Source organism: Pseudarthrobacter sp. 10T415, assembly GCF_056394175.1.
Genome location: NZ_JBFTHJ010000009.1, coordinates 112,802 through 154,973 on the forward strand (window position 1 = coordinate 112,802; position 42,172 = coordinate 154,973).

A 42,172-nucleotide genomic window follows, 5' to 3' on the forward strand; every position below is an offset into this window, starting at 1 on the left:
ACACGGGCGCCGGGGATGACCTCGTGCATGCGGTTCAGGGTCCGCAGGAACGTGGACTTGCCGCAACCGGACGGGCCGATGAACGCGGTGACGGACTTGGCCTCGATGTTGATGCTGACGTCCTCCACGGCGAGGAAGTCGCCGTAGTAAACGTTCAGGTCCTTGACGTCGATGCGCTTAGACATGGTGTTCCTTCACTGACTGGGGATGAATTAAGTCTGGCATCCGGCCCGAGGGGCCGGAAGGGGCTGCGGGCTCAGCGGCCCGTCTTGGGGGCGAAGATCCTGGCGATCAGCCGTGCGGCGAGGTTGAGGATCATCACCAGGATGATCAGCACCAGCGCCGCACCCCAGGCCCGCTCGGACGACGGGTCCGGGTTGGCGGGCGAGGTGGGGTTGAGGATCTGGGTGTAGATAAAGGTGGGAAGAGAGGCCATCCAGCCGCCGAAGACGTTGCCGTTGATGCTGGTGGCAAACCCTGCGGTGACCAGGATGGGAGCTGTCTCGCCGATCACCCGGGCGATGGCCAGGGTGACGCCGGACGCAATGCCGGAGATCGCCGTCGGGATGACCACCTTGAGGATGGTCCGCCATTTCCGCACGCCCAGGGCGTAAGCGGCCTCGCGAAGTTCGTTGGGGACGATCTTCAGCATTTCCTCGCTGGAGCGGACCACCACGGGAATCATGAGGACGGACAGCGCGACGGCGGCCACCGCGCCGGTCTTGGTTCCCGGGCCCACCACGGCGAAGAAGAAGGCCGCTGCGAAGAGGCCGGCCACGATGGACGGGATGCCGGTCATGACGTCCACGAAGAAGGTGATGGCCCGGGCCAGGCGGCCGTCGTTGCCGTACTCCACCAGGTAGATGGCGGTCAGCAGGCCCACGGGCACGGAAATGACGGTGGCCAGGAGGGTGATCTGCACGGTGCCCAGGAGCGCGTGGTAGATGCCACCGAGGACGGGGGCGCCCTCTTCAACGGCCTTGTTGTCGTAGACGCCGGTGACGCCGTTCATGGAGCTGCTCAGGAAGCCGGGGTTCAGGAGCCCGGGCACGCCGTTGACCAGCACGGTCCAGATCACGGAGACGAGCGGGAGCAGCGCCACGAGGAAGGAACCCACCACCAGGCAGGTGGCCAGCCGGTCCTTGGCCTTGCGGGAGCCTTCCACGGCGGCGCTCCAGGACACGAGCCCGACGGCGAACAGCAGCGCCGAGACGAGGCCCCACCCGAAGGCGTTGAAGCCAATGAGCGCCAGGATGGCGGCGCCCACGACCAGGGCGGCGGCCAGGACGATGTACGGGGCGTACTTGGGCAGCTGGCCCTTGGTCAGTGCCGAGCGCTTGCTGCGCACCGGGGTAAGCGTGGAGGTCATTTAGTTGGCTCCCGAGAATTCTTTGTGCCGGGTGATGATCCAGCGCGCAATCATGTTGACGGCCAGGGTGATGACGAACAGGACCAGGCCTGCGGCAATCAGCGTGCTCACCTTCAGGCCGCTGGCCTCCGGGAAGTTCAGGGCGATCTCAGCGGCGATGGTCTGGTTGCCGGACTGGATCAGGCTGGCGGTCAGCGCGCCGGAGGACAGCACCAGGGCCACGGCCATGGTTTCACCGAGCGCACGCCCAAGGCCGAGCATGACGGCGCTGATGATGCCGGGCCGGGCGAAGGGCAGGACGGACATCTTGATCATTTCCCAGCGGGTGGCGCCGAGGGCCAGCGCGGCTTCCTCGTGCAGTTTGGGGGTCTGCAGGAAGATCTCGCGGGACAGCGAGGTGATGATGGGCAGCACCATCACGGACAGGACGATGCCCGCCGTCAGGATGGTCTTGCCGGTGGCCGAGGCGGGACCCTGGAAGATGGGCAGCCAGCCCATGTTGTCCGCCAGCCAGTTGTAGGCCGGGGAGATCTCCCGGGCCAGGAATGTTGCGCCCCAGGCACCGTAAACCACCGACGGGATGGCGGCCAGCAGATCAACCACGTATCCCAGGCCGGCGGCCAGGCCGCGGGGGGCGAAGTGCGAGATGAACAGTGCAACGCCGATGGCGATGGGCGTGGCGATCACCAGGGCGATGACGGCGGCGATCAGCGTGCCGATCACGATGGGCCAGATGTAGGCAAAGAAGCCCGCCCCGCCCTGGATTTCGGCGGCGGGTGCAGTGAGCGCCGGGATGGCCTGGACCACCAGGAAGAGCGCGACGCCGAACAGGACGGCAAGGATGAGGCAGCCGGCGGCGAGCGCGGCGCCCGAGAAGATTTTGTCCCCGGTGCGGCCGGCGCCCTGGGTGCTGGTCAGGGAGGTGGCGGTCATTCGACGGCCCTTCGATCGTTAACTGGCACGAAAAAGATTGCTGCGTCCAAACCGAAGTTCCCCGCCTGCCTCTCGGCAGGCGGGGAACCCGGTTTTGGTGCGGCTGCTAGGACTTGACCTTGATGGAGTCAATGGCCTTCTGGGCCTTCTCCGCGAGGGAGGAGGACAGCGGGGCGGACTTCGCGGAGTCGGCGGCGGCCTGCTGGCCTGCGTCGGAGACTACGTAGTTCTCGAAGGCCTTGACCAGGTCAACGGTCTCCTGCTTGTCGTAGGCGCTGCAGACCACGTGGTAGGAAACCAGCACCACCGGGTAGGCGCCGGCAGCGGTGGTCTTGCGGTCCAGCTTGATGGACACGTCGTTGGCGGAGCGGCCGTCAACGGGCTTGCCGGCTTCAACAGCCTTGGCGGCGGCGTCGGCGGAGATCTTGACGAACTCCTCGCCCACCTTGATGGAGGCGGTGCCGAGCTTGCCGCCCACGGCGGAGTCGTCAGCGTAGGTCACGGCGCCGGGGGTGTCGGTGACGGTCTTGACCACACCGGAGGTGCCCTTGGCGTTCTCGCCCTGGAGGCTGGCGGGCCAGACGCCGGAGGACTTGTCCGTCCAGACCTCGGGGGCAGCGGAGGCCAGGTAGTCGGTGAAGTTGGTGGTGGTGCCGGAATCGTCAGAGCGGTTCACCGGGGTGACCTTCAGGTCCGGCAGGCTGACGCCCTCGTTCAGGGCGGCGATGGCGGGATCGTTCCATTTGGTGATCTGGCCGCGGAAGATCTTGGCAACCGTGGTGGCGTCCAGCTTCAGCTCGGTGACGTTGGGGATGTTGAACGCAACGGCGATGGGCGAGATGTAGACAGGGATGTTGATGGCGCCGTCCGGGCCGCAGACGGTCTTGGAGCTTGCGAGCTCCTCATCCTTGAGGTACGCGTCGGAGCCGGCGAACTGTGCCGAGCCGTCGATGATGGCCTTGCGGCCTGCGCCGGAGCCGTCCGGGGAGTACTGCACGGTGGCGCCCTGGTTGGCGGAGGCGAAGCCTGCCTTCCACGCGTCCATGGCTGCGCCGGTGGAGGAGGCGCCGATGCCGGTGAGGGTGCCCGTGACCTTGGGGCCGGAGGAAGTCTGGTTGCCGGCAGGCGTGGTGCCCGTGGCGTTGTCTGAACCGCAGGCGGTAAGCGCGAGTGCGCCGGCTGCGATAACAGCGATAGCCGCGTGGCGGCCGAAGCGGAGTGCCTTCACTAGGTGTACCCCTTCCAGGGATATTCAGTGCGGGCAGGGACGGAGAACCCTGCTGCGCGATGCGTACGTTCTGTACCTTCAACGAAGTTATGGGCCGCAGGTAACGGGATGGGCTGCCCAAAGTGAACGGGACCTTAACGACGGCGGGACTTTGGTTAACACTTGCCGGGTCACCATTGCGCAGATCACATTCGCCGCCGTAGTGCAGCTGCGCGCGCCGGAACCGGCCCGGGCAGCAAATAGACTTGACGCCATGGCCGCCCCCGCAGCAGGACTTTCAGCAAGCAGGCACTTCCTGCACGGCCGCTTCCGCACCGGGCTGATCCGGAGCCGCAATTCCCTGGTTCCGGCCATCCAGATGACGGTCTGCGCCGTGGGCGCCTACGCGTTCGCCGAGTACGTGCTGGGGCACTCCGGGCCGCTGTTCGCCGCCACATCGTCACTGATTGCACTGGGGTTCTCGCGGGAGCCGCGGCTGCGCCGGGTCCTGGAGGTGGGGCTGGGCTGCACCATCGGCATCGCGGTGGGCGACCTGCTCCTGCACTGGCTGGGCAGCGGAATCTGGCAGGCCGCCGTCGTGCTCCTTTTCTCCATCCTGCTGGCCCGCTTCCTGGACAGCGGCAATATCTTCACCACCCAACTGGCCCTGCAGTCGCTGCTGGTGGTGCTGCTGCCGGCGCCGTCCGGCGGGCCGTTCACCCGCAGTATTGACGCCGTGGTGGGCGGATTGTGCGCCCTGCTGGTGACCATCCTGATGCCGAAGGATCCCCGACGGGAGCCCCGGAAGGACGTCCAGAACCTGCTCCACGAACTGGCAGAGGTGCTGCGCGAGTGCGCGGAGGCATTGGCGCACAGCGACTCCACCAAGGCATGGCACGCCCTGGTCCGCGGCCGGAACTGCCAGCCCCTGGTGGACGGGATGCGGCACTCGCTGCGGGCCTCCAATGAGGTTGCCCGCCTGGCGCCCGCCTACCGCAGGCACCGGGACGAGCTGGACCGGCTCAAGGAATCCCTGGACTTCATCGACCTGGCATTGCGCAACAGCCGGGTGTTCGCGCGGCGGCTCACCAGCGCCATCAACCATGCGGCGCTCTCCGACGAAGCCACCGAAAACATCGCCGAAGTGCTGCAGGAGACCGCTGCCGCCATCGAGGAGCTGTCGCTGGGCCTCGCGGAATCGCATGACGGCGTCCGGCGCGCCCACCTGCGCACGGCCCGGAACGACCTCAGCGAGATCGCCCTCCGGCTGCACCCGAAGCTGCTCGAGGTGCAGCGGCTGGAGGGCGAAACAGTGGTGATGCTGTTCCGGCCGCTGATGGTGGATCTGCTCGAAGCCACGGGCATGGACGCCCAGGAGGCCCGGGACGTGCTGCCGACGCTGTAGCCGCCGGGCCGCAGGCGGGCGGGGCTGGAAGCCCGATGTCGGTGCCCGCCAGTAGGGTTGGAGGCATGGCAACAAAGACTTCCCGGGCTTCCAAGGCGCCCGCGTACAAATGTGCCGAGTGCGGCTGGACCACCGTCAAGTGGGTGGGGCGCTGCGGCGAGTGCCAGGCGTGGGGCACCGTTGAGGAAACGGGCACCGCTGTTGCACGGACGACGGCGGCCACCACCGTTGTGGAGCCGGCCCGGCGGATTGCCGAGGTGGACGCCACCACGGCGGCTTTCCTGCCCACGGGCGTGGCCGAGCTGGACCGGGTGCTGGGCGGCGGCCTGGTCCCGGGCGCTGTGATCCTGCTGGCCGGCGAACCCGGCGTGGGGAAATCCACCCTGCTGCTGGACGTGGCCGCGAAGTTCGCCCGGACGGCCCAGGATGTCCTGTACGTGACCGGCGAGGAATCCGCTGCACAGGTGAAGCTGCGCGCGGAACGGATCGACGCCGTCGCCGAATCCCTCTACTTGTCTGCGGAAACGGACCTTGGCCAGGCGCTGGGCCAGGTGGAAAAGATTGAACCGCGGCTCCTGATCGTGGACTCTGTGCAGACCCTCAGCAGCGCCGATGTGGACGGCAGCGCCGGTGGCGTCTCCCAGGTCCGCGAGGTGGCCGCCTCCATCATCGCCGCGGCCAAGCGCCGCAACATGACCACCCTCCTGGTGGGCCACGTGACCAAGGACGGGTCCATCGCCGGGCCCCGCCTGCTGGAGCACCTGGTGGATGTCGTCTGCCAGTTCGAGGGTGAGCGGCACTCCCGGCTGCGGTTGCTCCGGGCCGTCAAGAACCGTTACGGGCCCACGGATGACGTCGGCTGTTTCGACCTGAACGAGAACGGTATTGAGGGGCTCACCGATCCCAGCGGGCTGTTCGTCAGCCGCACCAAGGAGCCGGTGTCCGGCACCTGCATCACCGTGACCATGGAAGGGCGCCGTCCGCTGCTTGCCGAGGTGCAGTCGCTGCTGGCCGAAAGCCCCAACTCCCAGCCGCGCCGCGCCACCAGCGGCCTGGACAGCTCACGGGTGTCCATGCTCCTGGCCGTGCTGCAGCAACGTGCCGGAACCCAGCTGCACAAGGATGATTCCTACGTGGCAACGGTGGGCGGCGTGAAGCTCAGCGAGCCGGCCACTGACCTGGCCGTTGCCCTGGCCGTGGCCTCGGCGAAGGCCCGCAAGCCTCTGCCGGTCCGGCTCATCGCCTTCGGCGAGGTGGGCCTGGCCGGTGAGGTCCGGCCGGTTCCCGGCATCAACCAGCGGATCCAGGAAGCCCACCGGCTGGGATTCACCCATGCGGTGGTCCCAGCCAGCCATACAGGGCCCGGGCCTGTTCCGGCCGGTTTCTCCGTTCGCGAAGTGGAGCACCTGACCGAGGCGCTGAGCCTGCTGATCGGCTGAACCCCCGCCGGGCTTACTGGGCAGGGTCAGGGGTGCTGCGGAAGCTGGTCCGGATCGTCCCGGTGGGCGCTGAACAGCCATGTGGAGACGTCACTGCGCAGCACCAGCAGGGGGCCGCCCGTGGAGCTGACGTTTCCCGTGGGCACGTAGTAGCCCCTGCCGGAACCGGGCCCGCCGGCCGCGCGGTCCAGGGCGTCCTGGAGGTGGCGGGGCAGGTGGCCCTGCGGGCCAAGACGGTGAAGCTCATCAAGTTCTTCCGGCGTCAGCCGTCCCATAACCTCAGCAATGTTGGCCATGATGGTCCCTTCGAGCAGAGTGCCTGAAGGAATAACCTAAAGCAGTGCCGTGAACTGCGGGTTAACACCGGGCGGCAGTTTTCCACTTTTGATTCGACCTTGGAGGGCAGATGCCGGTTCGAAGCGCAGGACTCCTGCTGTACCGGCGGGGCGCTGACGGTCCCGGCTCAAATCCGGACGTTCACGTGTGGATCGCCCACATGGGCGGACCGTTCTGGGCCCGGAAGGACACCCATGCCTGGTCCATTCCCAAGGGTGAGTACGGTGACGCCGAGGACCCGCTCGCAGCGGCCCTGCGGGAATTTGCCGAGGAGATGGGCGTACCCGCTCCCGCCGCCGAGTACCGGCTGCTGGGTGAGTTCCGGCAGTCGAGCGGCAAGATCATTACCGTGTTCACGGCGGAACAGGATTTCCGGCCCGAAAGTATCGTCAGCAACACGTTTCCGCTCGAATGGCCCAAGGGGTCCGGACGTATCCAGCACTTTCCCGAGATCGACGACGCCCGCTGGTTTCCGGTACCCGCCGCACGGGACAAACTCGTCAAAGGCCAGATTCCTGTCCTGGACGCCCTGCTGAAGGAGCTCGGCGAGGCCGGATGATGGCAGGATGCGAAAAGCCGGTGGTCCATGAGGAACCACCGGCTTGTCGAGCAGAACAGCTTCGTTCCCCAACCTGTGGGGCGCCTCACCTAGGCGGCAGAATGCTCCTGCGGCGGCGCGGTCTTTGCCCGGCCAATCATCGCAACGCTCACGTCGTCGCCAGAGCAGACCATGGTCCGTCCGCCGCCGTCGCGCCGGATCATCCAGAACACACTGCGGTCCGCTGCGATCATGTCGATCGTCCCGGACACGGCGGTTCCCCGGGCCGCCAGCACCTCGACGTCGTCGCCGCGGCCCAGCCTGGACCAGTCGGGGACCTGGGCCGGGGCGGCGACGCGGACCGGCCCGCGCCTGGCGGCAATCCTGCGAAGGGGGCTGCGCTGATACATTCCGGTTCCCGTTCCTGCTAGAAGTTTCCGCCGTCGGCCTTGACGGCCAGCACGGGACGGTCGGCCTGCATCAGGATCTGCTGCGCGTGGCTGCCCAGGATGAACTTGCCCACCTGGGTGCGGTGCCGCAGTCCGATGACGATGAGCGAGGCATCCACCTCCCGGGCAACGTCCAGGAATTCGTCAGCGAGGTCATGCTGGTACGGCGGCTGGATGACTGTTGCCTTGATGCCCGCGGCCGTGGCCCGGGCAGCGGCGTCCGCCAGCACGTCCTCGGGTGCGACGGACTTGTCCACCAGCGCACCCTGGCGGGCCGAGTTCACGATGAACAGTTCCTGGTTCCGCAGTTGCGCCTCGGCGATGCCTGCGGTGAGGGCAGCCTCCCCGGCAGGTGTGGGGACGAACCCGACGATGATGCTCATACCTTCTCCTTGATGTTGTTGGCGCCGTCGTTGTTGGTGCCGTCTCCGGCCGGGGCGGATGCCGCCGTCGTGCCCTTGCGCTTGGCGATTGCGCTGCGGATGCCCGGCATCAGTGCCACCAGGACGAAAACTGCCAGCAGGGTGGCCGAGATGGGACGGGTGAAGAACCCGGTGGGGTCGCCGTCGAACACCAGGAGCGAGCGGCGGAGGGAGCTTTCCAGCAGCTCGCCCAGGACGAAGGCCAGGACCAGCGGGCCGGGTTCGAAGCCGAACTTCTTCATCAGGTAGCCCACCACGCCGAAGACCACCACGAGCGTCACATCGAACATGCTGTTGTTGATGGTGTAGGCGCCCAGCAGCGTGATCAGCGCGGTGATCGGGGCGAGGATGGCGGCGCGGACACGCAGGATCCGCACGAAGATTCCCACCAGCGGCAGGCTCATGATCAGGAGAAGGATGTTGCCGATGTACATCGAGTTCACCACGCCCCAGAACAGCTCCGGTTCCTGCTCCACGAGCTGCGGGCCCGGGGTGACGCCTTGGATCAGCAGCGCACCGAACATCAGGGCCATGGTGGCGTTGGCGGGGATGCCCAGGGTCAGCAGCGGAATGAAAGACGACGTTGCTGCCGCGTTGTTCGCCGTTTCGGGGCCGGCCACGCCCTCGGGCGCACCCTTGCCGAAGCGTTCGGGCTGCTTGGCGCGCTTCTTTTCCATGGCGTACGAGGCCATGGAGGCGATGGTGGCGCCGCCGCCGGGAAGGATGCCGAGGAAGAACCCGAGCACGGAGCCGCGGCCGATGGCCCCGGAGGCGTGCTTCAGTTCGGCTTTCGAGGGCCAGACGTTGGAAACCTTCGACGGCGCTTTGGCGGCGCGGTGCCGCTCCTCCAGGTTGTAGAGGATCTCGCCGAGGCCAAAGATGCCCATGGCGATCGGCACGAAGTCGATGCCGTCCGCCAACTGGATGCTGCCGAAGGTGAAGCGGCTCTCCCCGGTGAAGATGTCCCGGCCCACGGTGGCGAGCAGGAGGCCCACCGACGCCGCGATCAGCGCTTTGGCCTTGGACCCGCCGCTGATGGTTGCCACCAGCAGGATGCCCAGCATGGCCAGCGCGGAATACTCGGGCGGCCCGAAGTCCAGGGCGAAGCCTGCCACCAGGGGCGCCAGGAAGGTCAGGCCGATGATGGCTGCCGTGCCGCCGATGAACGAACCGATCGCGGCCAGGCCCAAAGCGGTTCCAGCCTTGCCCTGCCGGGCCATCTGGTACCCGTCAAAAACGGTGACCACTGATGATGCTTCGCCGGGGAGCCGCAGCAGCACCGACGTGATGGTGCCGCCGTACTGGGCCCCGTAGAAGATGCCCGCGAGCATGATGATGGCCGTCACCGGCTCAACACCGTAGGTCAGGGGCAGCAGGATGGCGATGGTGGCGGCCGGTCCCAGGCCGGGGAGCACGCCAATCAGCATGCCGATGACGACGCCGACCAGGCAGTACAGGAGGTTCATCGGTTCCAGGACGACCGAGAAACCGTTAATCACAGGATTAAGAAAATCCACGGTGGTCTCCTAGAAGAGGTGGGGAATGGAGGTGCCCAGGGCCAGGATGAAGATCGCGTAGAACGCAACCACCACCAGGACACTGACCAGGACGGTTGAGCGCCAGGTTTCGCCGCCGAGGAATTTCATCCAGATGACGCACAGGACCAGGGCGGGGATTTCGAAGCCGATCACCGGCATCAGTGCAACCATCGTGGCGAGGGTAGCCAGGCCAATCAGCGGGGCGAACGACATCCGGGTGAATTTCTCGGCGTCCCGGTTGTGCCGGCCCAGGATCAGCTGGAAGAGCCCGAGCGCCACCATCACGCAGCTGGCCATGAAGGGCCACAGGCCGGGCTGCGGGGCGGACAGGGTTCCCAGGCCCATGGCCACCGAGAGGACCAGGGCGCCGATGCCGACGCAGAGCACCACCAGGGAGGACGCGGCGTTGGCCAGCGGCCCGGCAGCGGGAGGCTTCTCCTCTTCCCATTGTGCGGCGAGCTGCTCCGGGGTCAGGGCTTCGGGCAGTTCGTTGGGGGCGTCCGCGCCGGGCGTAACGGCGGTGCTGCCGTCACGCCCGGCGGATACTGCTGGAGTTGTCTCCATGGTCCTTACTTTTTCCCGCCGAGGCTGATGTCGTACTTCTCCACCAGCTCCTTGTACTTCTCGGCGTAGCCCTTCCACTCAGTGACAACTTCCTCGCCGCTGAGCTCTTTGGGCGTCAACAGGTTCTTCTTGTTGAACTCCTTGTAGGCGTCGGTCTTGAAGGTGTCCTGGAAGGATGCCAGGAGCTTGTCCTTGACCTCCTGCGGGGTGCCCTTGGGCGCTGCCACCGCACGGTACTGGGCCACCGGGACGTCGTAGCCGGCTTCCTTGGCTGACGGCACGTCCGGCAGGAAGCTGTTGCGCTCTTCGGAGAAGACGAGCAGCGGGGAAACCTTGCCGGCTTCGATCTGCGCCATGGCCTCGCCCAGCTGGATGGTGGCCAGTTCAACCTGGTTGCCCAGGACGGCCGTGAGTGCGGGCTTGCCGCTGTCGAAGGGAACATCGGTGCCCTTCACGTTGGCCTGCTTGAACAGGACGGTCTGGGCCAGCTGGCTGCCGGTGCCCACGCCCGTGGTGCCGAACGTGACGTTGCGGCCGGCGTTGGTGACATCCTTGAAGCTCTTGAAACCTGACTGCTGGCTGGCCACGAGGACGTAGTCGTCCTGCGACAGCCCGGCAATGATGTCCAGGTCATCGATGTTTACGGCTTCGTCGGCGCTGACGGCCAGCGGGGTGATGGTGATCAGCGATGCAGTGAGCAGTACCAGCTCCTGGCCGTCTGCGGTCTTGCCTGCCACTTCCTTGGTGGCGAGGGCTCCGTTGGCGCCGGGCTTGTTGACCACCGGCATGGGCGAACCGAGGGTCTTGGTAGCCCCTTCAGCCAGGGCGCGGGCGATGAGGTCGGTGCTGCCGCCGGCCGCCTGGCCGACGGTGAGCGTGACCGGACCGCTGGGGAACTTGGACGAGTTGCCGGCCGCGGCGCCGCCGCCAACGTTGCCGCCGCATGCCGTCAGGGCCAGCAGCGTGACAGCCGACGCAGTGCCGAGGATCGCGCGGCGGGTGGGGAAGTGCTTCATTGGAACTCCTCATTAAGTCTCCGGGTGGGGCCCGGAACAATCTGTGAACCGGGTCACCCCGTTCGCTTTGTCGAGTGTAGGGACCGGTTATGATGCCTGTCTAAGCCCATATCTGCATCATTTGATACCCGGAAGGCATCATGTTTACTTTCGACCAGCTGGCCGGCTTCATCGCCGTGGCCGAGGAGCTCCACTTCGGCCGCGCGGCCGAACGGCTGAACATGACGCAGCCACCGCTGAGCCGGCAGATCCAGAAGCTGGAAAAGATCGTCGGGGCCGAGCTGCTGGAACGGGACAACAGGAAAGTCACCCTGACCTCCGCCGGCGAAGCCTTCCTCGACGAGGCCCGGCGACTGATGGCACTTGCCGAGCGGGCCCCTGTCACAGCCCGGCGGATCGCCTCCGGGCGGTCGGGTGTCCTGCGGGTGGGGTTTACCGCAGCAAGCGGCTTCAGCATCCTGGGCCCACTTCTGGGGGAACTGGCGGCCATCATCCCGGACGTGGACATCGACCTGCAGGAACTGGTGACCGGTGAGCAGCTCAGCGGCCTCCTCACCGGAGAACTCGACCTGGGGCTGGCCCGGCCGCCGTTCGACAGTGACACCTTCGATTCACACCTGCTCTACCGCGAATCCATGGTGATAGCGGTGCCGGTGGGGCACCCGCTGACGCTCTTGGCGCGGGACATCACAGCCGAGGACTTCAAGGACGAGCCCCTGATCATGCACTCCCCCAGCCAGGCCCGCTATTTCTACGACCTGGTGGTGCGGATGCTGCCCATCCGCCACGCCAACGTGGTGCACACCGTCAGCCAGATCCTCACCATGGTTTCCCTGGTGGCCGCCGGCCGGGGCCTTGCCTTCGTGCCCCACTCCGCCACCCTGCTGGGCATCAAGGACGTGGAGTTCCTGCCGCTCGAGGCCGGGCGCGGGGAGGAAGTGGAACTGCATGCGCTGTGGAACCGCAGGATCACCAACCCCGCTTTGGCCCGCCTGCTGCGCGACCTCGAATTCGCGATGGAGTGATCCCCGGGCTGGCCACGCAGCACGAGATGCCACTGGGCGCGTGCGGCATCATGATGCAACAAAGGTATCAATACATATAAAAATACACTTAGACAGGCATCAGCGGCGCTCCTACGCTGGGAAGGAATCATCAGCCTGCCGCCTTCGCGGCGCACACACCCGGAGGACCTCACCGTGGCAAAGTACACCCCCCAGGAACTGGCGGACACCCTCAAGGAAGGCCTGCTGTCCTTCCCCGTGACGTCGTTCGATGCCAACCTCCAGTTCGATGAGGAGAACTACCGCAAGCACCTGTCCTGGCAGGCAAGCTTCCCCGTGGCCGGCCTCTTCGCCGCCGGCGGCACCGGCGAAGGCTTCTCCCTGACACCCGCGGAGTCCGAGCGCGTGGTCCGCACCGCCGTCGATGAAGTGGGCAGCCGCGTTCCGGTCCTGGCCTCCGCCGGCGGATCCACCGCCCAGGCCATCGAAAACGCCCAAGCCGCGGAAGCTGCCGGCGCCGACGGCATCCTGCTCCTGCCGCCGTATCTGACCGAAGCCGACCAGGCAGGCCTGGTGGAGCACGTCAGCGCCGTCTGCCGCGCCACGTCCCTCGGCGTGATCATCTACAACCGTGCGAACGCCATCTACAAAGACACCACGGTGGCCACCCTGGCGGACCGCCACGACAACCTCATCGGATTCAAGGACGGTGTGGGCGACCTCGAGCACGATGCCCGCGTCTACGCCAAGCTCGGCGACCGGCTCTTCTACCTCGGTGGCCTTCCCACCGCCGAAACCTTCGCGCTGCCCCTGCTGCAGCTGGGCATGAGCACCTACTCCAGTGCCATGTACAACTTCGTTCCGCAGTTCGCCCTGGACTTCTACCAGGACGTCCGCAACCAGGACCGCGCCGCCGTGAACAAGAAGCTGAACGACTTCGTCATCCCGTACCTGGACATCCGCGACCGCGTGAAGGGCTACTCTGTCTCCATCGTCAAGGGCGGCCTGGACGCCATCGGCCGCTCCGCGGGACCGGTGCGCACGCCGCTGCAGAACCTGGCGCCGCAGGACCTCGCGGACCTTAAAGCCCTCATCGCCACCGTTTCCTAGCCGTCACCGAAGACACAGGAGCAATTCATGACCCTCACCGGACATTCACTCATCGCCGGCCGGACGGTTGCCGGCGAAGGCAAGACCGCTTTCGGCTTCAACCCCGCCACCAACGAGGCCCTCGAGCCCGCCTATACGCTGCTCACCGAAGAACAGCTCGCCACGGCCACCACGGCAGCGAGGGAAGCTTTCCCCTCCTTCAGCACCTTGGACCCGGAAACCCACGCCTCCTTCCTGGAGTCCATCGCCGACAACATCGAAGCCATCGGCGACGAACTGCTGGTCCGTGCCGGCCAGGAAACCGGCCTGCCCGCCGCCCGGCTCACCGGCGAGCGTGCCCGCACCACCGGCCAGCTGCGCCTCTTCGCCGCCGTGGTCCGCCAAGGCGACTTCCGCGGCGTCCGCATCGACCCCGCCATCCCGGACCGGGCCCCGCTGCCCCGCGCGGACATCCGCCAGCGGCAGATCCCGCTGGGCCCGGTGGCCGTGTTCGGCGCCAGCAACTTCCCGTTGGCGTTTTCAACGGCGGGCGGCGACACCGCCTCGGCCCTCGCCGCCGGCTGCCCCGTGGTCTTCAAGGCCCACAACGCCCACCCCGGCACCAGCGAACTCGTGGGCCAGGCCATCAGCAAAGCCGTCCAGGACAACGGCCTGCACCCCGGCGTGTTCTCGCTGATTTACGGCCCGGGCTCCAGCATCGGCCAGGCCCTCGTGGCAGACCCCGCCATCAAGGCCGTCGGGTTCACTGGATCGCAGTCCGCCGGCATCGCCCTCATGAAGACCGCTGCCGCGCGCCCGGAACCCATCCCGGTCTACGCCGAAATGTCGTCCCTGAACCCTGTCTTCGTCTTCGACGGCGCCCTCGCCGGCAGTCCCGAAAGCATCGACGCCCTCGCGTCCGCCTACGTCACCGCCGTCACCGGCAGCTCCGGGCAGCTCTGCACCTCCCCCGGCCTGCTTTTCGCCCCCGCAGGCGAGGCTGGCGACAAACTCGCTGCCGCCGTCGGACGCGCCGTGGCAGCCAGCGCCGGGCAGACCATGCTCACCGCCGGCATCGCCGGGTCCTGGAATACCGGCACCGAGGCGCTCGGCGCAGCGGACGGCGTCGAACTCATCGGCCAGGGCACCCCTGGGCCCACCGAAAACGCCCCCGCACCGGCCATCTTCGGCACCGGCGTTGACCAGTTCACCACCAACCACGTCCTGCACCAGGAAATTTTCGGCGCAGCATCCCTGGTGATCCGCTACACCGGCACCGAAGACCTGCTCCGGGCAGCCGCCCGGATCGAGGGCCAGCTCACCGCGTCCCTGCACCTGACCGAAGCTGACTACGCGACGGCGGCGCCGCTGATCCCCGTCCTCGAACAGAAAGTGGGCCGCATCATCGTCAACGGCTGGCCCACCGGCGTCGAAGTTGGCCACGCCATGGTCCATGGCGGCCCCTTCCCCGCCACCTCCGACACCCGCACCACCTCGGTGGGAACCCTCGCCATCAACCGTTTCCTCCGCCCGGTCGCATACCAGAACATCCCCCAGGAACTGCTGCCGGCACCCCTGCAGGACGCCAACCCCTGGCACCTCAACCGCCGCATCGACGGCGACGTCGTGGCAGCACCCGAGAAGGCTGAGGTGGGCGCATGAGCGGCCAGCCCACCATTGCCGGCGTTGAGGTAGTACCTGTCGCGGGGCACGACAGCATGCTGATGAACCTCAGCGGCGCCCACGGCCCGTTCTTCACCCGCAACGTGGTCATCCTGACCGACTCCGATGGGCGCACCGGGCTGGGCGAGGTGCCCGGCGGCGAAAAGATCCGCACCACCATCGAAGAGGCCGGTGCACTGCTCAAGGGCAAGCCGGTGGCCCGGTACCGCTCGCTGCTGCGCGACGTTGCGGCGGAGTTCGCGGACCGCGACGCCGGCGGCCGCGGCCTGCAGACCTTCGACCTGCGCACCACCGTCCACGCGGTCACCGCCGTCGAATCGGCCCTGCTGGACCTGCACGGCCAGTTCCTCGGCGTCCCCGTCGCGGAACTGCTCGGGGACGGGCAGCAGCGCACCTCGGTGCCCATGCTCGGATACCTCTTCTTCGTGGGCGACCACCAGCGGACGGACCTGCCCTACCTGGTGGAGGAATCGCCGTCGGACCGCTGGGAGAAGCTGCGCCGGCAGGAGGCCATGACGCCGGAGGCAGTGGTAGCCCTGGCCGAAGCCGCCCAGGAACGTTACGGCTTCAGCGACTTCAAACTCAAGGGCGGCGTCCTGTCCGGCGACGACGAGGTGGACGTGGTCACGGCCCTGGCCAAGCGCTTCCCGGACGCCCGGGTCACGCTCGATCCCAACGGCGGCTGGCTCCTCGACGACGCCATCCGGCTCGGCAAGCGGATGCAGGGAGTGGTGGCATACGCCGAGGATCCGTGCGGCGCCGAGGGACGCTTCTCCGGCCGCGAGGTCATGGCGGAATTCCGCCGGGCCACCGGCCTGAAGACGGCCACCAACATGATCGCCACGGACTGGCGCGAGATGTCCCACGCCATCCGCAGCAACGCCGTGGACATCCCGCTGGCGGACCCGCACTTCTGGACCATGCACGGCTCGGTCCGGGTGGCGCAGCTGTGCAACGAGTTCGGCCTCACCTGGGGCTCGCACTCCAACAACCACTTCGATATTTCGCTGGCCATGTTCACCCACACAGGCGCCGCGGCGCCGGGTGAAATCACCGCCTTGGACACGCACTGGATCTGGCAGGACGGCCAAGGCCTGACCAAGAGCCCGCTGCAGATCAAGGGCGGCGCCATCGAGGTCCCGGCCGCACCCGGGCTGGGCATCGAGCTGGACCGCGAAGCGCTGGACAGGGCGCACCAGCTGTACCGGGAGCACGGACTGGACGCCCGTGACGACAGCATCGGCATGCAGTACTACGTCGACGGCTGGTCCTTCGATCCGAAGCGGCCCTGCCTGGTCAGGTAGGACCGCGGCAGCAGCCCCGGACCGGGAGCGCAGCTGCCACAAATTTGGGGCCCCTTTTGTTCTGCTCGCCGGACACAAAAGGGGCCCTCCCCATGCCTGCCCCCTAAAGTAATTGAGTCGCTGTGGCGCACCCCACATTCCCCAGCCCCACAGCCGGCAGACAGATCTATCCCGAAGGAAATACTCAATGGTGTCTGTGGACAATGCCGTCACGGACGTGGCCTCGGCCACGAAGAAGTTCTTCAAGCGCGTACTGCCCATCATGTTGGTGATGCTGGTCTGCAACCAGCTCAACCGCTCCAATATCGGCTACGCGCAGGACCACTTGCAGGCCGACGTGGGCATCGGCGCCGCGGCCTACGGCTTCGGCGCGGGCCTGTTCTTCATCGCCTACGCCATCTTCGAACTTCCCAGCAACGTGATGATGGAGAAGTACGGCGCCAAGATCTGGCTGACCAGGATCATGATCAGCTGGGGCATCGTCTCCTTCCTGATGGCCTTCGTGCAGAACGAGACCATGTTTTACGTCCTCCGTTTCCTGCTCGGCGCTGCGGAGGCCGGGTTCTTCCCCGCTGTCATCTTCTACTTCGCCCGCTGGGTCCCTGCCGGGCAACGCGGCAAGGCCACCGCCATCTTCATCGCCGGTTCCTCCGTGGCCGCGGCGATCTCCGGTCCCGTTGCCGGTGGCCTCCTGAGCCTGCAGGGTGTCCTTGGCCTCCGCGGCTGGCAGTGGCTGTTCGGTTTCGAGGGCGCGCTGTCCGTCGTGGTGGGCATGGCCGTGTTCTTCGTCCTGGACGCCGGCATCAAGGATGCCAAGTGGCTCTCCCCCGCCGAGAAGGCCGCGCTCACGCAGGCCATCAGTGACGAGGACGCCCAGCACGCCCCCGCCGAAGGCGACGAGACAGGCGACGGCGCTGGCGCCGGCGCTGGCGCCGGCGGCAAGCTAAACCGCTGGACGATGCTGCTGAACCCGCAGATCCTGCTGCTGTGCGGCATCTACTTCTCCGTGCAGCTCTCCATCTACGCCAACACGTTCTGGCTGCCCAGCATCATCAAGCAGATCCCCGGCACCACGGACCTGGCTGTGGGCTTCCTGTCCTCCATACCCTGGGTCTGCGCCGTGTTCGCGATGTACTTCGCCGCCAAGATGCAGGACAAGGCAAAGTCCAAGAAGCCGCTCCTGGTGGCGGCACTGCTGGTGGCGGCAGTGGGCACCTTCGCGGCCGCCATTGCCTCACCGGTTCTGGCGCTGGTGTTCCTGGCCGTCGCCGCCATGGGCTTCAAGAGCGCCTCGCCCCTGTTCTGGACCATCCCGCAGTCCGGACTGCACCCGTTGGTCCTGGCCCCGGCCATCGCCATCATCAACTCGCTGGGTAACCTCGGCGGCTTCGTGGCGCCCTTCGGCTTCGGCATCATCAAGGAGCAGACCGGCAGCGTGGTCCCAGGCCTGTTCGCGCTGGCCGCCGCGTCCACCATTGCCGCCGGCCTGGTCTACTTCCTGAAGGAGCGCCGCAGCGGAGGGGACGCCGTCGTGGATTCTGCGAACCCTTCAGCAAAGGCAGCGGAGGCAGCCGAAGCGGTTCCCGCCCGCGCCTGACGCTTAGCACAGTCCAAATCGCTGGAACGGTGCGGGAACGCTGAACAGGCCGCAGGTACAGCGTCCCCGCACCGTTCCAGCGTCCCCGCGTCCAGTTGGCTCCCCCGGGTACGGCCTACGACGGCGGCAGGCGGCTTAGCTTCCCGCGATCACCAGCGCCACGCTGTGTCCGCCGAAGCCGAACGCATTGACCAGACCGGCCCGGGGAGAGCCGGCAGCCAGTCCAATGGCGGTGTCGGTGACGACGTTCAGTTCCACCTCGGGGTCCAGCGCCTCCACGTTCAGCGTCCCTGGAAGTTGCCCGGTGCGGAGCGCTTCGAGAATCACGACGGCGGCAAGGGCACCGGCGCCGCCCAGCAGGTGGCCGGTGTGCCCCTTGGTGGAGGTCACGGGCACCTCGGTGCCGAAGATGGCGCTGATGGCCTGGCCCTCGAGCCGGTCCCCCACAGGGGTGGAGGTGGCGTGGGCGTGGACGAAGCCAATGTCCGCCGGTTCCATCCCGGCCGAAGCCAGCGCCTTTTGCATGACGCGGCGCTGCATGGCCGGGTCCGCGGCCACGATGTCGTTCGCGTCGGAGGTCACAGCACCCCCGGCAACTTCGCCGAGGACTGCGGCGCCCCGGGCACGGGCGTGGCCTTCGCTCTCCAGCACCACCATCCCGGCCCCTTCGGAGAGCACGAAGCCGTCCCGGCCGCCGTCGAACGGCCGTGACGCTTCCGCCGGATCCCCCGGGCGCGTGGACAGCGCACGGATCTGGGAAAATCCGCTGATCACGAGGTCGTTGATGGAGGCGTCCACGCCGCCGGCAATTACGACGTCGGCAGCACCGGAGCGGATCATCTCGGCTGCCTGGACAATCGCCTCAGCCCCGGAGGCGCAGGCGCTCACGGGAGTACGCGCGCCGCCGCGGGCTCCGAGGTCGATGGACACCCAGGCGGCGGGGCCGTTGACCATCAGCCGGGTCAGGGTGTGCGGGGAGACCTTGCGGGGGCCGGATGCCGCCAGCACCCGGTCCTGCTCGATGGTGGAACCCAGCCCGCCGTACGCGGAGCCGATCACCACGGCGAACCGTTCCGGGTCCACCTCAGGGGCGCCTGCCTGGGTCCAGGCTTCGCGGGCGGCGATGAGCGCCAGCTGGCCGCACCGGTCCATGCGCTTCAGTTCCCGGGTGCTGAGGTGCTGGGAGAGGTCCGCGGACACCTGTCCGGCGATCTTGACGGGCAGCTGCCCGGCCCAGTCCCCGGTCAGCGCGGTGATGCCGGATTTCCCGGCGAGCAGCGCCTGCCAGGTCTCCGCCACGGAGGCGCCCAGCGGGTTGATGGTACCGGCGCCGGTAACGAGGGCGCGCGGTTGGGCCGTGGTGGGTTCCGTCATTGGTGCCCTTACTTTGCGGGGTTGTGCGTGCCGATGGGCACCAGGGTCAGGTCCGGGTGGTTCTTTTCGATCCGGCGCAGGGCCCAGACGTCGTTGAACAGGGCGAGGTATTCGCCGTCGGACCGCAGGAGCACCTCCGCGCCCGGAACGTTGGCCAGCGCGGGCATGGCGTCCGCCGTCGAGATCCTGGCCAGCGAGTAGGGCAGGCGCTCCAGCCGCATGGGGGCGCTGAAGTCGTGCGCCATCCGGTCCTCCACCACCTCGAACTGCATGGGGCCGACGGCGGCGAGCACCGGCGCCTGGTCACCGCGGACGTCGGAGCGGAGCACCTGGATGACGCCTTCGTGCTCAAGCTGTTCGATGCCGCGGCGGAACTGCTTGAACTTGCTGGGGTCCTTGGAGCGGGCCACCTGGAAGTGTTCCGGGGCGAAGAGCGGGATGGCCGGGTATTCCACGGAGTCTTCGAGGAAGAGGCTGTCTCCCACGCGCAACGAGGAGGCGTTGACCAGTCCCACCACGTCACCGGGGTACGCCTCGTCGATGACTTCACGTTCGCGGCCGAACACCTGCTGGGCGTACTTGGTGGCGAAGGACTTGCCGGTGCGGGTCTGGGTGACCACCATGCCGCGTTCGAAGACGCCGGAGCAGACGCGGATGAAGGCCACATGGTCGCGGTGGGCCTTGTTCATACCGGCCTGGACCTTGAACACAAAGCCAGAGAACGGGGATTCGACGGGGCGCGGGCTGCCGTCCACGTCGGGGCGTGGTGCCGCGGGCGGCGCGAAGTCCACCAGCGCGTCCAGCAGCTCCTTGACACCGAAGTTGAGCGCGGCGGAGCTGAACAGGATGGGGGTGGCCTTGCCGGCGTGGAAGGCATCGACGTCGAACTCGAGGTTGGACTCGACCACCAGGCCGGCCTCATCCACGGCATCTGACCAGTTGCTGCCCTGGCTTTCGGCGGCTTCCTCCGGGGTGAAGTACTCGGTAAGGGCGATCTGGGCGCCGGCGTTGTTGCGCTGGAACCGGGCGAACCGGTCGTTGCGCAGGTCCCAGACACCGCGGAAGTCACCGGAGATGCCCACGGCCCAGGTCAGCGGCATGGGCTGCAGGCCGGTGCGCTCGGTGATCTCGTCCATCAGCGCCAGGGCGTCCAGGCCCGGCCGGTCCCACTTGTTGATGACGGTGATGATGGGCAGGTTCCGCTGCTTGCAGACCTCAAAAAGCTTCATGGTCTGGGTTTCCAGGCCCTTGGCGGCGTCCACCAGCATCACGGCGCAGTCGACGGCGGCCAGCACGCGGTAGGTGTCCTCGGAGAAGTCGGCGTGGCCGGGGGTGTCCAGGAGGTTGATGACCGTGTCCCGGTAGGAGAACTGCAGGGCAGCGGAGCTGATGGAGATGCCGCGGTCCTTCTCCATTTGCATCCAGTCCGAGACCGTTTCCTTGCGGTTGGCCTTGCCGCTGGAGGCGCCGGCGGTGCCGATCACCTTGGCGTGCAGGGCGAGGGCTTCCGTGAGGGTGGACTTGCCGGCGTCGGGGTGGGAGATGACGGCGAAGGTCCTGCGGCGGCCCGCTTCCTTGTGAATCTCATTGATCCGGGCGGGGGTCAGGACATCTTGGGACACGGTGCTACTTTCGCTGCGGTTGCGGCTGGATGAAGCCAAAGTCCAATTTTATCGCAGGCCCGCAAACCGGCGCAGGTCCGCTTAACGCCCGCGAAACCGGCAGTTCAAGGCAGCGAAACGAGGGCCCGCTACCGTGGCGGCATGATGACGCCGGGCAACCCCTTCCACGATCCCTTCGCCTCCAGCATTGGTCCTGCCAGGATGCAGGAGCACAGCGCAGGCCAAGGAGACGCAACTCCGCAATCAAAGGGCGTCCAGTCGGCGGCCGAGCTGAAAGCACTCCGGGCAGCATCGCTCGCCAGGGTCAGCAAGGACCTTGAGCGGATGCTCCGGGTCAGGGCACGCTGAAGCGGGCTTACCTTCGCTTTCCCTTTTGGCTCTTCCTGTCCGGCCCTCAGCTCCGGGGTCTTCCTGTCCGGGACCACGCGGGTTGCCGCCTGAAAAGGCATGATGGGTGCATGCGCAGCATAGAGCTGGTGTTCGACGACGGCACCGAATCCGCCGTCCGGGCAGACTGGGCGCGGCTCGCCGAGGCGGGGCTTCCCAGCCTTGCCGGCCATACCGGCGCCAGCAACCGGCCACACCTCACGCTCGCGGCCGGGGCGGAACTGTCCGTGCCGCAACTTCACGCGTTCGATGGCGCGCTTCCCATGGAGGCCGTCTTCTCCGGCGTGCAGGTTTTTGCCGCCGGCAGGGACAGGTATGTCCTGGCCCGGTCCGTGGTGCTGACTGCCCCGCTCCGCAAAGTGCACCGGCGCCTGCACCGGGAGATCGGGGGTGCCGTTCCGCTCACCCTTCCCGGGGCCTGGACGCCGCACGTCACCCTGGCCCGGCGGGTTACCGGTGAACAGCTGGGCAAGGCCATGGATCTCCTGGACCTCCGGCTCGGCGGGCACATTGTGGGTGCCCGGCTCTGGGACAGCAGCACAAAGTCGGTCACCGGGCTCTGATTTCCTTCCGCGGACGCAGCCGGGCTCCATCAACCTCCGCCCCGCGGCCAAAGTGCATGCTGCGCGCGGTGCGGCGCATGCCCGGTCCGGGCGTTTCCGGCCCACCCCCAATGGTGCACTTTGGGGCTTGCCCATGCGGAATTTGGGGGAGGTTGCCCCTATCATTGTGCTTGCGGGAAAATGAGTACTTTTGATCCGGCCGGTGCAACAGGGATGCCGGCATTCTTGCGGGGTGTCTGCCCGCACCTTTGAAGGGAAAACTTATGGCGCGGAGCCCCGAAGAATCACTCAGGGCGACTCTGGGCAGGGTGGCCCCGGGAACTCCCCTCCGCGACGGACTTGAACGCATCCTCCGCGGCCGCACCGGTGCACTGATCGTGCTGGGCTCGGACCGTACAGTGGATTCGATCTGCTCCGGCGGCTTTGACATCGGCATCGAGTTTTCACCGACGCGCCTGCGTGAACTGGCCAAAATGGACGGCGCCATCATCTGCGACAAGGATGCCGGCAACATCCTGCGCGCCGCAGTCCAGCTGGTCCCCGATTCCAGTATCGAAACCCAGGAATCCGGAACCCGCCACCGCACCGCCGAGCGCGTCGCCATCCAGACCGGCGTTCCCGTGGTGTCAGTCAGCCAGTCCATGCAGATCATCGCCCTGTACGTCAACGGCCTGCGGCACGTGCTGGAGGGCTCCGAGAAAGTCCTGGCCCGCGCCAACCAGGCCCTGGCCACGCTGGAACGTTACCGTGCCCGGCTGGACCAGGTCACCAGTTCACTGTCCGCCCTGGAGATCGAGGCGATGGTCACCGTCCGGGACGTGGCCGTGACGCTGCAGCGGCAGGAGATGGTCCGCCGGATCTCGGAGGAAATCTCGCAGTACGTGCTGGAACTGGGCGAAGACGGCCGCCTCCTCTCGCTCCAGCTCGATGAACTGACTGTGGGCCGCGGGCCCGGCAGCGACGTCATCATCCGCGACTACGCCGGCCCGGACGCCTCGCCCGAGGACATCGACAAGGCCGTCAGCGCCCTCCTGAACCTCGGCCCCACCGAGCTGATCGACCTCGGCAAGATTTCCGGGATTATCGGCTTCGCCGGCGGCGTGGATACGCTCGACGCCATCGTCCAGCCCCGCGGCTACCGCCTGCTTTCCGGGCTGAAGGCCGTCCCCAAGGCCGTAGCGGACCGGCTGGTGGACCACTTCGGCGGGCTGCAGTTCCTGATGGCCGCCACCATCGATGACCTGATGACCGTTGATGGCATCGGCGACCAGCGTGCACGGACTGTCCGTGAAGGCCTCAGCCGGATGGCCGAAGCCAGCCTGCTGGACCGCTTCCTCTAATTCACGCACCCCCCGCCGGTACCGCCCCAAAGGCCGGCCTCAAGCCGACCCGAAGCAGGTCCGCGGTGGGAAGGTCCCTGGAGGGAAGGTTCGCGGAGGGCCTAGTTCAGCTGGAATACAGCCTTCGGGCTGGCTTTGGAGCCGAGCTTCGCAGTGAAGATGTAGTACGCCCCGCCGGTTCCGGGCTTGGCCGCCACCGCCTGGCATCCCTCCACAGTCCGGTTCCGCTGCCACGTGAAGTTGGCTGTTTCGCTGGCGCCGGGCGCCAGGGTCTTTTCCAGGTCCTCGCTGGCAGCCTGGCAGTCCTTGGAGGAAAAGACCCGGTCAGCGCCGCTGGTCACGAGGAACTCCATTTGCGAGGTCCCCAGGTTCACCTCGCACGCCACGGTACCGCCGTTGGTTACCTTCAGCGTGAGCCGCGGGTTTTCGCCGTCGCCATAGGCCGCCTTGTCCGTGGAGGCCGAGATGGTCACGAGGTTCTGGTTGCAGCCGGGGCTGGCGGACGGCGAGGGCGTCGCGGAAGCGGAGGGAGCGGCCGACGGCGGAGCCGAAGCTTCGGGGGAAGCGGCCGGCGCTGCGGTGGTGGGCATGGTGGACGAAGCCTGCTGGGAAGCTCCCCCGAGCACCCCGGAGATGGCAAAACCGGTGATCACCAAAGCGATGACCATCAGCAGCGCGCCACCAACGAACAGCCTGCGGCGCCGGTACACGGCTGCGCTGGCCTTCGGTGCACCGCCTGAGCCCGGTGCCGATGCCTTGCCGCGTGCTGGTGAACTGCCTTGCCTGACCATCCTCCTAGGCTAGGGAAAGTCCCCGGTTCTGCGGCACCACCACGCCGCCGGCAGGCCATCGCTCTGGTCACAACGCGGGCCAGGCCCGGTTTTCCGGCCCGCGAAGCGCATCCATTACAGTGTTGGCATCGATACTCAAGCCCCTCCCTTAACCGCTCCCGCCGGAACGCCGCAACCCCCAAGCGACCCCAACCACATGGAGTTCCTGCACCGCGGGATCACCGGCTGGTTTGCAGAAACCGCCCGGGACCTGCCCTGGCGGGACCCCGACTGCGGCGCCTGGGGCGTGCTGGTCAGCGAGATCATGCTGCAGCAGACCCCGGTGGTGCGGGTGCTCCCTGTCTGGGAGGAATGGCTGAAACGCTGGCCCTCCCCCGCTGGCCTGGCGGGCGAACCAGCCGGCGAGGCTGTCCGTAACTGGGGCAGGCTGGGATACCCGCGGCGGGCCCTCCGGCTGCACGCCGCGGCAACGGCCATCGTTGAAAACCACAACGGCAGGGTCCCGGACACGTACACAGAGCTGCTGGCACTGCCCGGCGTGGGCAGCTACACGGCAGCAGCTGTAGCCGCCTTCGCGTACGGACGGCGGGAAACCGTCGTCGACACCAATATCCGCCGGGTACACGCCCGGCTGGTGGCCGGCACCGCGCTTCCCGCGCCTGCCCTGACCGCCGCGGAGATGCGCCTTGCCGCCTCGCTGTTGCCGGACGACGACGCCGCCTCCGTGCGCTGGAACGCTGCGGTCATGGAGCTGGGCGCCTTGGTCTGCACTGCGCGTGCGCCGAAATGCGCCGACTGCCCGGTGATGGACTCCTGTGCGTGGCGCGCCGCCGGTGAGCCGCCGCCGTCGTACGTCCCCAAGGGCCAGGCCTGGCACGGCACGGACCGGCAGGTCCGCGGGGCCGTGATGGCCGTCCTGCGGCTGGCCGATGCTCCGGTGCCCGCGGAGATGTTCCTGCAGCCGCCGGCGGACCTGGGCTTCGCCCCGGAGGGGATCGGCGTCCCGCTTGCGGCGCTGCACCGGCTCAATTCCGCACCGGAGCAACTGGAGCGTGCCATGTCCGGGCTGCTCGCGGACGGCCTGGCGGAGATCCACGACGGCGGGTACCGGCTTCCCGCGTAGGGCCGCCGCCGGGTGGCATACTTTTTGGTGACTGGAACCGGGGGAACCTTGAGAATCATTCTTTACATCGTGTGGGCGCTGTTCGTTGTGGCTGCCGCCTTCGCCATGGTCCATGCCATCCGTAAGACAAGGCGCCAGGAGCAGCTGATGGCCAGCTGGCCGAAGGTACAGGCCACCGTCACCGGCAGTGTGGCCGGCTGGACAAGCGGCGGAGGAGGCTCCAGCCGCAGCCGCCGGTTCTTTCCCACCTACCAGTTCACGGACCCGCGCGGCACCCTGTTCATGGGCAAGTCCGAGATCTCCACAGCGGCGGCGCCGGCCCCCGGGTCCCTGGTCGAGGTTGCCTACAATCCGGCCGACCCCAACGAATCACTCCAAGTTTCCTCCGCACCCCGGACCACCCTGGGCTGCCTGGTGCCGTTCTTTGCCGCGTTCGCCGTCGCCCTGTTGTGGTTCATCAGCGTCTTCCCGCTGGGCTGACCAAAGGTTTCCTTTCTGCTGTCAGAACGTCCCCGGCCATAACAATGCCGCCATCACTTCCCCGGCGGAGGTGCCCGGCAGGTCCGCGGGTCCTACGCTGAAAACATGCGTAACCGGGGTCTGCTCTTGGCGCTGATGACGACGGCGGGACTCACCACGGGCTGCGGGCCCGGGCCGGTTGCCTGCCCGGCCATCGCCCAGGCCACGGCTGTGTCCGTGATCGTCGCGGCAGGCTACGCGCCCCTCATCGGCACGCTCTACGTGAAAGCATGCCAGGACGGCACCTGCAAGGAAGGGCCCGTCGAGCTGGCCCCCGGCAGTGCCAGCATTGACCAGGGCTGCACGCCTGACGGTGTCTGCTCCGCAACGGCCTCGCCGGACGGAACCAAGGTGGGGATGCTGATGCTGGACACGCTCACCGAATCGGCCATGACCGTCACAGCTTCCGGGACCGGCACGGACGGCTCCGCCCTGCCGGTCCGCACGCTCGAATTTCGGCCCCGGGCGGACTATCCGTTTGGCGAACAGTGCGGCAAGTTCATCTCCGCGTCAGTGACCCTGGATGCGGCCGGCCTCAGCGATGCACTGGCCTAATAGCGCCGTCTGGAATGCCGCCGGCTGGAAGGGTGCAAGTTCGACGGGGCAGGCCGGAAAACAGCGCAGGCTAGAACAGTGCGGGCTGGCTGAACTGCCCGCCTGCCGGCTGGCCAAGGTCGCCCACATACTGGGGGCGCCATTCGAACCCGAGGTCCGCCAGCAGCTCTTCCACCGTGGTCTGCCCGTCCAGCACTTCGATTGCCGGGGAGTTGTCTTCGGGGTGGAGCTGTTCCATGGCATCGAGCTTATTGGCAGGATCAGGCCGGGAGTTGCGGACACACCGGGCTGCGCCGATTGTGGCCAGCTGCACGCCGATTGACGGCTCAGGGCTCGCCGAAACCAGCCTGGACCAGGCCGCCAACGTAGTTCACGGCCCGTTCCGCGTCGGCGCCCCAGGCCTCCACGTGCAGCACGGATCCCTTCCCGGCGCCCAGCGTCATCAGCGCCGTCATGGATGCCCCGTCCACCCCGTTGACCGTGACGTCCGCTGCCAGCGAGGACAGGCCGCCGGCGATCTTGGCGGCGGGCCGGGCATGCATGCCTGCCTGGTTGATCAGCTCAAAGTCACCCGTGAAATCGGGGCCCCGGCCCGTGACGGAGCCTTCCTCCACCATCTGCCGCCCGGTGCCGTTGCCGTGGGCAGGTCCGCGCACCGCCTCAGCGGCACGCTTGACGCCCTCCACGTCTGCGCCGCCCTGGGCAGCGACGGACGCCGCCACCAGTCCTTCCACCAATGGGGCGTCGGCCAGCAGGAACTTCTCCGGGTCGTCGACGAACTCCAGCGCGGACTCCGCGGTCATCACCGCGGAACCGAGATCTGCGAGGATCACCGCGCCGTCACCTCCGGCGGCTTTGTCCAGGGCGGCCATGACCTTCTCCAGGCTGGTGCCGATCCTGCCGTCCCCGGTGCCGCCGGCTGCCAGGATCACCACGTTGGGTGCCATTTGCGCGGCAAGTTCCACGGCGCCGTCGGCAATCTTTTCGCTATGGGACACCACCACAATGCTGACTGTCACGCGGCAGCCCCCACGGCGGCCCGCAGGATCAGCGCGCTGGATACCGCGCCGGGGTCGCGGTGGCCGGCGCTGCGTTCGCCGAGGTAGCTCGCCCGGCCTTTACGTGCCACGAGCGGATCGGTGGCCACCGCCCCGGCCTCGGCAGCCTCTGCGGCGGCCACCAGGACCGCCATGGGGTCGGCACTGCCGCCGTCGGCCGCGGCCCGGGCAGCGTCAACTGCCGGGGTCCAGGCGTCAACCATGGTCTTGTCCCCGGGTTCGGCCTTGCCGCGGGCCACGATGCCGTCGCGTGCGGCAGCGAGCGCTTCTGCCCAGGCCCCGGGATCGACCTCGGCAGAGTCGCCGAGGGACGTGGCCGCCCGGAGGAAGGCCGTGCCGTAGAGGGGGCCGGCGGCGCCGCCCACCTTGGACATCAGCGTCATGGCCGTGAGCTTCATGGCTGCTCCGGGCGTCTCCGGCGCCCCCTCGCCCAGCTTGGCCACCACCGCCTGGAACCCGCGGTCCATGTTCTCGCCGTGATCAGAGTCCCCAATGGCCCGGTCCAGCTCGATCAGCTCCACGCGGTGTTCAGCCATGGCCTCGGCGCACAGGTTCAGCCACTTCACCGCCCACGCGGCATCCAGCACCATGGTCAGGCGCCCCAGCGGAGGGCTGCGGTGTGGACGGGTGCATCCCACAGTTCGGTCAGCTCGTCGTCGAGCCGGAGCACGGAAATGGAGCAGCCCTGCATCTCGAGTGCAGTGATGTAGTTGCCCACCAGGGACCGCTCAACGGTGGCACCCTTGTCCTTCAGGACCTGGACGGCGCGGCGGTAGACGATGTAGAGCTCGCTTTGCGGTGTCCCGCCCATGCCGTTGACGAACAGGAGCACCTTGTCCCCTGAGCCGATGTTCAGGTCCGCCAGGACGGGCTCCAGCAGGCGGTCCGTGATGCCGTCCGCGTTTTCGAGTGGGATGCGGTGCCGGCCCGGCTCGCCGTGGATGCCGATGCCGATTTCGATTTCATCGTCTGCGAGGTCGAAGCTCGGCTGGCCCGCGTGCGGAACGGTGCAGGCGGACAGTGCCACGCCCATGGTCCGGACGTTGGCGTTGACCCGCTCACCGATGGAGGCCACGCCGTCGAGGTCGTCACCGCGCTCCGCGGCTGCACCGGCGATCTTCTCCACCAGCACGGTGCCGCCCACACCCCGCCGGCCCGCCGTGTACAGGGAGTCCTCCACGGCAACGTCGTCGTTGACCAGGACCGTGCGGATGCTGACGCCTTCGGCTTCAGCCAGCTCGGCCGCGGTCTCGAAGTTGAGGACGTCGCCGGTGTAGTTCTTGACGATATGGACCACGCCGGCGCCTGAGTTGACGGCGACGGTGGCCGGAAGGATCTGGTCCGGCGTAGGTGAGGTGAACACCGCCCCCGGCACGGCGGCGTCGAGCATTCCCTTGCCCACGTAACCGGCGTGCAGCGGTTCGTGCCCGCTGCCCCCGCCCGAAACCAGGCCTACCTTGCCGTTCACGGGCGCGTCCTTGCGCGTGATGTACATGGGATCTTCTGTGACGGTAACGAGGTCTGCGTGGGCAAGGCCGAAGCCCTGCACGGATTCCGCGACGACGGACCTGGGATCGTTGATGAGTTTCTTCATGGCGGTGCTCCTGGCTGTGCTGTGCTCCTGGAGGATGACAATCCTGACCCTACTACCGGCCAAAGGGGCTGCGGTAGGGCTCCATCCGCTGCAGACGCAGAAAAGGGACAGCCCCCAATGACTGTCCCTTTTCGTGGGCCCCCAAACCCGGCCGTCAACAGTTTATCCATCAATTCGAGTAAAAGGAAGTGCAGGTCAGAATGAAATGCAATGTTTTTTGCTTTGGGCGGGCCTGTTCTCCGGGCCGGAGAGGACCGGAGAGACCCGGCGGCCCTGCTAGAGGACCCGGATCATCCGGGTGTTGCCCAGGGTGTTCGGCTTCACGCGGGCCAAGTCAAGGAACTCCGCCACGCCCTCGTCATGGGAGCGCAGGAGCTCCGAGTAGACCACCGGATCCACGGCCGACTGGTCAGCCATGACCTCGAACCCGTGGCGCTTGAAGAAGTCCACCTCGAACGTGAGGCAGAAAACCCGGGCCACCCCAAGCGCGCGGGCCTCCTCCAGCAGCCGTTCAACCAGGACGTGCCCCACGCCCTTGCCGCGCCAGTCGCCCGACGCCGCGAGCGTGCGGACTTCGGCCAGGTCCTCCCACATGACGTGGAGCGCCCCGCAGCCGATCACCTCGCCGTCGTCCGACTCGGCGATCTTGAATTCCTGGAGGCTCTCGTAATACGCCACCGTCTCCTTCGCCATCAGGATGCGCTCCTCGGCCAGCGGCGCCACCAGTTTCTTGATGGCGGAAACGTCGCTGGTGCGGGCAGGGCGGATGTGGAAGGAGTCAGTCACAGGTTCAATCCTACGAGGCGAAGGGCTTTCGGCTCGGTGACTTCGGGTTGGGCGTTCCGGTGCCGGCGCCATTTGCCGCTTGCTGCTCCTCCGTCGCTCTGACGCAAGCTACACAAATGACCCCGTCACCTTCACTTCGCTAAAGGTGCGCCAATCAAATCTAGAGCCCGAGTTCTTCCGGCAGGTCCAGGTCCTGGCCCAGGACGTTCTTTGCGAGGAACCACTCCACTACCCCGTACCAGACCTTGGCGTGCTGCGGTTGCAGGATCCAGTGGTTCTCATCCGGGAAGTACAGGAACCGGTGGGCGGTCTGGCCGTCCTGGTCCGCCGCGAGCGTTGACTTGGACAGCAGCTCGTACCAAAGCCGCAGGCCCTCGCCGATGGGCACCCGGTAATCCTTGTCGCCATGGATCACCAGCATGGGCGAACTGATCTTCCCGACGTGCAGGTGCGGCGAGTTCTCCAGCGCCATTTCCTCGGTCATTTCCTTCAACCAGTACTGCGAGGCGTCCGTGGTGGGACCGAACTGGTCCAGAGCCCACAGGCTGGCGTGGGTGACCACCGCTTTGAACCGGTCTGTGTTTCCCGCGACCCAGTTGGCCATGTAGCCGCCGAACGATCCGCCCATGGCAGCCGTCCGCGTCTCGTCAATGTCCGCCCGGTCCACTGCGGCGTCCGTGACAGCCATCAGGTCCGTGAAGGGCGCCTTGCCCCACGCGCCCCAGCCGCGCTGGATGTACGCCTGGCCGTAGCCGGTGGACAGTGCCGGGTCCGGCAGCAGCACCGCGTAGCCCTTGGCTGTCAGGAGCCAGGGGTTCCACCGCCAGGTCCAGGCGTTCCAAGAGCCCAGGGGCCCGCCGTGGATCCACAGCAGCAGCGGCGCCGGGTTGTCCGCCGACGCACCTTCCGGCAGGGCCAGGTAGGCGGGGACCCGCGAACCATCCGGCGCAGTGGCGGCGATCCGCTCCAACCTGCCTGCGTATGACGGCCGCTCGGCCGGCGCAGGCAGCCGCGTGGTTTCCCCCGTCGCAAGGTCGATCCGAACGGCTTCAGCGGGAAATTCGTAGGAGCTCCGCAGGGCGTAGGCGTACCGGCCTTCGGGAGAAACAACGACGTCGGAGTAGGCCGCGGCGTCCTGGCTCACCCGGGCCACGCCCACTTCAGCCGCAGCAGCCGGGACGCTGATCCGGAAGACCGGCGACGCGCCGTCGTCGTCCGCGGTGGCCAGGAGCGCGGAACCGTCCGGCAGCCAGGCGGCAGGCTTGGGCCAGCGGTCCCAATCGTGGGCGAGCGGCTGCAGGCCCGCCCCGTCCGCGGCGGCTTCGGCGGCATTTTCCGCACTGCCCGAAACGTCGAGCAGGTGCAGCTTGATTTCAGGGGCCCGCTGCGGGGTGGAATCGCTCTCGCTGACCACCGCCAGGGTCTTGCCGTCCGGGCTGACCGGTCCCGGGAAGTAGCTCATGCCTTCGGTGTCGAGCAGCACTTTCAGGCTGCCGGAGGCGACATCCACCGCCACCAGCACCGAGCGGCTGTCCGCCTTGGCCAACGGCTTGGTGTAGCTGGTATAAACCGTCCGGCCGTCGGGGCTGACCACCGCGTCAGCTTCCCGGAGGCGCGGCCCAGCCTCCGGCGTGAGGTTGCGAAGGGCCAGCGGTGCCGTGGCGTCCACGGTTCCGGGCTTGCCCCCGGCCTGGTCCCCGCCCGGTTCCACCGCGAAGATCCTTGGCTGGCCGGGCCCCAAGTCGGCATCCCAGTAGCGCACCGGGTACTCGCTGTGCAGGATGGCTGACACTTTCTTGTCCTTGCGGGACTTGCGGCGTTCAGCGTCGTCTTCCTCATCGGCGGAGCCTGCCAGGACCTCGGCGGCCACGAAGGCTGCGTCCGCACTCTGGGCCGTCATCACCCGGCTGACGCCACCCGGCCTGCTGAGCACCACGCGGGCCTCGCCGCCATCGGCCGGAAGGAGCCACAGCGCGTTGACGGGGTCTTCCTCGGGGCTGTCCGGATCGGGGCGTGCGGACGTGAAATAGACATCGCCGTTGGCCGCGAAGGCCGCTCCCGCCTCGCCCTTCGCGCTGCGGGTGATGCGCCGGGCATGCTTCTGGCCTTTCGGGTCCAGTTCCCACAGCGCTGTGGCGAACTCGGTGCCCTTGCCGTTGAGGGTGCTGACCGTGGTGACCAGACGGGTTCCGTCGGGGCTCAGGGCCAGGCCGCCAACGCGCGGGATGGACAGGAAGTGGTCAAGGTCGTGGAAGGGGGTCAGTGGTTGCTCGTCCGGGATCGCCGGATTCTGATTAGCCATGCTTCCGATTCAACACGGTTTGTGCCGCCCGTCACAAACCTTCAGAAGCCGACACGCTGATGCGTTGGATCCGTTAGGGCCGGGGTGCGCCGCCACCGGCGCCATTTGCCGCTTGCTGCTCCTTCGTCGCTTTGACGCAAGCTACACAAATGACCCCGGCGCCTGCGCTTCGCTCAACGCCCACCAATGCACGAGGTGGCGGGCATCAGGGATTTATATGGGCGCCGTCAAAGCGAGGAACGAGCAGGCGCCGGGAAATCTCTGATGGCCGCCACCGGAATCAGCCACTGGAAGGAAAAGCGAAAGCCCCGCCGCTCCTTCGCGGAGTGGCGGGGCTTTCGCTGGTGTACTTCTGACCGGTTAGACGCTCGGGGCGATTTCCGGGATGCGTGGCTTGGCGTTGCCGGCGAAGGTGAACTTCGCTTCATCGCCTTCGCCTTCGACGTCCACTACGACGATGTCGCCGGGGTGGATCTCGCCGAACAGGATCTTCTCGGACAGCTGGTCCTCGATCTCGCGCTGGATGGTGCGGCGCAGCGGCCGGGCACCCATGGCGGGATCGTAGCCGCGGGTGGCCAGGAGCACTTTGGCGGCGGGCGTGAGCTCGATGCCCATGTCCTTGTCCTTGAGGCGCTTCTCCAGCCGGTTGACGAACAGGTCCACGATCTCGATGATCTCGTCCTGCGTCAGCTGCGGGAACACCACGACGTCGTCAACACGGTTCAGGAACTCGGGGCGGAAGTGCTGCTTGAGTTCCTCCGTGACGCGGGCACGCATGCGGTTGTAGCCGGTCTGCGTGTCGGTGCCGGACTGGAAGCCGGTGGCGACGCTCTTGGAGATGTCCCGGGTGCCGAGGTTGGTGGTCATGATGATCACGGTGTTCTTGAAGTCCACCACGCGGCCCTGGGAGTCGGTCAGGCGGCCGTCTTCCAAGATCTGCAGCAGCGAGTTGAAGAGGTCCGCGTGGGCCTTTTCCACTTCGTCGAACAGCACCACGGAGAACGGACGGCGGCGGACCTTCTCGGTCAGCTGGCCACCCTCTTCGTAGCCCACGTAGCCCGGAGGGGCACCGAAGAGCCGCGAAACGGTGTGCTTCTCGGAGTACTCGGACATGTCCAGGGTGATGAGGGCATCCTCTTCACCGAACAGGAACTCCGCGAGTGCCTTGGCGAGCTCGGTCTTGCCGACGCCGGTGGGGCCGGCGAAGATGAACGAGCCACCGGGACGCTTGGGGTCCTTGAGTCCTGCACGGGTGCGGCGGATGGCCTGGGACAGTGCCTTGATGGCCTCGTCCTGGCCCACCACGCGCTTGTGCAGTTCGTCTTCCATCTTGAGCAGGCGCGAGGACTCTTCCTCGGTCAGCTTGAAAACGGGGATGCCGGTGGAGTTCGCCAGCACCTCGGCGATGAGATCCTCATCCACCTCGGAGATGTCGTCCATGCCGCCGGACTTCCAGTGGCGTTCCTTCTCCGACCGCTCGGAGATCATCTTCTGCTCCTTGTCGCGGAGCGCTGCAGCGCCTTCGAAGTCCTGGGCGTCGATGGCGGATTCCTTCTCCATCTTCAGCTTGGCGATGCGCTCGTCCATGGCCTTGAGCTCCGGCGGAGCGGTCATGCGGCGGATGCGCAGTCGGGCACCGGCCTCGTCGATCAGGTCGATGGCCTTGTCCGGCAGGAAGCGGTCCGAAATGTAGCGCTCGGCGAGGCTGGCCGCGGAGGCCAGTGCGCCGTCGGTGATGGTGACGCGGTGGTGTGCCTCGTAGCGGTCACGCAGGCCCTTGAGGATCTCGATGGCGTGTGCCACGGAGGGTTCCTTGACCTGGATCGGCTGGAAGCGGCGCTCCAGGGCGGCGTCCTTCTCGATGTGCTTGCGGTACTCGTCCAGCGTGGTGGCACCGATGGTCTGCAGCTCGCCGCGGGCCAGCATGGGCTTCAGGATCGAGGCCGCATCGATGGCGCCTTCGGCAGCACCGGCACCCACCAGGGTGTGGATCTCATCGATGAACAGGATGATGTCGCCACGGGTGCGGATCTCCTTGAGGACCTTCTTCAGTCGCTCTTCGAAATCACCGCGGTAGCGGGAGCCTGCCACCAGCGAACCGAGGTCCAGGGTGTAAAGCTGCTTGTCCTTGATGGTCTCCGGGACGTCGCCGCGGACGATCGCCTGGGCCAGGCCCTCGACGACGGCCGTCTTACCGACGCCGGGTTCACCAATGAGGACAGGGTTGTTCTTGGTGCGGCGGGAGAGGACCTGCATGACGCGTTCCATCTCCTGCTCGCGCCCGATGACGGGGTCCAGCTTGTTCTCGCGGGCAGCCTGTGTGAGGTTGCGGCCGAACTGGTCCAGGACCACCGAACCTGCAGGGGCGCCTTCGGGCTGGCCGCCGCCGACGCCTGCGCCGGTGGTTTCCTTGCCTTGGTAGCCGGAGAGGAGCTGGATGACTTGCTGGCGGACCCGGTTGAGGTCGGCGCCCAGCTTCACCAGGACCTGGGCGGCTACGCCCTCGCCCTCGCGGATCAGGCCGAGCAGGATGTGCTCGGTGCCGATGTAGTTGTGGCCCAACTGGAGGGCCTCGCGCAGCGAGAGCTCCAGTACCTTCTTGGCGCGGGGGGTGAAGGGGATGTGACCGGAGGGAGCCTGCTGGCCCTGGCCGATGATCTCCTGCACCTGCTCGCGAACGCCGTCGAGCGAAATGCTCAAAGACTCAAGAGCTTTGGCGGCAACGCCTTCACCTTCATGGATTAGACCCAGAAGGATGTGTTCGGTACCGATGTAATTGTGGTTCAGCATGCGTGCCTCTTCTTGGGCAAGCACAACTACGCGACGGGCACGGTCCGTAAATCGCTCAAACATTTCGCCACACTCCTAGCTACGACGTACTTTGATGCTACGTGGCCGACCCAATCTTGTGGAGCGTGTTCGCCACAGGGGAAACCCACACCCTTTTCAGGGGCTGACCCAAGGTTGGATGCGCAGCGTTGGCGGGTGGCCGTGCCGCGGACGTTCCGGGCTTTGCATTACGTGTTCGGCTGCGCCCCGGATAACGGCCACGTCCACTCGCTGGATTATTGAAACGATCATCAGTGCTGCTGACCATAAAGGGGATAAGCCCGGCGTTGGCCACAGTTCCATGTTTGCCACGGTTTCGGCGTTTGCCCTGTGCTGCGAAAAGCCATTCCTGGCACCAGGGCTTCCGGACATTATTCCCGAACGGCGGCGCAGCGGCTGGCCGGCGCCTGTGATGGCGCAAACCTGATGGGCAAACCAGATGAGGCTAAAAGGGACGGGCGGCCGCCCTGAATGACAGGTGGAGCATCCCAGCCGGGGCATCGCTGCCAATAAACAAAGCCCTGCTCCCCGGCAACGGGGAACAGGGCTTAAACCAGGGTCCTGCGGCAGCTAGGAATTGGCCTTTTGGTAGGCTTCCTGGATTTCCGCCTGAATTCGGCCGCGGCTGTTAACGGTGTAACCGTTATCCCGGGCCCACTGGCGGATCTGTGCCGAATCGTGGCTGCGGCCACTCCCTGAAGGAGCCTTGGCCTTGGCAGCCGTGCGGCCGCCGGAGGACTTGCGTGCAGCGCCAACATAGCGCTCAAGCGAAGACCGGAGTTCGGTGGCGTTGGCCGCCGAAAGATCAATCTCGTAGTTGACCCCATCGAGGCCAAACTTAACATTCTCGTCTGCGGATCCCCCATCCAGATCATCAACGAGGATGATGTTTACTTTCTGTGCCATTTAGAGTCTTCCTTTTGCTGGAAAGTTTCGGTGTTCAGAAAAGCAGGATGTTTCCCAAAGAAATTATCGCTCTTTTTATGCCGACGCGTCAAAGCGAAAAATGACTACTGGGGATAACAGGGGGCAGATTGAGGGTTTTATCTATTTTCGGCCGGTATCCGGGCGGTCGCTGAAGCCAGCCTGGGCATCGGCTTCAGCCTGAGCGCGGGCTTCAGCCTGGCGCTCTGATTTATCGGCATTAAATACAGCCTTCATTGCAAACCAGAACAACAGGCCTACAACAAGGGATGGAAGCAGGACTGCAACGTACTCCATGGTCAGTGCCCTTCAGGCTTGAGGAGGGGGAAAAGGATGGTTTCCCGGATTCCGGCACCGGTAAACAGCATCACCAGCCGGTCGATACCCAGGCCGATGCCGCCCATGGGCGGGGCACCGTATTCGAGGGCGCGGAGGAAGTCCTCGTCCAGCTGCATGGCTTCGTCGTCGCCGGCAGCGGCGTGGCGTGACTGCTCGGTAAGACGCTCGCGCTGGATCACGGGGTCGATCAGCTCCGAGAACGCGGTACCGCGCTCCATGCCGCCGATGATGAGGTCCCAGGCTTCAATGAGGCGTCCGTCCTCGCGGTGCGGCCGGGCCAGCGGCTGGGCGGAGGGCGGGTAGTCGTAGACGAAGGTGGGGTTCAGCAGCGTGGGCTCGACGATCTCGCCGAACAGTTCCACCACCGTCTTTTCGGCGTCCCACTTGGGGTCTACCTTCACCTCATGCTTGGCGGCAATATCGCGAAGCACCTCAAGCGAAGTGTCCGGCGTGATTTCCTGGCCAACGGCGTCGGACAACCCCGGGTAGACGGCCAGCCAGGCCCAGTCGCCGTCGAGGTTGATCTCCCCCGCCTCGGTCTGGACGGTGCGGCCGGCACCCACGGCGTCGGCGGCGTCGAGGATGATCTCCTTGATGCGCTCCGCCATGACGAACTGGTCGGCCCAGGCCTCATAGCATTCGAGCGTGGTGAACTCGGGGCTGTGCGTGGAGTCAACGCCCTCGTTGCGGAAGACGCGGCCCATGTCGTAGACGCGGTCGATGCCGCCCACCACGGCGCGCTTGAGGTAGAGCTCGGTGGCGATCCGCAGGGTCATCTTCTGGTCGAAGGCGTTCATGTGCGTCTCGAAGGGCCGCGCCAGTGCGCCGCCGTGGACCAGCTGGAGGATGGGCGTCTCCACCTCGACGTACTGGTGGCGGAACAGCGTTTCGCGGATGGAACGGGTGATCGCGGCACGCGTGTAAACCATTTCGCGGGCTTCGTCGCGGACCATCAGGTCTACGTAGCGCTGGCGGACGCGGGTTTCCTCGTTCAGCTCCGCGTGCAGCACGGGCAGCGGGCGGAGGGCCTTGGAAGCCATGCCCCACGATTCGGCCATGACGGAGAGCTCGCCGCGGCGAGAGGAGATGACCTCACCCTTGATGAACACGTGGTCGCCGAGGTCAACGAGGGCCTTCCAGTCGGCCAGCGCTTCCTCACCCACGTTGGCCAGGCTCAGCATGGCCTGCAGCCGGGTTCCCTTGCCGTCCGTGCCGCCTTCCTGGAGGGTGGCGAAGCAGAGCTTGCCGGTGTTGCGTACGAACACCACGCGTCCGGTGACGCCCACGACGTCCCCGGTGGTTTCGTCAGCTTCCAGGTGCGCGTACTTCTCGCGGATCTCCGCCAGGGAGTGCGTGCGCTCCACACCCACGGGGTACGCTTCGGCGCCGCGCTCGAGGAGTTTGGCGCGCTTTTCCATACGGATGCGCATCTGCTCGCTGGCGTCGAGCGGCTCGGGGGCGTTCTTGGGAGCGGGGGTGTTTTGGGAAGTCACAATCATCAAGTTTACCGGGCATTGCAAAACCGGGCTTTCAGCTGCCCCGCAGGCACGCACCCTACGATGGGCTGGTGAAAGAACAGGTCCTTCCCACGCACGACGGCGGCCACTTGGCCTTGTACAGCTACGGTACCGAGGACGCGCCCGGGGAGAAGAGGGTGGTGCTGATCGGCGGGGCTTTCCTTACCGCCCTGATCTACCGTCCGTTCTCGATCGCGCTGGCCAAGGGCCTGGGTGACGGCTGGGCCGTGGACGTCTATGACCGCCGCGGCCGCGGCAGTTCATCGCCGCAGCCGGCCGGCTACTCGATGGCCACGGAGATCGAGGATGTCCGCACGGTGATGGATGCCACGGGTGCCCGCAACATCCTGGGCCACAGCCTGGGCGGTTCCGTGGCACTGAACGCTGTCCAGGAATTCACCGGAACCGGATACGTCCCCGACAAGCTGGCCGTTTACGACGCCGCGGTGAACATCGACGGCAGCATCGACATCAAGTGGCTGGACGGTTTTGAGAAGGCCGTCAATGACGGCAAGGTGGGGCACGCCCTGGCCCACATGAAGAAGGCCACCAGCCCGGGATCGGCCATGGCGAGGATCCCGGAGCCGGTGTTGGCCGGGCTGATGGCTGTTCTGTCGCGGACCAAGGTCAACAAGGTCTTCCGTCAGGTCATGCCCAGCGGCGTGGGTGAACTGCGGGCTGCATATAACGAAAAGGACCATGCCAGGGACTTCAGCGTGCTGCCTGCCGGTACGCACTTCATGGCGGGCGGGAAGAGCCCGAGCTATTACAAGGTGACGGCGCAGCGCCTGCATGCAGCGGTCCCCGGCAGCACCTTCGAGGTTTCGCCCAAGTGCTTCCACGGCTCAATCCCTGCCGCCGTCAAGGAACTGGTGGCGGACATCTCGGAGTACTTCACGGCCTGAGGCAGGCAACCGCAGCATCGCGCAGGAAAGGTGCCTTCCGGCCAGGACCCGTTAACTGCGGGGTTGTGTCCGCGGTCAGGTTGCTCAGATAGGCTCAGATCATGACGCGTGAGAACATCAGGACCCCCGACGGCGGCACTCTGGAGCTCTTTACCACCGGCGCTGACCTTGCTTCCGGCGGCTCAGGGGTGGTGATCGTGCCGCCGTCCATGGTGACGGCGGCGGACTACACCAAGTTCGCCCAGAAACTCAGTGCGGCCTTGGGCCGGCCGGTGCACACGTTCAACCGCCGCGGCCGTGGTTCGTCCTCGCCGCAGCCGGAGGATTACACCTTGGATGTGGACATCCGCGACCTAGACGTGGTCATGAAACACACTTCCAGCACTGACGTTTTCGGCCACAGCTTCGGCGGAGCAGTGGCCCTGCACGCGGCCCGGACGCTGCCGGTGGAACGCCTGGCCGTTTACGATCCCGCGGTGTCCGTCAACCAGTCGGTCAAGGCCGACTGGATCGGCGAATACGAGACCGCCATCGCTGCCGGCGACGACGACCGCGCCCTGGCCGTCATCCAGCGTGGCCTGGAGGCGCCGGGACCGCTGTCGTCCCGCATGCCGCTGTCCATGATGACGCTCGCCAACAAGCTGACCGCCGGCACGTCAGAGGGCAAGCAGCAGCGGGAACTGATGCGCACGGGCGTCCGCGAAATCAAGGCCATTATCGCCGCGGACATGCCTGCCGAACCGTTCCTGGAACTGCCCCTCGAAACGCTGATTGTCGTGGGCGAGAAGAGCCCCGCCTACTTTGGCGTGGCCTGCGGCCAGATCCACGACGTCCTGTCCGGCTCCAGCTACACCATCCTCCCCGGCTTCGGGCACGACGGCGTCATCAAAGCCCCGGACAAGCTGGTCAAGGAACTGAGCGACTTCTACGCCGGCTGACCAGCACAAAAAAGCCGTTGCTCCCACTGGCGGCAACGGCCTTTTTTGTTGAGCCTGTAGCTGGTTAGTGCGCCGGACCGTGGCCCGGGCCCGCACCTTCGGTCTTGCGCATCATCGCGGAAAGTACGACGGCGGCGAGGGCTATGACGGTTGCCGTCATGAAGGCGGCGCTCATCCCGGCGACGAGTCCCGCCGTCGCGCTGACCACGGAGAAGATGGACACCAGCAGTGCCGTGCCGGCAGCACCGGCAACCTGCTGCGTGGTGCTCATGATCGCCGAGCCGTGCGAGTACAGGTGCGGCGGCAGCGGGTTCAGGCCTGTAGTGAACGCAGGCGTGAACAGCAGCGCCAGCCCGAAACTCAGCCCCACGTGCAAGGTGACGATCCACGCAACCGCCGTGCCGGCGTCGAGCATGGAGAACTGCCACAGCGTCACCACCATCAGGATGGACCCGGTGACGGTCAGCGGCAGCGGCCCCACTTTGTCGAACAGGCGGCCAATGACGGGGCCGAGGAGGCCCATGGCCAGGCCGCCGGGCAGCAGCGCCAGGCCGGTTTCCAGCGAACCAAGTCCGCGGACTTCCTGCAGGTACAGCGGCAGCAGGATCACGCCGCCGAACAGCGCCATCATGGCCACCACCATCAGCAGAACGGAGACCGTGAACATGCGGAAGTGGAAGGCGCCGAGGTCCAGCAGCGGCGCCGAGGCCTTCTGCAGGCGGACCTGGCGCATCACGAAGACCGCCAGCGCCGCAACGCCGATGACCAACGCGGCGATGGCAGCTGCGCTGGGACCGGCCTGGCCGCCATGGCCGCCGCCGATCTGGCTGAGGCCGTAAACCAGCCCGCCGAAGGCCGGAGCGGTCAGGAAGACGGACAGGAGATCGAGCTTGGTCTTCTCGGTTTCGCCGATGTTCGTCAGGTACTTCGCACCGATCGCCAGGGCGGCCAGCGCCACCGGCAGGACGAACACGAACATGAAACGCCAGGTGAAGTGCTCAAGGATCAAACCGGACACCGTGGGGCCCATGGCCGGAGCCACGGAGATGGCGATGCTGACGTTGCCCATCACCGCACCGCGCTTGGCCAGCGGAACCAGGGTGAGGATGGTGGTCATCAGCAGCGGGAGCATGATCGCCGTACCGCCGGCCTGGATGATGCGTGCCAGCAGCAAAATCTCGAATCCGGGCGCGACGGCGGCCAGAGCGGTGCCGCCGGCAAACAGTCCCATGGCCAGCATGAACACGGCGCGGGTGGAGAGGCTCTGCAGGATGAACCCGGTGGCGGGGATGACCACGGCCATGGTGAGCATGAAGCCGGTGGAGAGCCACTGCACGGTGGGGGCATCCACCTGGAGATCCACCATGAGGCGCTGCAGCGCGACGTTCATGATGGTTTCGTTGAGGATCACCACGAAGGTGGCCACCAGCAGGGTGCTGATGATCGTCACCGATTCGCGGGACATTTTCTCCGGTGCGGCGGGCTTGGTTCCTGCCGCCTGGGCCGGTTGGCCATTGGCGTTCGGAGATACTTCGGTAGACATGAGTGTTCCCTCAGGGAGAGTGGTGAGTGGTGCGCGAACCTGGCCGCTGCAGATGCCAACACTCTACCGGCTGGAGTAATTCCTCCGCACGGTATCTTTTCCCAAACCCTGAGGGAACAACAGGTGTCAGGCGGTCTGGCCCGCGTGCTGCCCTTCGGCGATTTCTTCGACGAGCTTGCTGTTGAAAGCGGGCAGGTCATCGGGGTTTCGGCTGGTCACCAGGCCCTGGTCAACCACCACTTCCTCGTCCGTCCAGTTGGCTCCGGCGTTCTTGAGGTCGGTTTCCAACGTGAAGTAGGACGTGACGTTCCGTCCGCGGATCACGCCGGCGTCAATGAGCACCCACGGTCCGTGGCAGATGGACGCCACCGGCTTGTGCTGTTCGAAGAAGCTGCGCGTGAAGCTCTGCGCGTCCTTGTCCGCCCTCAGGTGGTCTGCGTTGACGACGCCACCGGGAATGACCAGTGCGTCAAAGTCCGAGGCGTTGGCTTCGGCGACGGTGAGGTCCACGTCAAACGTGTCGCCCTTATCCGTGCCGTTGAAGCCCTGCAGCTTGCCGCTGCCGGGGGCTACGAGGGTGGGCTCGCCACCGGCGTCCTTCACTGCCTGCCACGGGCTGGTCAGCTCAACCTGCTCCACGCCGTCCGTGAGCAGGAATGCAACCTTCTTGCCTGCGATGTTGTGTTCTGACATTGTTCCTCCTCGCTTGAAGCCGGCCGCCGCGCTCCTTTGTGAGGGCGCAGTGCACTGCTTCGAGAGTTGCTTGCCTGACAGATTCCAGCCTAGGAAAACCGAAAGTAATAAGCAAGCTGACTATCTTTTATTTGTGGTGGGTGGGTGCGGCCCCGTTCGGCGGCACCGCCCGTTTTCTTGGAACACACGACGGCGGCTTGCGGCTTCCGCCAGCTGCCTTGCGGGGCGATGGGTTGGGGTTGCGGCCAGTTTGAGGTGCTAGGAATGTCAGACCCTCGCGCGAGGATTCTTTTATGGGAAACGCGGGCGTTGGAGCAGCATCGATGGAGGGTCTTCGGGCCTCTGTCGCCAGCCTCGACGCGCTGTTCCTGGGTGAGTTCGAGCTGGACCGGGCTGACCCTGACACCGTGGCCCGTGAAGCAATCGATGTGTTGGAGCGGAAGTCGGAGCTTCGGCTGCAGCGGCTGGCGTTCTGGAGCAGGCTGGAGGCCCAGGTAGCTGCGGGTAAAGCCCGGGACGCTGCGGAGTTCGCGGAGTTTCAGGAGGCGATGACACCGCCGGACGCCACGGACACCGA

At 66.6% G+C, this 42,172-nt stretch carries 41 protein-coding genes and 1 pseudogene (1 of these 42 only partly in view); 17 read left to right on the plus strand and 25 right to left on the minus strand.

The features are described 5' to 3' along the window. From pstB to pstS, 4 genes are all read right to left on the minus strand, one after another. Positions 1 to 185: the beginning of a phosphate ABC transporter ATP-binding protein PstB gene (gene pstB / locus AC1DBN_RS13355; RefSeq protein WP_477723419.1), read on the minus strand. It extends 595 nt beyond the left edge of the window; 185 of the gene's 780 nt are visible here — the first part of the coding sequence; its start codon is at positions 183 to 185; its stop codon lies off the left edge, out of view. Positions 186 to 256: 71 nt separating this feature from the next. Next, a complete protein-coding gene (gene pstA / locus AC1DBN_RS13360) occupies positions 257 to 1,369 on the minus strand; it encodes a phosphate ABC transporter permease PstA (protein ID WP_091717494.1) in 1,113 nt (370 codons plus the stop codon). Next, complete coding sequence (gene pstC / locus AC1DBN_RS13365) at positions 1,370 to 2,302, minus strand: phosphate ABC transporter permease subunit PstC (protein WP_056082832.1); 933 nt, start codon at positions 2,300 to 2,302, stop codon at positions 1,370 to 1,372. Between the two features lie 106 nt (positions 2,303 to 2,408). Continuing rightward, positions 2,409 to 3,530: a phosphate ABC transporter substrate-binding protein PstS gene (gene pstS / locus AC1DBN_RS13370; RefSeq protein ID WP_477723420.1), complete on the minus strand. Its 1,122-nt coding sequence runs from the start codon at positions 3,528 to 3,530 to the stop codon at positions 2,409 to 2,411. Between the two features lie 253 nt (positions 3,531 to 3,783). Between pstS and AC1DBN_RS13375 the strand changes: the two genes are divergently transcribed. Continuing rightward, positions 3,784 to 4,914: an FUSC family protein gene (locus AC1DBN_RS13375; protein WP_477723421.1), complete on the plus strand. Its 1,131-nt coding sequence runs from the start codon at positions 3,784 to 3,786 to the stop codon at positions 4,912 to 4,914. A gap of 65 nt (positions 4,915 to 4,979) precedes the next feature. Further along, positions 4,980 to 6,353, plus strand: a complete 1,374-nt coding sequence (gene radA / locus AC1DBN_RS13380; RefSeq protein WP_091717488.1) for a DNA repair protein RadA — start codon at positions 4,980 to 4,982, stop codon at positions 6,351 to 6,353. Positions 6,354 to 6,379: 26 nt separating this feature from the next. Here the strand turns inward: radA and AC1DBN_RS13385 are convergent, their stop codons facing one another. Next, positions 6,380 to 6,649 (minus strand): hypothetical protein, encoded by a 270-nt coding sequence (locus tag AC1DBN_RS13385; protein WP_426765203.1) that lies wholly within the window; start codon positions 6,647 to 6,649, stop codon positions 6,380 to 6,382. 110 nt (positions 6,650 to 6,759) lie between these two features. On the opposite strand from AC1DBN_RS13385, the gene AC1DBN_RS13390 reads away from it, so the two are divergent. After that, positions 6,760 to 7,248: an NUDIX hydrolase gene (locus tag AC1DBN_RS13390; RefSeq protein WP_091717485.1), complete on the plus strand. Its 489-nt coding sequence runs from the start codon at positions 6,760 to 6,762 to the stop codon at positions 7,246 to 7,248. A gap of 89 nt (positions 7,249 to 7,337) precedes the next feature. Here AC1DBN_RS13390 and AC1DBN_RS13395 read toward each other — a convergent pair whose 3' ends face one another. From AC1DBN_RS13395 to AC1DBN_RS13415, 5 genes are read right to left on the minus strand one after another with little or no spacing between them, the layout of a single operon-like run. Continuing rightward, positions 7,338 to 7,637 (minus strand): hypothetical protein, encoded by a 300-nt coding sequence (locus AC1DBN_RS13395; protein ID WP_091717483.1) that lies wholly within the window; start codon positions 7,635 to 7,637, stop codon positions 7,338 to 7,340. Between the two features lie 17 nt (positions 7,638 to 7,654). Continuing rightward, entirely contained in the window at positions 7,655 to 8,059 is a 405-nt protein-coding gene (locus AC1DBN_RS13400) for a universal stress protein (RefSeq protein WP_477723422.1), read from the minus strand. Further along, positions 8,056 to 9,615, minus strand: coding sequence for a tripartite tricarboxylate transporter permease (locus AC1DBN_RS13405; protein ID WP_477723423.1), 1,560 nt, complete (start codon positions 9,613 to 9,615; stop codon positions 8,056 to 8,058). The genes AC1DBN_RS13400 and AC1DBN_RS13405 overlap by 4 nt, the downstream gene beginning before the upstream one ends. 9 nt (positions 9,616 to 9,624) lie before the next feature. Continuing rightward, on the minus strand, positions 9,625 to 10,200 hold the full coding sequence (locus AC1DBN_RS13410) for a tripartite tricarboxylate transporter TctB family protein (protein WP_477723424.1): 576 nt from the start codon (positions 10,198 to 10,200) through the stop codon (positions 9,625 to 9,627). 5 nt (positions 10,201 to 10,205) lie between these two features. Then, the gene (locus AC1DBN_RS13415) at positions 10,206 to 11,216 is read right to left on the minus strand and encodes a tripartite tricarboxylate transporter substrate binding protein (RefSeq protein WP_477723425.1); all 1,011 of its coding nucleotides are present in this window, start codon (positions 11,214 to 11,216) and stop codon (positions 10,206 to 10,208) included. 140 nt (positions 11,217 to 11,356) lie between these two features. Between AC1DBN_RS13415 and AC1DBN_RS13420 the strand changes: the two genes are divergently transcribed. From AC1DBN_RS13420 to AC1DBN_RS13440, 5 genes are all read left to right on the plus strand, one after another. Further along, the gene (locus AC1DBN_RS13420) at positions 11,357 to 12,241 is read left to right on the plus strand and encodes a LysR family transcriptional regulator (protein WP_091717475.1); all 885 of its coding nucleotides are present in this window, start codon (positions 11,357 to 11,359) and stop codon (positions 12,239 to 12,241) included. Between the two features lie 174 nt (positions 12,242 to 12,415). After that, positions 12,416 to 13,330, plus strand: coding sequence for a 5-dehydro-4-deoxyglucarate dehydratase (gene kdgD / locus AC1DBN_RS13425; RefSeq protein ID WP_056082860.1), 915 nt, complete (start codon positions 12,416 to 12,418; stop codon positions 13,328 to 13,330). Positions 13,331 to 13,357: 27 nt separating this feature from the next. After that, entirely contained in the window at positions 13,358 to 14,971 is a 1,614-nt protein-coding gene (locus AC1DBN_RS13430; RefSeq protein ID WP_477723426.1) for an aldehyde dehydrogenase (NADP(+)), read from the plus strand. Further along, positions 14,968 to 16,296, plus strand: coding sequence for an enolase C-terminal domain-like protein (locus tag AC1DBN_RS13435; RefSeq protein WP_056082865.1), 1,329 nt, complete (start codon positions 14,968 to 14,970; stop codon positions 16,294 to 16,296). Before AC1DBN_RS13430 ends, AC1DBN_RS13435 begins: the two co-directional genes overlap by 4 nt. A gap of 187 nt (positions 16,297 to 16,483) precedes the next feature. Next, positions 16,484 to 17,893, plus strand: a complete 1,410-nt coding sequence (locus tag AC1DBN_RS13440) for an MFS transporter (RefSeq protein ID WP_477723427.1) — start codon at positions 16,484 to 16,486, stop codon at positions 17,891 to 17,893. 135 nt (positions 17,894 to 18,028) lie between these two features. On the opposite strand, the gene AC1DBN_RS13445 is transcribed toward AC1DBN_RS13440, so the two are convergent. Together AC1DBN_RS13445 and AC1DBN_RS13450 are read right to left on the minus strand one after the other, a co-directional pair. After that, positions 18,029 to 19,267 (minus strand): beta-ketoacyl-[acyl-carrier-protein] synthase family protein, encoded by a 1,239-nt coding sequence (locus AC1DBN_RS13445; RefSeq protein WP_477723428.1) that lies wholly within the window; start codon positions 19,265 to 19,267, stop codon positions 18,029 to 18,031. Between the two features lie 8 nt (positions 19,268 to 19,275). Then, entirely contained in the window at positions 19,276 to 20,889 is a 1,614-nt protein-coding gene (locus AC1DBN_RS13450; protein ID WP_091717466.1) for a peptide chain release factor 3, read from the minus strand. 141 nt (positions 20,890 to 21,030) lie between these two features. Between AC1DBN_RS13450 and AC1DBN_RS13455 the strand changes: the two genes are divergently transcribed. From AC1DBN_RS13455 to disA, 3 genes are all read left to right on the plus strand, one after another. After that, positions 21,031 to 21,237, plus strand: coding sequence for a hypothetical protein (locus AC1DBN_RS13455; protein WP_056082873.1), 207 nt, complete (start codon positions 21,031 to 21,033; stop codon positions 21,235 to 21,237). A 110-nt stretch (positions 21,238 to 21,347) separates the two neighbouring features. Then, positions 21,348 to 21,839 carry a 2'-5' RNA ligase family protein gene (locus tag AC1DBN_RS13460; protein WP_261618557.1) on the plus strand — a complete coding sequence of 164 codons (492 nt, stop codon included), beginning with the start codon at positions 21,348 to 21,350 and terminating at the stop codon, positions 21,837 to 21,839. Positions 21,840 to 22,102: 263 nt separating this feature from the next. After that, positions 22,103 to 23,179 (plus strand): DNA integrity scanning diadenylate cyclase DisA, encoded by a 1,077-nt coding sequence (gene disA, locus AC1DBN_RS13465; protein ID WP_015935570.1) that lies wholly within the window; start codon positions 22,103 to 22,105, stop codon positions 23,177 to 23,179. 101 nt (positions 23,180 to 23,280) lie between these two features. On the opposite strand, the gene AC1DBN_RS13470 is transcribed toward disA, so the two are convergent. Further along, entirely contained in the window at positions 23,281 to 23,970 is a 690-nt protein-coding gene (locus AC1DBN_RS13470) for a hypothetical protein (protein ID WP_477723429.1), read from the minus strand. Positions 23,971 to 24,166: 196 nt separating this feature from the next. Here AC1DBN_RS13470 and AC1DBN_RS13475 point away from each other — a divergent pair, with 196 nt between their 5' ends. The 3 genes from AC1DBN_RS13475 (at position 24,167) to AC1DBN_RS13485 (ending at position 26,167) form a co-directional block, all read left to right on the plus strand. Further along, a complete protein-coding gene (locus AC1DBN_RS13475) occupies positions 24,167 to 25,093 on the plus strand; it encodes an HhH-GPD family protein (RefSeq protein ID WP_477723430.1) in 927 nt (308 codons plus the stop codon). 48 nt (positions 25,094 to 25,141) lie between these two features. Next, complete coding sequence (locus tag AC1DBN_RS13480) at positions 25,142 to 25,573, plus strand: DUF3592 domain-containing protein (RefSeq protein ID WP_477723431.1); 432 nt, start codon at positions 25,142 to 25,144, stop codon at positions 25,571 to 25,573. A gap of 105 nt (positions 25,574 to 25,678) precedes the next feature. Then, positions 25,679 to 26,167, plus strand: a complete 489-nt coding sequence (locus AC1DBN_RS13485) for a hypothetical protein (protein WP_477723432.1) — start codon at positions 25,679 to 25,681, stop codon at positions 26,165 to 26,167. Positions 26,168 to 26,237: 70 nt separating this feature from the next. Here the strand turns inward: AC1DBN_RS13485 and AC1DBN_RS13490 are convergent, their stop codons facing one another. From AC1DBN_RS13490 to lysS, 10 genes are all read right to left on the minus strand, one after another. After that, positions 26,238 to 26,405: a hypothetical protein gene (locus AC1DBN_RS13490; protein ID WP_477723433.1), complete on the minus strand. Its 168-nt coding sequence runs from the start codon at positions 26,403 to 26,405 to the stop codon at positions 26,238 to 26,240. Positions 26,406 to 26,493: 88 nt separating this feature from the next. Beyond that, positions 26,494 to 27,186 carry a dihydroxyacetone kinase phosphoryl donor subunit DhaM gene (gene dhaM / locus AC1DBN_RS13495; RefSeq protein WP_477723434.1) on the minus strand — a complete coding sequence of 231 codons (693 nt, stop codon included), beginning with the start codon at positions 27,184 to 27,186 and terminating at the stop codon, positions 26,494 to 26,496. Continuing rightward, positions 27,183 to 27,815, minus strand: coding sequence for a dihydroxyacetone kinase subunit DhaL (dhaL, locus tag AC1DBN_RS13500; protein WP_477723435.1), 633 nt, complete (start codon positions 27,813 to 27,815; stop codon positions 27,183 to 27,185). Before dhaL ends, dhaM begins: the two co-directional genes overlap by 4 nt. A 2-nt stretch (positions 27,816 to 27,817) precedes the next feature. Continuing rightward, complete coding sequence (gene dhaK / locus AC1DBN_RS13505) at positions 27,818 to 28,819, minus strand: dihydroxyacetone kinase subunit DhaK (protein ID WP_477723436.1); 1,002 nt, start codon at positions 28,817 to 28,819, stop codon at positions 27,818 to 27,820. A gap of 276 nt (positions 28,820 to 29,095) precedes the next feature. Continuing rightward, positions 29,096 to 29,605, minus strand: coding sequence for an amino-acid N-acetyltransferase (locus AC1DBN_RS13510; RefSeq protein WP_091717447.1), 510 nt, complete (start codon positions 29,603 to 29,605; stop codon positions 29,096 to 29,098). A gap of 160 nt (positions 29,606 to 29,765) precedes the next feature. Then, positions 29,766 to 31,907, minus strand: a complete 2,142-nt coding sequence (locus AC1DBN_RS13515) for a S9 family peptidase (protein ID WP_477723437.1) — start codon at positions 31,905 to 31,907, stop codon at positions 29,766 to 29,768. A gap of 360 nt (positions 31,908 to 32,267) precedes the next feature. Next, positions 32,268 to 34,760, minus strand: coding sequence for an ATP-dependent Clp protease ATP-binding subunit (locus AC1DBN_RS13520; protein WP_261618552.1), 2,493 nt, complete (start codon positions 34,758 to 34,760; stop codon positions 32,268 to 32,270). A 546-nt stretch (positions 34,761 to 35,306) separates the two neighbouring features. Beyond that, positions 35,307 to 35,642 carry a histone-like nucleoid-structuring protein Lsr2 gene (locus tag AC1DBN_RS13525; RefSeq protein WP_056082913.1) on the minus strand — a complete coding sequence of 112 codons (336 nt, stop codon included), beginning with the start codon at positions 35,640 to 35,642 and terminating at the stop codon, positions 35,307 to 35,309. Positions 35,643 to 35,783: 141 nt separating this feature from the next. Continuing rightward, positions 35,784 to 35,957: a hypothetical protein gene (locus AC1DBN_RS13530; RefSeq protein ID WP_172829897.1), complete on the minus strand. Its 174-nt coding sequence runs from the start codon at positions 35,955 to 35,957 to the stop codon at positions 35,784 to 35,786. A gap of 2 nt (positions 35,958 to 35,959) precedes the next feature. After that, entirely contained in the window at positions 35,960 to 37,498 is a 1,539-nt protein-coding gene (gene lysS / locus AC1DBN_RS13535) for a lysine--tRNA ligase (RefSeq protein ID WP_091717441.1), read from the minus strand. A gap of 68 nt (positions 37,499 to 37,566) precedes the next feature. On the opposite strand from lysS, the gene AC1DBN_RS13540 reads away from it, so the two are divergent. Together AC1DBN_RS13540 and AC1DBN_RS13545 are read left to right on the plus strand one after the other, a co-directional pair. Continuing rightward, positions 37,567 to 38,421 carry an alpha/beta fold hydrolase gene (locus AC1DBN_RS13540; protein ID WP_477723438.1) on the plus strand — a complete coding sequence of 285 codons (855 nt, stop codon included), beginning with the start codon at positions 37,567 to 37,569 and terminating at the stop codon, positions 38,419 to 38,421. Positions 38,422 to 38,522: 101 nt separating this feature from the next. Further along, positions 38,523 to 39,359 (plus strand): alpha/beta fold hydrolase, encoded by an 837-nt coding sequence (locus AC1DBN_RS13545; RefSeq protein WP_091717433.1) that lies wholly within the window; start codon positions 38,523 to 38,525, stop codon positions 39,357 to 39,359. A 64-nt stretch (positions 39,360 to 39,423) separates the two neighbouring features. On the opposite strand, the gene AC1DBN_RS13550 is transcribed toward AC1DBN_RS13545, so the two are convergent. Beyond that, complete coding sequence (locus AC1DBN_RS13550) at positions 39,424 to 40,902, minus strand: DHA2 family efflux MFS transporter permease subunit (protein ID WP_477723439.1); 1,479 nt, start codon at positions 40,900 to 40,902, stop codon at positions 39,424 to 39,426. 126 nt (positions 40,903 to 41,028) lie between these two features. Further along, the gene (locus AC1DBN_RS13555; RefSeq protein WP_056082925.1) at positions 41,029 to 41,595 is read right to left on the minus strand and encodes a type 1 glutamine amidotransferase domain-containing protein; all 567 of its coding nucleotides are present in this window, start codon (positions 41,593 to 41,595) and stop codon (positions 41,029 to 41,031) included. Between the two features lie 293 nt (positions 41,596 to 41,888). On the opposite strand from AC1DBN_RS13555, the pseudogene AC1DBN_RS13560 reads away from it, so the two are divergent. Continuing rightward, positions 41,889 to 42,172 (plus strand): annotated as a pseudogene (locus AC1DBN_RS13560) (HNH endonuclease signature motif containing protein); the annotation flags it as partial.

What these genes read in the sequence shown, in the direction of transcription:
- pstC (WP_056082832.1), bottom strand. Translation starts at nt 2,302, where the DNA reads ATGACCGCCACCTCCCTGACCAGCACCCAGGGCGCCGGCCGCACCGGG.
- AC1DBN_RS13445 (WP_477723428.1), bottom strand. Translation starts at nt 19,267, where the DNA reads ATGACGGAACCCACCACGGCCCAACCGCGCGCCCTCGTTACCGGCGCC.
- dhaK (WP_477723436.1), bottom strand. Translation starts at nt 28,819, where the DNA reads ATGAAGAAACTCATCAACGATCCCAGGTCCGTCGTCGCGGAATCCGTG.
- AC1DBN_RS13490 (WP_477723433.1), bottom strand. Translation starts at nt 26,405, where the DNA reads ATGGAACAGCTCCACCCCGAAGACAACTCCCCGGCAATCGAAGTGCTG.
- AC1DBN_RS13375 (WP_477723421.1), top strand. Translation starts at nt 3,784, where the DNA reads ATGGCCGCCCCCGCAGCAGGACTTTCAGCAAGCAGGCACTTCCTGCAC.
- pstA (WP_091717494.1), bottom strand. Translation starts at nt 1,369, where the DNA reads ATGACCTCCACGCTTACCCCGGTGCGCAGCAAGCGCTCGGCACTGACC.
- lysS (WP_091717441.1), bottom strand. Translation starts at nt 37,498, where the DNA reads ATGATTGTGACTTCCCAAAACACCCCCGCTCCCAAGAACGCCCCCGAG.
- AC1DBN_RS13530 (WP_172829897.1), bottom strand. Translation starts at nt 35,957, where the DNA reads ATGGAGTACGTTGCAGTCCTGCTTCCATCCCTTGTTGTAGGCCTGTTG.
- AC1DBN_RS13555 (WP_056082925.1), bottom strand. Translation starts at nt 41,595, where the DNA reads ATGTCAGAACACAACATCGCAGGCAAGAAGGTTGCATTCCTGCTCACG.
- AC1DBN_RS13455 (WP_056082873.1), top strand. Translation starts at nt 21,031, where the DNA reads ATGATGACGCCGGGCAACCCCTTCCACGATCCCTTCGCCTCCAGCATT.
- AC1DBN_RS13475 (WP_477723430.1), top strand. Translation starts at nt 24,167, where the DNA reads ATGGAGTTCCTGCACCGCGGGATCACCGGCTGGTTTGCAGAAACCGCC.
- AC1DBN_RS13525 (WP_056082913.1), bottom strand. Translation starts at nt 35,642, where the DNA reads ATGGCACAGAAAGTAAACATCATCCTCGTTGATGATCTGGATGGGGGA.
- AC1DBN_RS13460 (WP_261618557.1), top strand. Translation starts at nt 21,348, where the DNA reads ATGCGCAGCATAGAGCTGGTGTTCGACGACGGCACCGAATCCGCCGTC.
- AC1DBN_RS13520 (WP_261618552.1), bottom strand. Translation starts at nt 34,760, where the DNA reads ATGTTTGAGCGATTTACGGACCGTGCCCGTCGCGTAGTTGTGCTTGCC.
- AC1DBN_RS13430 (WP_477723426.1), top strand. Translation starts at nt 13,358, where the DNA reads ATGACCCTCACCGGACATTCACTCATCGCCGGCCGGACGGTTGCCGGC.
- AC1DBN_RS13545 (WP_091717433.1), top strand. Translation starts at nt 38,523, where the DNA reads ATGACGCGTGAGAACATCAGGACCCCCGACGGCGGCACTCTGGAGCTC.
- AC1DBN_RS13515 (WP_477723437.1), bottom strand. Translation starts at nt 31,907, where the DNA reads ATGGCTAATCAGAATCCGGCGATCCCGGACGAGCAACCACTGACCCCC.
- AC1DBN_RS13440 (WP_477723427.1), top strand. Translation starts at nt 16,484, where the DNA reads ATGGTGTCTGTGGACAATGCCGTCACGGACGTGGCCTCGGCCACGAAG.
- AC1DBN_RS13435 (WP_056082865.1), top strand. Translation starts at nt 14,968, where the DNA reads ATGAGCGGCCAGCCCACCATTGCCGGCGTTGAGGTAGTACCTGTCGCG.
- disA (WP_015935570.1), top strand. Translation starts at nt 22,103, where the DNA reads ATGGCGCGGAGCCCCGAAGAATCACTCAGGGCGACTCTGGGCAGGGTG.
- radA (WP_091717488.1), top strand. Translation starts at nt 4,980, where the DNA reads ATGGCAACAAAGACTTCCCGGGCTTCCAAGGCGCCCGCGTACAAATGT.
- AC1DBN_RS13420 (WP_091717475.1), top strand. Translation starts at nt 11,357, where the DNA reads ATGTTTACTTTCGACCAGCTGGCCGGCTTCATCGCCGTGGCCGAGGAG.
- AC1DBN_RS13400 (WP_477723422.1), bottom strand. Translation starts at nt 8,059, where the DNA reads ATGAGCATCATCGTCGGGTTCGTCCCCACACCTGCCGGGGAGGCTGCC.
- AC1DBN_RS13410 (WP_477723424.1), bottom strand. Translation starts at nt 10,200, where the DNA reads ATGGAGACAACTCCAGCAGTATCCGCCGGGCGTGACGGCAGCACCGCC.
- AC1DBN_RS13415 (WP_477723425.1), bottom strand. Translation starts at nt 11,216, where the DNA reads ATGAAGCACTTCCCCACCCGCCGCGCGATCCTCGGCACTGCGTCGGCT.
- AC1DBN_RS13550 (WP_477723439.1), bottom strand. Translation starts at nt 40,902, where the DNA reads ATGTCTACCGAAGTATCTCCGAACGCCAATGGCCAACCGGCCCAGGCG.
- AC1DBN_RS13470 (WP_477723429.1), bottom strand. Translation starts at nt 23,970, where the DNA reads ATGGTCAGGCAAGGCAGTTCACCAGCACGCGGCAAGGCATCGGCACCG.
- AC1DBN_RS13390 (WP_091717485.1), top strand. Translation starts at nt 6,760, where the DNA reads ATGCCGGTTCGAAGCGCAGGACTCCTGCTGTACCGGCGGGGCGCTGAC.
- AC1DBN_RS13485 (WP_477723432.1), top strand. Translation starts at nt 25,679, where the DNA reads ATGCGTAACCGGGGTCTGCTCTTGGCGCTGATGACGACGGCGGGACTC.
- dhaL (WP_477723435.1), bottom strand. Translation starts at nt 27,815, where the DNA reads ATGGTGCTGGATGCCGCGTGGGCGGTGAAGTGGCTGAACCTGTGCGCC.
- AC1DBN_RS13395 (WP_091717483.1), bottom strand. Translation starts at nt 7,637, where the DNA reads ATGTATCAGCGCAGCCCCCTTCGCAGGATTGCCGCCAGGCGCGGGCCG.
- AC1DBN_RS13385 (WP_426765203.1), bottom strand. Translation starts at nt 6,649, where the DNA reads ATGGCCAACATTGCTGAGGTTATGGGACGGCTGACGCCGGAAGAACTT.